The 57671-nt window shown below is 65.1% G+C and carries 41 protein-coding genes (2 of these 41 cut by a window edge); 26 read left to right on the top strand and 15 right to left on the bottom strand.

The features are described from left to right. From ACVOLO_RS02150 to bla, 7 genes are all read left to right on the top strand, one after another. On the top strand, positions 1–1000 hold the 3' portion of the coding sequence (locus tag ACVOLO_RS02150; protein ID WP_481568629.1) for an FAD-dependent oxidoreductase. The gene continues 305 nt to the left of window position 1, outside the view; 1000 of the gene's 1305 nt are visible here — the last part of the coding sequence; its start codon lies off the left edge, out of view; it ends in the stop codon at positions 998–1000. Further along, positions 1000–1902, top strand: coding sequence for a dihydrodipicolinate synthase family protein (locus ACVOLO_RS02145; protein ID WP_481568628.1), 903 nt, complete (start codon positions 1000–1002; stop codon positions 1900–1902). The genes ACVOLO_RS02150 and ACVOLO_RS02145 overlap by 1 nt, the downstream gene beginning before the upstream one ends. A 7-nt stretch (positions 1903–1909) precedes the next feature. Next, positions 1910–3496: an aldehyde dehydrogenase family protein gene (locus ACVOLO_RS02140; protein ID WP_481568627.1), complete on the top strand. Its 1587-nt coding sequence runs from the start codon at positions 1910–1912 to the stop codon at positions 3494–3496. After that, the gene (locus tag ACVOLO_RS02135) at positions 3493–4695 is read left to right on the top strand and encodes a M24 family metallopeptidase (protein ID WP_481568626.1); all 1203 of its coding nucleotides are present in this window, start codon (positions 3493–3495) and stop codon (positions 4693–4695) included. Before ACVOLO_RS02140 ends, ACVOLO_RS02135 begins: the two co-directional genes overlap by 4 nt. Before the next feature lie 26 nt (positions 4696–4721). Next, entirely contained in the window at positions 4722–7064 is a 2343-nt protein-coding gene (locus tag ACVOLO_RS02130; RefSeq protein WP_481568625.1) for a DPP IV N-terminal domain-containing protein, read from the top strand. A gap of 244 nt (positions 7065–7308) precedes the next feature. Further along, on the top strand, positions 7309–10029 hold the full coding sequence (locus tag ACVOLO_RS02125) for a TonB-dependent receptor plug domain-containing protein (protein ID WP_481568624.1): 2721 nt from the start codon (positions 7309–7311) through the stop codon (positions 10027–10029). Between the two features lie 67 nt (positions 10030–10096). Further along, the gene (bla, locus tag ACVOLO_RS02120) at positions 10097–11107 is read left to right on the top strand and encodes a class A beta-lactamase (RefSeq protein WP_481568623.1); all 1011 of its coding nucleotides are present in this window, start codon (positions 10097–10099) and stop codon (positions 11105–11107) included. A gap of 12 nt (positions 11108–11119) precedes the next feature. Here bla and ACVOLO_RS02115 read toward each other — a convergent pair whose 3' ends face one another. Together ACVOLO_RS02115 and ACVOLO_RS02110 are read right to left on the bottom strand one after the other, a co-directional pair. Beyond that, entirely contained in the window at positions 11120–12193 is a 1074-nt protein-coding gene (locus ACVOLO_RS02115; protein WP_481568622.1) for a helix-turn-helix transcriptional regulator, read from the bottom strand. A gap of 294 nt (positions 12194–12487) precedes the next feature. Next, positions 12488–15265: a TonB-dependent receptor domain-containing protein gene (locus tag ACVOLO_RS02110; RefSeq protein WP_481568621.1), complete on the bottom strand. Its 2778-nt coding sequence runs from the start codon at positions 15263–15265 to the stop codon at positions 12488–12490. A gap of 211 nt (positions 15266–15476) precedes the next feature. On the opposite strand from ACVOLO_RS02110, the gene ACVOLO_RS02105 reads away from it, so the two are divergent. Next, positions 15477–16886: a coniferyl aldehyde dehydrogenase gene (locus ACVOLO_RS02105; RefSeq protein ID WP_481568674.1), complete on the top strand. Its 1410-nt coding sequence runs from the start codon at positions 15477–15479 to the stop codon at positions 16884–16886. 319 nt (positions 16887–17205) lie between these two features. Here ACVOLO_RS02105 and ACVOLO_RS02100 read toward each other — a convergent pair whose 3' ends face one another. The 11 genes from ACVOLO_RS02100 to ACVOLO_RS02050 all read right to left on the bottom strand — a co-directional run bounded on the left by ACVOLO_RS02100 (position 17206) and on the right by ACVOLO_RS02050 (position 34114). After that, positions 17206–18045 carry an acid phosphatase gene (locus ACVOLO_RS02100; protein WP_481568620.1) on the bottom strand — a complete coding sequence of 280 codons (840 nt, stop codon included), beginning with the start codon at positions 18043–18045 and terminating at the stop codon, positions 17206–17208. 8 nt (positions 18046–18053) lie between these two features. Further along, positions 18054–19013, bottom strand: a complete 960-nt coding sequence (locus ACVOLO_RS02095; RefSeq protein ID WP_481568619.1) for a transaldolase — start codon at positions 19011–19013, stop codon at positions 18054–18056. A gap of 14 nt (positions 19014–19027) precedes the next feature. Then, positions 19028–20221, bottom strand: coding sequence for a CaiB/BaiF CoA transferase family protein (locus ACVOLO_RS02090; RefSeq protein WP_481568618.1), 1194 nt, complete (start codon positions 20219–20221; stop codon positions 19028–19030). Between the two features lie 162 nt (positions 20222–20383). Then, entirely contained in the window at positions 20384–22240 is a 1857-nt protein-coding gene (locus ACVOLO_RS02085; protein WP_481568617.1) for a glycoside hydrolase family 127 protein, read from the bottom strand. Next, positions 22237–24426 carry a formylglycine-generating enzyme family protein gene (locus ACVOLO_RS02080; protein WP_481568616.1) on the bottom strand — a complete coding sequence of 730 codons (2190 nt, stop codon included), beginning with the start codon at positions 24424–24426 and terminating at the stop codon, positions 22237–22239. Before ACVOLO_RS02080 ends, ACVOLO_RS02085 begins: the two co-directional genes overlap by 4 nt. 36 nt (positions 24427–24462) lie before the next feature. Beyond that, entirely contained in the window at positions 24463–25404 is a 942-nt protein-coding gene (locus ACVOLO_RS02075; protein ID WP_481568615.1) for a ribokinase, read from the bottom strand. After that, entirely contained in the window at positions 25401–26684 is a 1284-nt protein-coding gene (locus tag ACVOLO_RS02070; RefSeq protein WP_481568614.1) for a serine hydrolase domain-containing protein, read from the bottom strand. Before ACVOLO_RS02070 ends, ACVOLO_RS02075 begins: the two co-directional genes overlap by 4 nt. A gap of 445 nt (positions 26685–27129) precedes the next feature. Then, a complete protein-coding gene (locus tag ACVOLO_RS02065) occupies positions 27130–29310 on the bottom strand; it encodes a TonB-dependent receptor (protein WP_481568613.1) in 2181 nt (726 codons plus the stop codon). A gap of 483 nt (positions 29311–29793) precedes the next feature. Next, positions 29794–30672 carry a LysR family transcriptional regulator gene (locus tag ACVOLO_RS02060; RefSeq protein WP_481568612.1) on the bottom strand — a complete coding sequence of 293 codons (879 nt, stop codon included), beginning with the start codon at positions 30670–30672 and terminating at the stop codon, positions 29794–29796. 116 nt (positions 30673–30788) lie between these two features. Continuing rightward, complete coding sequence (locus ACVOLO_RS02055) at positions 30789–33203, bottom strand: sodium:solute symporter family transporter (protein ID WP_481568611.1); 2415 nt, start codon at positions 33201–33203, stop codon at positions 30789–30791. 56 nt (positions 33204–33259) lie between these two features. Continuing rightward, positions 33260–34114: an HpcH/HpaI aldolase/citrate lyase family protein gene (locus ACVOLO_RS02050; RefSeq protein ID WP_481568610.1), complete on the bottom strand. Its 855-nt coding sequence runs from the start codon at positions 34112–34114 to the stop codon at positions 33260–33262. Between the two features lie 764 nt (positions 34115–34878). On the opposite strand from ACVOLO_RS02050, the gene ACVOLO_RS02045 reads away from it, so the two are divergent. From ACVOLO_RS02045 to xth, 6 genes are all read left to right on the top strand, one after another. Then, positions 34879–35766, top strand: a complete 888-nt coding sequence (locus ACVOLO_RS02045) for a restriction endonuclease (RefSeq protein ID WP_481568609.1) — start codon at positions 34879–34881, stop codon at positions 35764–35766. A 56-nt stretch (positions 35767–35822) separates the two neighbouring features. Further along, positions 35823–37391: a class I SAM-dependent DNA methyltransferase gene (locus ACVOLO_RS02040; RefSeq protein WP_481568608.1), complete on the top strand. Its 1569-nt coding sequence runs from the start codon at positions 35823–35825 to the stop codon at positions 37389–37391. Continuing rightward, positions 37391–38671, top strand: coding sequence for a restriction endonuclease subunit S (locus tag ACVOLO_RS02035; RefSeq protein WP_481568607.1), 1281 nt, complete (start codon positions 37391–37393; stop codon positions 38669–38671). Before ACVOLO_RS02040 ends, ACVOLO_RS02035 begins: the two co-directional genes overlap by 1 nt. After that, positions 38668–39459: an abortive infection family protein gene (locus ACVOLO_RS02030; RefSeq protein WP_481568606.1), complete on the top strand. Its 792-nt coding sequence runs from the start codon at positions 38668–38670 to the stop codon at positions 39457–39459. Before ACVOLO_RS02035 ends, ACVOLO_RS02030 begins: the two co-directional genes overlap by 4 nt. 15 nt (positions 39460–39474) lie before the next feature. Continuing rightward, on the top strand, positions 39475–42669 hold the full coding sequence (locus ACVOLO_RS02025) for a type I restriction endonuclease subunit R (RefSeq protein ID WP_481568605.1): 3195 nt from the start codon (positions 39475–39477) through the stop codon (positions 42667–42669). A 276-nt stretch (positions 42670–42945) separates the two neighbouring features. Further along, positions 42946–43719, top strand: a complete 774-nt coding sequence (gene xth, locus ACVOLO_RS02020) for an exodeoxyribonuclease III (RefSeq protein ID WP_481568604.1) — start codon at positions 42946–42948, stop codon at positions 43717–43719. Between the two features lie 54 nt (positions 43720–43773). Here the strand turns inward: xth and ACVOLO_RS02015 are convergent, their stop codons facing one another. Further along, positions 43774–44028 carry a GlsB/YeaQ/YmgE family stress response membrane protein gene (locus tag ACVOLO_RS02015; RefSeq protein WP_481568603.1) on the bottom strand — a complete coding sequence of 85 codons (255 nt, stop codon included), beginning with the start codon at positions 44026–44028 and terminating at the stop codon, positions 43774–43776. Positions 44029–44130: 102 nt separating this feature from the next. On the opposite strand from ACVOLO_RS02015, the gene ACVOLO_RS02010 reads away from it, so the two are divergent. The 6 genes from ACVOLO_RS02010 to ACVOLO_RS01985 all read left to right on the top strand — a co-directional run bounded on the left by ACVOLO_RS02010 (position 44131) and on the right by ACVOLO_RS01985 (position 49121). Next, a complete protein-coding gene (locus ACVOLO_RS02010) occupies positions 44131–44724 on the top strand; it encodes a 4'-phosphopantetheinyl transferase family protein (protein ID WP_481568602.1) in 594 nt (197 codons plus the stop codon). Between the two features lie 268 nt (positions 44725–44992). Further along, positions 44993–45631 (top strand): 16S rRNA (guanine(527)-N(7))-methyltransferase RsmG, encoded by a 639-nt coding sequence (gene rsmG / locus ACVOLO_RS02005; protein WP_481568601.1) that lies wholly within the window; start codon positions 44993–44995, stop codon positions 45629–45631. A 223-nt stretch (positions 45632–45854) separates the two neighbouring features. Then, positions 45855–46652: a ParA family protein gene (locus ACVOLO_RS02000; protein WP_481568600.1), complete on the top strand. Its 798-nt coding sequence runs from the start codon at positions 45855–45857 to the stop codon at positions 46650–46652. Then, on the top strand, positions 46652–47566 hold the full coding sequence (locus ACVOLO_RS01995; protein ID WP_481568599.1) for a ParB/RepB/Spo0J family partition protein: 915 nt from the start codon (positions 46652–46654) through the stop codon (positions 47564–47566). The genes ACVOLO_RS02000 and ACVOLO_RS01995 overlap by 1 nt, the downstream gene beginning before the upstream one ends. Before the next feature lie 32 nt (positions 47567–47598). Further along, on the top strand, positions 47599–47907 hold the full coding sequence (locus ACVOLO_RS01990) for a helix-hairpin-helix domain-containing protein (protein WP_481568598.1): 309 nt from the start codon (positions 47599–47601) through the stop codon (positions 47905–47907). 248 nt (positions 47908–48155) lie between these two features. Then, positions 48156–49121 (top strand): SDR family NAD(P)-dependent oxidoreductase, encoded by a 966-nt coding sequence (locus ACVOLO_RS01985; RefSeq protein ID WP_481568597.1) that lies wholly within the window; start codon positions 48156–48158, stop codon positions 49119–49121. A 271-nt stretch (positions 49122–49392) separates the two neighbouring features. Here ACVOLO_RS01985 and ACVOLO_RS01980 read toward each other — a convergent pair whose 3' ends face one another. Then, positions 49393–51336 carry an LTA synthase family protein gene (locus ACVOLO_RS01980; RefSeq protein WP_481568596.1) on the bottom strand — a complete coding sequence of 648 codons (1944 nt, stop codon included), beginning with the start codon at positions 51334–51336 and terminating at the stop codon, positions 49393–49395. Between the two features lie 890 nt (positions 51337–52226). On the opposite strand from ACVOLO_RS01980, the gene ACVOLO_RS01975 reads away from it, so the two are divergent. From ACVOLO_RS01975 to ACVOLO_RS01950, 6 genes are all read left to right on the top strand, one after another. Continuing rightward, entirely contained in the window at positions 52227–52949 is a 723-nt protein-coding gene (locus tag ACVOLO_RS01975) for a glycosyltransferase family 2 protein (RefSeq protein WP_481568595.1), read from the top strand. 2 nt (positions 52950–52951) lie between these two features. Then, complete coding sequence (locus ACVOLO_RS01970; protein ID WP_481568594.1) at positions 52952–53287, top strand: lipid-A-disaccharide synthase N-terminal domain-containing protein; 336 nt, start codon at positions 52952–52954, stop codon at positions 53285–53287. Between the two features lie 104 nt (positions 53288–53391). Then, positions 53392–55176, top strand: a complete 1785-nt coding sequence (locus tag ACVOLO_RS01965) for a DUF885 domain-containing protein (RefSeq protein ID WP_481568593.1) — start codon at positions 53392–53394, stop codon at positions 55174–55176. A gap of 198 nt (positions 55177–55374) precedes the next feature. Beyond that, entirely contained in the window at positions 55375–55758 is a 384-nt protein-coding gene (locus ACVOLO_RS01960; RefSeq protein WP_481568592.1) for a hypothetical protein, read from the top strand. Between the two features lie 55 nt (positions 55759–55813). Beyond that, on the top strand, positions 55814–57094 hold the full coding sequence (locus tag ACVOLO_RS01955) for a TolC family protein (RefSeq protein ID WP_481568591.1): 1281 nt from the start codon (positions 55814–55816) through the stop codon (positions 57092–57094). Beyond that, positions 57091–57671: the 5' portion of an efflux RND transporter periplasmic adaptor subunit gene (locus ACVOLO_RS01950; RefSeq protein WP_481568590.1), read on the top strand. Its footprint extends 406 nt past the window's final position; 581 of the gene's 987 nt are visible here — the first part of the coding sequence; the start codon lies at positions 57091–57093; its stop codon lies beyond the right edge, outside the window. Before ACVOLO_RS01955 ends, ACVOLO_RS01950 begins: the two co-directional genes overlap by 4 nt.

Genomic DNA, 57671 nt, shown 5'->3' with positions numbered 1-57671 from the left:
GATCGCCACCGGCGCGCGCGAACTGCTGCTGCCGTTTCCTGGCTGGACTCTGCCCGGCGTCAGTGGTGCCGGTGGTCTGCAGGCGCTGGCCAAGCAGGGCTGGCCGGTGGCCGGCAAGCGCGTGCTGGTAGCCGGCACCGGGCCGTTGCTGCTTGCCGCCGCCACCACCCTGAAACGCCATGGTGCGCAACTTGTGGGAATCCACGAACAGCTGGGCGCAGCGGAGCTGTATGCCTTCGCGCGGCAGCTGTGGCGCTGGCCGGACAAGTTGCTGCAGGCCGCAACCCTGCGGCTCGGCTTGGCGGGCGTGCCCTGGCACAAGCGCAGCGTGGTGTTGGCAGCCCATGGTGGTGATGCGCTGAACGCGGTGGATGTGGTCCTCGGCAATGGCATTGCCGAGCGCATTGCATGCGATCTGCTGGCGGTGGGCTGGGGCTTGGTGCCGAACATTGAACTGGCCCGCATGCTCGGTTGTGAACTGGATGTTTCGTATACGCACCCGGTACTGCGCGTTGACCGGCGCCTGCGCAGCAGCCATGCCGACATCCACGCTGCCGGTGAAGTGATCGGTGTCGGTGGGCGCGACTGCGCGCGCATCGAAGGTGCGATGGCCGCCTGCTTTGCGCTGGGTGATGAGCGTGCGGGTGAAGCACTGCGGGTGCGCCGCGAACACGAGCGGGCATACGCGGCGCTGCTGCATCGTCATTTTGTCCCTTCGGCGCAGGCGCGTGCGCTGGCCGCCGGGGACACCGTGGTATGCCGTTGCGAGGATGTCCCGCTGTCGGCGGTACGCGCACACCACGATCCGCGCCAGCTGCGCCTGGTCACGCGCTGCGGCATGGGCGCCTGCCAGGGCCGTGTCTGCGGTGCTGCGCTGCGCGAACTGCGGTTGGCCTCTCCCAGTCTTTCCCCCACGGCCGTGCGGCCACCGTTGACGCCTGTCACGTTGGCTGCATTGGCGGATGTTTCCTTCGATCACTACGAACCGGGTAATTCCTGATGAACAACGCACAATTCTGGCGCGGCGTGTTGCCGGCCATCACCACGCCCTTCACCGACAGCGGCGAGGTGGATCACCGTTTCCTGGCCGAGCATGCACGCCACCTGGTGGATGCAGGTTGCAGCGGGCTGGTGCCGCTGGGCTCGCTGGGTGAAAGCGCGACGCTGAGTTTTGACGAAAAGGTCGCCATCGTCCGCACGCTTGTTGAAGCGGTTGGCGCGCGCGTGCCGATCATCGCCGGCATCGCCGCGTTGTCCACGCAGGAGGGCATCGCGCTGGTGGAGGCCGTCAAGCAGGCCGGTGCGGGTGGGCTGATGGTGTTGCCGCCCTATGTGTACTCCAGTGACCGCACCGAAATGGGCGCCCACATCCGCGCCATCATCGCTGCCTCTGATCTGCCGATCCTGCTTTACAACAACCCCATCGCCTACAAGACCGACTTCAGCCCGGAGCAGATCGCCGAGTTTGCCGCGCAGTTCCCGCAGGTGCAGGCCATCAAGGAGTCGTCCGGTGACGTGCGCCGCCTGGCCGCGATCAAGGGCCTGATCGGCGAACGCCTGGTGCTGCTGGTGGGCGTGGATGACCTGATCGTGGAAGGCATCGCAATGGGCGCCGAAGGCTGGATTGCCGGCACCGTCAATGCATTCCCCGAGGAAGCCGTGCAGCTGTTCGAGCAGGCACGCCAGGGCGGCTATGCCGCAGCGCGCGAGCTGTATGAGTGGTCGCTGCCGCTGCTGCGCATGGACACCGTTCCCAAGTTCGTGCAGCTGATCAAACTGATGCAGGAGCGGGTGGGGCTGGGTAGCGAGCGCGTGCGCGCACCGCGCCTGGTGGTGGAGGGCACCGAGCGCGCGCAGGCGCTGGCGGTGATCGACCACGCCATCGCAACCCGCCGGCGCTGAGGTGGCCATGGTCGCGCCGCTACTCATTGCTGGCCACTGGCGTGCCTCGGGCGATGGCGCCGGAAGCTTCCGTGCCATCGATCCCTCCTCCGGGCAGGCCATCGGTGCGGAGTTCCCCCGCAGTGGCGCGGCCGACGTGGAGCAGGTGCTGGCTGCGGCCAGCGCCGCCGCTCCGGCACTGGCCGCATGCGCGCCGGAACGCATCGCCACGTTTCTCGAAACCTATGCCGCTGCGCTGGAAGCCGATGCCGATGCGCTGGTGGCGCTGGCCCATGCCGAAACCGGACTGCCGGCAGCCACGCGCCTGCGGGGCAACGAGCTGCCGCGCACCTGCGGCCAGCTGCGGCAGGCGGCCACGGCGGTGCGCAGCTTGAGCTGGACGCGGCCGGTGATCGATACCGCCGCAGGCCTGCGTTCCCACCATGCGCCCCTGGGCAAGCCGGTGCTGATCTTCGGGCCGAATAATTTTCCGTTCGCCTTCAACGCGGTGTCCGGCGGCGACTTTGCCGCGGCCATTGCCGCGCGCAATCCGGTCATCGCCAAGGGACACCCTTCGCACCCGGGCACCAGCCAACGCCTGGCCGAGCATGCGCAGCATGCCGCCGAGGTTGCCGGGCTGCCGGCTGGCAGCGTGCAGCTGCTGCATGACATGGCGCCCGCGCAGGGGCTGGCCTTGGCCGGTGATGCGCGGTTGGGCGCGGTGGCGTTCACCGGCAGCCGCGCGGCGGGGCTGGCATTGAAACAGGCCGCCGATGCAGCGGGTATTCCGTTTTACGGTGAGCTGTCCAGCCTCAATCCGGTATTTCTATTGCCCGCCGCCCTGGCAGAACGCGGGTTTGCGTTGGCCGAGGAGTTCGCAAACTCCTGTCTGCTGGGCAGTGGACAGTTCTGCACCAATCCCGGCCTGGTGATCGTGCCGCGTGGTGTGCAGGGCGATGCCTTTGTCGCTGCCGTTGTCGAACGGTTTGCCTCCAGCGCGCCGCTGTTGTTGCTGTCTCCGGCGGTGCTTGCCTCGCTGCAGCACGCGGTTGCTGCCCTGCATGACGCCGGCGCCATGCTGTTGTGTGGTGGCACGCGCGGCGATGAAGGCATCCGCCATGCCTCGACCCTGTTCTCGGTAACGGCCGAGGCGTTCCTGGCAGCACCGTCGCGTTTCCAGGTGGAGGCGTTCGGGCCCTGCAGTGTGCTGCTGCGCGTGGATGACGTGGCGCAGATGCAGGCCATTGCCGCGGTGCTGGAAGGCCAGCTCACCGGCACGGTGTACCGCGGCGGCGAGGGTGCCGACGATGCGGCCTGGCAATCGCTGGCGGCGGTACTGCGGCCACGCGTGGGCCGGCTGATCTGCAACCGCATGCCGACCGGGGTGCTGGTCAGCCCGGCGCAGCAGCACGGTGGTCCTTATCCGGCCTCCACGCAGCCGGGCTTCACCGCGGTGGGTCTGCCGGCGTCCATCCTGCGCTTCAGTGCGCTGCAGGCGTACGACAATGTGCCCGATGCGTTGCTCCCGCCCGAGCTGCGCGACCACAACCCCGGTGGCCTGTTGCGCTGGATCGACCAGCGCTGGACCACCGACGACATCGGAGCCCTGCCATGAACCCACAGATTGGACACCTCACCCTGGAACAGGCCCGCGCGCGGTTGGCGCCGTGGCCGCATCGTGCGCCGGCCATTGATGGCGCGGAGTACGTACAGCGGCTGGAGCGCGCACGGGGATGGATGCGCGAGCAGGGCGTGGATGCGCTGCTGGTCAGCGCCGGCGCCTCGCTGCGCTGGTTCTGCGGGGTGCCATGGGGCGGCACCGAGCGGCTGGTGGCGATGCTGCTGACGCTGGAAGGCGAACCGCTGCTGATCTGTCCCGTGTTCGAGGAAGGCTCGCTGGATGCGGTGCTGCGTATTCCGGCGGGCAAGCGCCTGTGGGAAGAACACGAAGATCCGCATGCACTGGTGGCGCGCGCCATGGCCGAGCGCGGCGCAGCCACGCTGGCGCTGGATCCGGAAGCGCCGTTCCGTGTGCAGGTGGGCCTGGCTGCGCACCTGGGTGCAGCGGCGATCCGTTCGGCGGCAACCCTCATCGACGGTTGCCGCATGTGCAAGTCGCCCGCCGAACTGGCCTTGATGCAGCAGGCCTGTGACATGACCCTGTTCGTGCAGCAGCTCGCCGCCGGCATTGCACATGAGGGCATCGGTACCGACGAACTGGTGCGTTTCATCGACGACGCGCACCGGGCATTGGGTGCCGATGGAGGTTCGACCTTCTGCATCGTGCAGTTCGGCCATGCCACGGCGTTCCCGCATGGCATTCCCGGCGTACAACACCTGCGTCGCGGCGAACTGGTGCTGATTGATACCGGCTGCAGCGTGCAGGGTTACAACTCCGACATCACCCGCACCTGGATCTTCGGCCAGCCCGATGCCGAGCAGGTACGCATCTGGAACCTGGAGCGCGCCGCGCAACAGGCCGCCTTCGATGCGGTGCGCCCGGGCGTGCCGTGCGAAGCCGTGGACCAGGCGGCACGCGCGGTGCTGGAAGCCGCCGGCCTGGGGCCGGACTACCGGCTGCCGGGCCTGCCGCACCGCACCGGCCACGGTTGCGGGCTGGCCATCCACGAGGCGCCTTACCTGGTGCGCGGCAACACGCTGCCGCTGGCGCCAGGCATGTGCTGCAGCAATGAACCGATGATCGTGGTGCCGGGCAGTTTCGGTGTGCGTCTGGAAGACCACTTCCACGTCACCGCCGACGGCGCGCAGTGGTTCACGCCCCCTTCGCCGGCAATCGACCGGCCATTTGCCTGACCCTGATACGCAAGGAGACACGCTGCATGCTTCGACCTGGGGCAATCCAACGTTACGTTCGCATTCTGGCCCTTGGCCTGATCGGAAGTGGCATGCCGTTGCTGGTGCAGGCCAGTGCGCCGCCTGCACCGGACGAAGCGGCGTTCAGTCGCTCGTTGCAGCTGCGTGAACAGTGGATGTATCTGACCCAGGGCCTGGCCGGCCCGGCAACCTGGACGGACAACCAGCAGTACCGTTACCGCCGTACCGCACCGGGCGGCTTTGAATTTGTCGCCCGCCGCGTGGGCCGGGCGCGGGCGGTGCCTGCATTCGACCAGGCCAAATTGGCCGGGGCGCTGTCACCGTTGCTGGGGCGCGAGGTGGACGGCAGGCGCCTGCCGTTTTCCGACTACACACACGAGCCCGAAGGCCGTGCCCTGCGGGCGTGGATTGACGGTGGCTGGGTGCGTTGCGAGCTGGGCTCGCGCTATCGGTGCGCGCGCTGGAGCGAGCCAGGCCCGAGCGCACGGCCGCGCGGCTGGGGCGTGGTGCGCGATCTGTCGGTGGCGGCGGACGACACGCCCAAGCGTTCGCCCGATGGCCGCTACGAAGTGCAGGTGCGTGAAGCGAGCGTGGTGCTGCGCACACTCGCCGATGGCAGCACCCGGGTGCTGGCCCGCGATGCATCGGCCACCGATTTCCATGACCCGGAGAGCATTGTCTGGTCGCCGGATTCCTCGCGTTTCATGCTGCTGCGGGTGACACCCGGGTATGCACGCCAGGTCACCCGGGTGGAAACCTCGCCGCGCGACCAGTTGCAGCCGCGGGTGCAGACCCAGCTGTATCCCAAGCCGGGCGACCCGGTGGACATCGACCGCCCGGTGATTTTCGAGGTGGCCACCGGCCGTCGCATCGATGTGCCGACCACGCTGTTTGACAATGCTTACGAAATCACCACGCCGCAGTTCCGCGCGGACGGCCGCACCCTGGCTTTCCGCTATACCGAGCGTGGTCACCAGCGGGTGCGGCTGGTCGAAGTGGATGCGCATACGGGCAAGTCACGCACCGTGGTGGAAGAGCGCAGCGACACCTTCGTCAACAGCTGGTGGCACCGTGCCGAGTTCCACGACGTGGGCAACCGCGGCGAGCAGGTTGTATGGATGTCCGAGCGCGATGGCTGGAACCACCTGTACATGGTGGACGGCAACAGCGGGCAGCTGCAGCAGCTCACCCAGGGCCCCTGGGTGGTGCGCCAGATCATCAAGGTGGACGAAGCCGGCAGGCAGATATGGTTTGCGGCCAGTGGCCGGGAACCCGGTGACCCCTATCTGCAGCATTTCTATCGCGTCGATTTCGATGGCCGCAACCTGCGGCACATGACGCCCGGCGATGGCTGGCACGAGATCAGCCTGTCGCCGGACATGACGCATTACGTCGATACCTGGTCGCGCCTGGATCAACCCAACATCAGCGAACTGCGCGATGCACGCGACGGCCGCCTGCTGGAGACCATCGAGCGCGGCGACGCCAGCGCCCTGTTTGCCGCAGGCTACCGCGCGCCGGAGTCGTTCTCCGCGCCCGGTCGTGATGGCCACACGCCGATCTGGGGGCTGGTGGTACGGCCCACGCACTACGACCCGGCACGGCGTTACCCGGTGATCGAGAGCATCTATGCCGGCCCGCACGATTCCTCGGTGCAGAAGAAGTTCTGGCCGTTCGATTCGCAATCCAGCAATGAGCGGCTGGTGGGATTGCAGGCGCTGGCCGACCTGGGTTTCATCGTGGTTGAAATCGACGGCATGGGCACGATGAACCGCTCCAAGGCCTTCCACGATGTGGCGTGGAAGAACCTGGGCGATGCCGGTTTCCCGGACCGCATCGCCTGGCACAAGGCCATGGCCGCACGCGATGCCTCATACGACATCAGCGGCGGCGTCGGCATCTACGGGGCATCGGCCGGGGGCCAGAACGCGCTCAATGCGCTGCAGTTCCATCCGCAGTTCTACACCGTGGCCGTGGCCTACAACGGCTGCTACGACAACCGCATGGACAAGCTCAGCTGGAACGAACAATGGCTGGGCTGGCCGCTGGATGACAGCTATACCCGTGCCTCGGGCGTGGTCAATGCCCACCGGCTGCAGGGCAAGCTGCTGTTGATTGTCGGTGAGCAGGACGAGAACGTGGATCCGGCATCCACCTACCAGGTGGCCGATGCACTGATCCGTGCAGGCAAGGATTTCGATCTGCTGGCCGTGCCCGGCACAGGCCACGGCGTGGGCCGCTCGCAGGAGCCGGTGGACTACATCCAGCGCCGCAAGTTTGATTTCTTCGTGCGCAACCTGCGGGGTGCGGCGACGCCGGACTGGAACCAGAAGCCCGCCTCGCCCTGAGCGAAGCCAACCGCACCCTCGGCCGCGCGGCGGCCGTCGGGCAATGCAGGGCGCCTTCGCGGCGCAGCAGAAAGTAACCAATGAAACCAGGGCCGGCCTTTGTGCCGGCCTTTCTGTTTCGGGGATGCCTATGCGGGTTTTCCCTGATGCGGGGTCGGAACAGGCCTTCCTAAGATGCCGATGAGGGGGAGTTCGCGCATTACAGGTCCGTCGTTTCCATTTCCAGCTTTCTGCGAGGAACCGTATGTCGTGTCGTATCGCAAGAACCGCGCTTTCCACCGGCATCGCCGTGACCCTGATGGGCATGACGGCTGCCGCCTTTGCCCAGTCCAGCACCGCCCCGGCCGAAGAAGGCAAGGACAAGGTGGTGGAAATGTCCAGCGTCAATGTCACCGCGTCCGGCTCGCGCATTGACCGGCCCGGTTTCAATGCGCCCACGCCGACGGTGAAGGTCACCCCGGAGGACCTGCAGCTTTCCACGCACACCAACGTTGCCGCCGCGCTCAACGACCTGCCGCAGTTCCGCGGCACGGTGTCACCGCAGACGCATACCACCGGCGTGGATGCGGCGCGTGCGCCGGTGGACCTGCGCGGCCTGGGCACCAGCCGCACCCTGGTGCTGCTGGATGGGCGGCGCTTCTCCAGTGACAACGACCTGGCCACGATTCCCTCCATCCTGATCAGCGGCGTGGACGTGGTGACCGGCGGCGCATCGGCTGCGTGGGGCTCGGGCGCGGTCAGCGGCGTGGTCAACGTGCAGCTGGACAGCCAACTGGTCGGGACCAAGATCGATGTGCAGGGCGGGGTGTCCTCGCGCTCGGACAACCAGAAGCAATACGTTTCGGCGGCGACCGGCTTTGAGATCGCGCAGGGGCGCGGCCATGTGGTGATCGGTGGTGAAGTACTCAACAACGATGGCGTGATTCCCAAGACCTCGCGTCCGTGGCTGGGGCGCACCGCGCAGCTGTCCAACGGCGACGGCACTTACACCATGAAGGGCGATGTGGGTTACGGCAACGCGGCGATCGGTGGCCTGATCACCAGCGGCGTGCTTGCCGGGCAGGCCTTCAACCCGGACGGCAGCCTGCGGCCCTTCCCCGGCTACACCGGCGCGTCGTTGATCCAGGGCGGCGAGAGCCCCAGCAACGATGACATCAGCTCGCTGATGACGCCGCAGCGCCGCTACAACGTGCTTGGCCGCCTGTCCTGGAACCTCACCGACAACACCGGCCTGACCGTGGACGTGCGCCATTCGCGCAGCTGGAACCGCTTCCCCTGGTTTGGTGACCACAACCGTGGCACCGGCCTGAAGATCGGTGTCGACAACGCTTTCCTGCCGACCGCAGTGCGCGATGCCTTGCTGGCAGCGGGCGAAACCAGCTTCAGCCTGGGCCGCTTCAACAGCGATTTCGCCTTCCCCGATATCGACTATGACCGCCGCACCACCCAGTTCACGGTCGCGCTTGACGGCGTGGTCGGCGACAACTGGCGCTGGGGTGGCTACTACACGCACGGCGACAACCAGTCCGACCTGGCGGCCCCCGGTTTTCTGCTGACCCGCAACTACGCCGATGCGGTGGACGCGGTGATCGACCCGGCAACCGGCAAGGCGGTATGCCGGGTGACGCTGAGCAACCCCGGCTCCGGTTGTGTGCCGATCAACCTGATTGGCCACGGCGCGCCATCGGCCGAAGCGGCCGCCTATGTCACCGGCACGCCGCGGCGCATGACCAACACCCGGCTCGATGCCGCCGGCCTGGACCTGCGCGGCGAGCCGTTCTCGCTGCCGGCCGGCGACGTGTCGGTGGCGGTGGGTCTGGAAGCGCGCAAGGAGCAGATCGACCAGAAAGTGGGCGCGCAGGATCTGACCAAGTCGTTCAGTACCTGGAGCTCCTCGCCGATGTCGGGCAGCTTCATGGTGAAGGAAGCCTTTGCCGAAGTGGCCGCGCCGCTGCTGCGTGACATGCCGGTGCTGCGCGACCTGCAGGTCAACGCTGCCGCGCGTTTCAGCGACTACGACAGCTCCGGCGCGATCTGGTCATGGAAGTACGGCATGACCAATGAGTTCTTCGATGGCTTCCGTGGCCGCTTCACCCGTTCGCGCGACATCCGCTCGGCCAACCTGTCGGAGATGCACACCACCAGCACCACCGGCTGGTCGACCATCAGTGATCCGTTGACCGGCACCTCGCTCAGCGCGCTGGTGATTGGCGGCGGCAACCCGCTGCTGGATCCGGAAAAGGCCGACACGTTCACCGCCGGCTTCACCTGGGCACCGGCCAGCGTGCCGGGGCTGATCATGTCGGTGGATTACTTCGACATCGAGATCAAGGACGTGATCACCCAGGTGTCCGCGCAGGAAACCGTGCTGCGCTGTGTGGCCGGCAACCAGGCCATGTGCGGCCGCATCCAGCGTGATGCCAGTGGCGCGATCGATCGGATCAACTCCAACTACGTCAACCTGGCCCAGTACCAGACCAATGGCGTGGACCTGGACCTGCTCTACACCTTGCCGGCGGCAAAACTGTTCCCGTCGATGTCCGGCAGCTTCCACACCCGCGTGCTGGCCACCTGGGTGGACAGCCTGACCACCTTCGACGGCAAGAACAGTTTTGAGTACGTCACCTCGCAGGGCCTGACCAACGGGGCGGGCGTGCCGCGCTGGCGCGCCAACGCCACCGTCGGCTGGCGTGGCGACCGCTACTCGGCCCAGGCACGGGCGCGCTATCTGTCCGCAGGTGTCTACAACAACCAACTGGTGCTGACCAACGGCAACATCGGCTCGTATGTGTACTGGGACATCGGCGGCAAGGCACGCTTCGCGTTGTCCGGCGACAACGAGTTCGAGGTCTACGCCGACATCAGCAACCTGTTCGACAAGAAGTCACCACTCGGCGCGGTGGGCTCGCCCTACTACGATGTCGTGGGCCGCTACTTCACGCTGGGCGCGCGCATGCGCTTTTGATGTCGACGGCGCCATCGGCCCGGGTTGACCATGGCGCCTGCATTTCTGCTTCAACGAGGATTCGATCATGACCAAGCACCGTTTCGGCCACCGCACCTTGCTCGCCGCAGGCTTGTTCGCCTGCCTGTTGTCGCCGGCCATCGCCACCGCGCGCAGCAACGCCCCGGCGCCGCTGCAGGGGGAGGCACAGCGCCTGGCCGCGCTGCTGCCGGGCCAGCTGGGCGCGGCCATCGTGCACCTGGAAAGCGGGCGCAGCGTCTACGTCAACGGCGATCATCCCTTCCCGATGGCCAGCACCATGAAAGTGCCGGTAGCGGTGCACATCCTCACGCTGGTGGACGAGGGCACGCTGTCGCTGCAGCAGCAGGTGACGCTGGGGCCGCAGGACGTGTACCCGGAAATGGGCGGGCCGATGGACCTGCACCTGAGTGCCGGCTCGGCCATCACCGTGCGCGACCTGCTGCACATGATGATCACCGTCAGCGACAACAACGCCACCGACATCCTGATCCGCCTGGGCGGTGGCACCACGGCGGTCAACGCACGCATGCAGGCGCTGGGCATCAGCGGCATGCGCGTGGACCGCTACATCTGGGAACTGCTGGCCAACTACCGTGGCAATGCGGCCTCGCAGGCCAACCCAATGGGCCCTGCGGCCTATGCCGAGCTTTCGCGCAGCGAGCGCGGCGAGGAACTGCGGCGCGGCCATACCAATGCCTGGAACGCCGACCCGCGTGACACCAGCAGCGCCCGCGCCATGGCACAGCTGCTGGAAAAAGTGTGGAAAGGGCAGGTGCTGACGCCGGCCAGCACGCGCGTACTGCAGGACATCATGCGCGACACCCGCACCGGCAGCGCACGCCTGCGGGGCATGCTGCCCAGGGACACGCCGGTCGCACACAAGACCGGCACCGTGGGCGATGTGATCAACGATGTCGGCGTGATCACCCTGCCGGCCGGGCGCGGCCATGCGGTGGTCACGGTGTTCGTGCAGTCACGCGCAAGCAGCGAGGAACGCGACGCCGCCATCGCACAGCTGGCGCGTGCGGCGCACGACTATTTCCTGTTCGTGCCGTGAGCCCGGCGCTGCTCAGCAGACGGTGCTGAGCAGCCGCACCAGTTGTGCGCGATGGCCGACATCGAGCTTGCGGTAGATCGCGCTGATCTGGCTTTCGATGGTCTTGCGCGAGCGGCTCAGGTGCGTGGCGATTTCATCGTTGCGCATGCCGTCCACCACCAGTTCGGCCACACGCTGCTCGGTGGGCGAAAGCTTAGACCACATCGGCCGTGGCGCCAGCGCGGCCGGTGCCAGCCGCAGCAGATACAGCGACTGCCGTGGATGGGCGAGCAGGCGGCCTTCCAGGGTGATGTGCAGTTGCAGCTGGGGCCGGTGCGGGTGGCAGACCTGCAGCCCGCTGCCGACATCATTGCCGGGGCGGCCCAGCCAGCGGCGCAGCGCCACGGCGATCGTATCGGGCAGGCCGGCGCAGTGCGTGTGTGTGTCGAGCCAGTCGGCACACAGCAGCTGTGCCGCCGGTGACAGGCTGATCGGGTGCAGGTCGTGGTCGAGGATGATGTCCGGCAGGCCTTGGCGGTCCAGCAGCGCCTGGTAGATGGTGCGGCGCTCATCCTGCAGCGACCGCACCCGCTGCAGGCCCGCATCCATGAGCTGGTGCAGCTCGCCCAGGAACTGCTGGTGTGCGTCGCTGATGTGCTCATGGCCTTCGCGCATGCGGATGCTCAGCACCGCTTCAAGCCCATCCTCGCCCCAGAACGCCATATGGATGAACTCGCGCCAGCCCGGTGCCGGGTTCTGCGCATGCAGCCGTTGCCGTGCCTGCGCATCGCCCGAGGCGATCTGCGAAAGCGTGTACCAGTGGATGCGCGGGTTCTGCTGCAGATAGGGCGCGGCCACGTCCAGGCTGCGCAGCGGGCGGGCATTGCCGCTGGCTGTCTCGCCGAGAAAGTGCAGGCTGCGCTGCGGCTGGTAGCCGCCGGTGATGTCGTACATCAGCGTGCACGAATGGCAGGGCAGGCGCTGGTTGATCAAGTCCACGCAGGCGCGCCACAACGCATGCATGTCCAGTGCCCGGATCATGTCCACCTTGGCCTGGACCGGGCAGGCGTCCGGGTTCGCCGCGATGTCATGTTCACGTCCCAACATGGTGTTGCCAGCCCCCCAGGAAGAAACGCAGCGGCGGCGTACGGGTGCGGAACCATGCAGTGTCGCCGTGACCGGCTCGCCATTGCAGTGCAACGAGCCCGGCTTGTTCTAGCATTCCGTTCACCGGGCAGGCAAGCCCGGTACAGCGGAAGTGACTGCCCCGGCGCATTCTGCCTGCGGGATTGCCGTCGCCATCACCTGCTTTGCGCCGCCCTGGCGCGTTCTGGATGAAGAAGGCCACCGCAACGTGGTCGCTGCGGTGGCCTTCAGGGCATTGCATGTTGCCTGCTGGAATCAGAGGCGGTATTCGACCGTCATGAAGTACTCGGTGCCGACCGGGTTGTACTTGGTGATGTCGGCATACGGCCACCACTTCTCCGACATGTGGCGATGGGGCTTCTTGTCGAACAGGTTGACCACCGACAGGTTGAACGAAAGGGCGTCGGTTGCCTTGTAACCCAGCGACAGATTGACCGTGGTCCAGGCACCAAAGCGTTCGTAGTCATCGGCCCAGCGTACCGGCGAGGAGCCCAGCCGGTTGATGTGCGCATAGCTGGAGAACCGCTTGTAGTCCCAGCCCACGGTCATGTTGGAGCGGGTGCGGAATTCGCTGTTCCACTGCCGGTCGCGGATGTTCTCCTGTTCATCCTCGGGCAGGTAGCGGCTGAGCGTCTTGAAGATGTGCGTGTAGCCAATACGCGCGGAGAAGCGGCCCCAGTTGTCGGTGGGGAAGGACGAACTCCAGCTCGCGTCCACGCCGTCCTGCTGGTACATGCCGGTATTGAACGGACTGGTGATGACCGACAGCACGTCGTTGTTGCGGCCGCCGCGCTCAACCCGCGCAAGCATGGTCTGGCACTTCGGCGAGTTCACGTCCACGTCCAGGCCCTGTGAGTCGTAGCCCAGTGCGCACTCGGAGGCATAGCGCAGCACATCGCCGGCACCGATCAGGCCAACCTGCTCCTCCAGCTTGATGCGGTACCAGTCCAGGGTGAAGGAATGGTTCTGGCCAAGCTGCGCGACCATGCCGATGGTGTTGCTGTAGCCCTTTTCCTCGTGCAGGCGGGGATCGCCTTCGGAGTACTGGCGGATGGAGCCGGTGCCGTAGTCGTCAACACAGGTGGCCCAGCTCTGGCCGCGCGCCAGCCCTTCTTCCTGCACGCAGGCCAGGTAGTCGGTGCCGCTGGTATACGAAGAACTGCGCTCGGCGAACATCACGTGCATGTCCGGCGCACGGAACGAGGTGGCACGCGAGGCGCGCAGCAGCAGCCAGTCGGTCGGCCGCCAGCTCAGGCCGGCCTGCCAGGTGAAGGCACCGCCCACGTCCGAGGCATCGTCGTAATGGTCGTAGCGTGCCGCCAGCTTGGCGTCCCATTGGCCAAAACCGGAACCGGCCGCCAGCAGTGGCACCGAGAGTTCGGTCCCCAGCGCATAGTGGTTGCGCTTGCCGCTGCCACGGATGCCACTCCAGCCGTAGATGTCGCCATCCACGGTGGGCTGGTCGGTGATGAAGCGGTAGCTGTCACGCGTGGCTTCCAGCACCGTGGCGAAGGCCAGTGGGCCGGCCGGCATTTCAAACAATGCGCCGGACAGATCGGCAGTGAACGACTGCGAGGTGGAGCGGCCATCGCCCACGGAGGTGTGCATGACATCGCGGAACATCTCCGGCGACAACTGCCCGAAGAAATCGATGTTGCCGTTCGGCATCAGGTTGGCATCCAGGCTGCCGGCGCCCACGCGTACCCAGCGGCTGCCCGCCCAGGGCAGCGACCAGTCGCGCCCTTCCTGGCCAAACATCAGGCCCATCATCGCCTTGTCGTTGAAGCGCTCGACGGTGTCGCGGTAGCGGTAGCGGCCGTAATTGTAGTTCAGGCTGTAATCGAACTTGCCCAGTGCGCCGCGCAGGCCGGCGATGATGACGTCGTTGTTCTCCTTGAACTTCTGGTTGCTGCCGGGGAACTCGTTGTTGCGGAAGGTGCGGTATGCATGGCGCCAGGCAACGGCGTTGGGTTGCGCGGCCTGCATGTCATCGACCACTTCGTAGTCCACTGCGTAGCCATAGCGGTACATGCCGGCGTCGGCGCGTGAGCGCGTGCTCAGCGCGGTGGCGTACAGCTCGTGCTCGCCCAGCGTGTGGCTGACGTTGAGGAAGCCGAACAGCCGCTTGCGGCCATTGCGCACGGTGTAGCTGTCGAAATCGTTGTCACCGCAGTAGCGTTCCGGCAACGCGGCGGAGCTGCCCGAGCGGGCCGGCACATAGCCCAGCGGCGCGCAGCGCTCGCTGATGTCCAGCAGATCCCAGCCGGTATCGCGGTCCCAGAACGACATCACCTGGGTCGGGTCGCGGTAGGCGGGGTCCGGTGAGCGGTCGGGTGAGGCAAACCAGCTTCGCTGGTTGCCGTGGATCGGCAGGCGCCGGTCCCATTCCAGGCCACCGCTGATGCGGGTGTCGCCCAGCTCGATGCCGCTGGTCACCGAGATGCGCTCGGAGCGGCCGCCGCCATGCACGGTATCGCCGTGCCGGTAGGACACGGTGGTGCCGTCGATCTGGTCCTTGAGGATGACGTTGACCACGCCGGCCACCGCATCGGAGCCGTAGATGGCCGATGCGCCGCTGGTCAGGATTTCCACGCGGTCCACTGCCGAGGTCGGGATCATCGCCAGGTTGGTGACGTTGCCGCTGACCGTGCCGGCCGGCTTGGGCAGTGCCGGAATGCGCCGGCCGTTGAGCAGCACCAGCGTGTAGCCGGGGCCGAAGCCGCGCAGGTTCAATGCCTGCGCATTGGCGTTGAAGTTGTTGGTGTTCTCTTCACCGACAAATACGCCGGTGTTGGCGGTGATGTTGGACAGTGCGTCGTAGACGTTGGCAAAGCCCTGGTGCTCAAGATCCTGTGCGGTGATCACCTGTACCGGATCAATGCCTTCGATTTCGGTACGTTTGATCCGCGAGCCGGTGACTTCGACCTTGTCCAGTGACGTGGTCCCGCCTGCATCCTGGGCCGCAGCCAGTGTTGGAACCAGCGCCATGCCAATCGCTGTGGCGATGATGCAGCGCTTATGTAAACCCCTCATACTCCCTCCCCGGGTGTGGTTGGTGCCTTTCTTCGGCGATCGTTGTGCCGCCGTCTGGGACGCAGTTGCGCCCTCTGTCATGGTGTTGAACACGGGGTAGGGGTCGATAGCACGAAACGCCGGGGATCAATGCGGAACTCCGCACAAGCTTCCGCGCGGCTGGCGGCATGTCGATGGCCCACTCCTCCTTACCGGAGCGATGCCGATGCACCTGTCCTGCCCACCGCAGATCGAGCTCTCACAGACCCTGGCGCAGCTGCGCCAGGCGTGGATGCAGCAACGGCCGGATCACGCGCAGCGGCGCGATGACCTGCGGCGCCTGCGTGCGACATTCAAAGCACGTATCGGCCAGATGACCGAGGCCATCGCCGCCGATTTCGGCCACCGTTCGCACCACGAATCCATCATTGCCGACGGCATGACCGTTACCGGCGAGATCGACCACCTGCTCTCGCACCTGCGTGGCTGGATGAAGCCCGAGCGCATCGGCGTGGGTTGGCGCTTCTGGCCGGCGCGGGCACAGGTGCGTGCGGTGCCGGTGGGCGTGGTGGGCGTGATCTCGCCATGGAACTACCCGGTCAACCTGGCCCTGGTGCCGCTGGCCACTGCGATTGCCGCAGGCAACCATGTGCTGCTCAAACCGTCCGAACACACGCCGGCAACCTCGGCCTTCCTGCAGGCCTTGCTGGCCGATGTGTTTCCAGCGGACCGCGTGCGCGTGGTGCAGGGCGATGCCAGTGTGGCCTCGGCATTTTCGGCCTTGCCGTTCGACCACCTGGTGTTCACCGGCTCCACCGCCGTGGGCCGCAAGGTGATGGCTGCCGCCGCGCAGCACCTCACGCCATTGACGCTGGAACTGGGCGGCAAGTCGCCGGCGGTGATTGCGGCCGATTATCCCGTTGCCAGCGCCGCGGCACGCCTGGCCACCGGCAAGTGGTTCAACGCCGGGCAGACCTGCATTGCCCCGGATTACGTGTTGATCGACGAAGGCCGCGTGGAGGCGCTGGTGCAGGCGCTGCGGGAGCAGGTGGGCCTGCGCTACGGCAACTTCGACGATGCCGGCGACTACAGCCGCATCATCAACGCCGCGCAGTTCGAGCGCTTGAAGGGTTACGTGAGCGACGCGCGCGCGCGCGGCCTGCAGGTGATCGAGCTGGCGCAGATCGACGCCGAGCGGCAGCGCCGCGAACGCCTGTTCCCGCCGACCCTGGTGCTGCAGCCGGGCGACGATGCCACGGTGATGCAGGACGAAATCTTCGGGCCGATCCTGCCGATCCGCAGTTACCGCAACCTGGAAGAGGCCATCGCCACCATCAATGGCCGCGACCGGCCGCTGGCCTTGTATCCCTTCAGCCATGACACCGCGACAGTGGAGAAGATTGTCGGGCAGACCGTCGCCGGTGGTGTCACCGTCAACGACACGCTGCTGCATTTCGCGATCAACGGCCTGCCGTTTGGTGGCATTGGCGCCAGCGGCATGGGCGCGTACCACGGCAAGGCGGGCTTCGATGCAATGAGCAAACGCCTGCCCGTGCTATGGCAGACCAAGCGCGCCGGCAGTGACCTGCTGCGGCCGCCGTACACGCGGGTGGCGCGTTTCATCGACCTGATTTCGCGCTGACGAATGGAAAAGCCGCAGCCAGGCACAGGGTGCCGGCGGCGGGGACACCGGCACGGGGGGAGAGGGAGCCGGGTGTCAAAAAGCATGGTGAGATCTGCAAGACGCTATGCGATCCATAAGCCCTCTCCCGCAGGCGGGAGAGGGGAGGTGTCGGGCATTTCGTAGGTCTGCTGGGATTTCGCTGCGCTGCATCCCAGCCTACGCGCTACGCCCTGACTGCGAGAAACCGCGATAAAGCCGGCAACGCGACAGGCGCTGCATTGCCGTTGAGCGCTTCAGGCACACAGGCGTCCGTTGCCTGCATGCCGGGCGTGCACGCTCAGTACGCGGTAACCGGCAGCGGCTGTTCCAGCGCGCTGGCGATGTCCGCACAGTTGGCCGGCGGCTTTGGTGAGGTGGCAAGTGCCTTGGCCAGCTCGGCGCGTGCGGCGTCCATGTCGCTGCGGAAAGCGGCATCTGCATGCAGGCGTGCCACCACTGCCGAGCCCATGAAACGGCCGGCCAGGACATCGCTATGCCAATGCACGTTGCAGACCAGGCGGCTTTCGCCGTAGCTGCGGCCACGCGCGAGGATGGCGTCGCTGCGCTCCGGCGCCAGCTCGGCCAGGATCAATGCCCAGGCCCAGCCGATGGACGTATGGCCAGAGGGATAGGAGCCATTCTCGGCCAAGCCTGCTTCCTTGTCCGGTGTGCAGGTGGATTGGCCATTGGCAACGAAAGGCCTGCCGCGGTTGTAGCGCTCCTTGGCGGCATCGCTGACCACCGCCGCATCGGTACGGGTGCGACGCAGCAGGCCGTACAGACGCGGTGTGCTGGCTTCATCAATCTGCGTGCCGATGGCACAGGCGAAGATGGAGGCAGCTTCGGGGAACTGCAGGTTGGCATCGGCCGTGGCCTGCTGCCAGCGCGGGGTGCCGCGCAGGTTGCGCGCCAGGTTGACCTGCTCGTCCAGTGCGAACGCCGCAGAGCCGGGCGCCGGCGGCGGTGGCAACAGCGCCACGCTGTCCGGAAGCTGTGCGGTCTCCAGATAGCCGCGTGCCACGCCGGGCCGGATCTCCGGCACCTCATGGGGGGCGATGGCGGTGGTGGCACATGCGCTGAGCAGCAGGCTCAGGCCGGTGGCGAGCAATACGGGAAGCGGGGAGCGCAATGGATTCATGAGGGTCCTCAGGCGAGTTGCGCGGCAATGGCCTGCCGCAAGGTCTGCAGATCCTTGGCGAACGCATCAATGCCGGTGGCCAGCTTCTCGGTGGCCATCGGATCAGCGGCCATATCCGCATCGAACTTGGCTTCATCAATCGCAGCGACATTCACTGCTTCCGCAGCGCCCGCCAGCAGCTTGCGCGGCAGCTCGCCGAAATCGGCGTCCAGCTTTTCCAGCAGGTCCGGCGAGATGGTCAAACGATCACACCCAGCCAGCGCTTCGATCTGCGCGGTGGAGCGGAACGAGGCGCCCATCACCACGGTGTTGGAGCCGCGGCGCTTGAACTCGGTGAACACGCCGCGCACGAACTGCACGCCCGGGTCTTCGTCGATGTTGGCCGGGGTCTGGCCGTTGGCCACGTACCAGTCAAGAATGCGGCCGACAAACGGCGAGATCAGGAACGCACCGGCTTCCGAACAGGCCAGGGCCTGGGTCGGGTTGAAGATCAGCGTCAGGTTGCAGTCGATGCCTTCGGCCTGCAGCACGCGCGCGGCTTCCACGCCGGCCCAGGTGGCGGCGATCTTGATCAGCACCTTGCTGCGCGGCACGCCGGCCGCTTCGTACATGGCGATGAACTCACGCGCCTTGGCGATGGTTGCCTCGGTGTTGTGCGCCTGGTCGGCATCCACTTCGGTGGAAACGCGGCCCGGCACCAGCTCGGCGAGCATGGTGCCCACGCCCACGGTCAGGCGGTCGACCACGGCGTTGGCGATGGCCAGCCGGTCACCGGACTGGGCACGGCCCCACTGCAGCTCGCGCTCGATCAGGCCGGCGTAGACCGGCAGGTCGAGGGCTCTCTTCACCAACGTCGGGTTGGTGGTGCAGTCCACCGGGCGCAGGCGCTTGATGGCGTCGTAATCGCCGGTGTCGGCGACAACAACGGACAGTTCGCGCAGCTGGGCGAGCTTGGAGGCGTTGCGCATTGGGGGACTTCGGATCAGGCGGGGGTGTCGCCATCATCGACGGCGGCGATGATGGCGGCGGTGTCCTGGCCGAACACCGGCGCGGCATAGGGCTGCGGACCGGGGGTGCGACCAAACACGATGGGACGGGTGATGCCGCGGTAGCTGCCCAGCAGGGGATGCGGCAGCGTGGTGATCATGTCCTCGGCCTGCACCTGCGGGTGCTCGAACATGTCTTCGACCTTGCGCGCCGCCGCACAGGGCACTTCTTCGCCGAACAGCGCTTCCCACTCCAGCGCACTGCGTGTGGCCAGGGCGGCATGCAGCCTGGCCAGCAGTTCGTCGGAGTGCTCGGCGCGCTTGCGCACGGTGTCGTAGCGCGGGTCGCTGCCCAGCTCCGGCAAGCCGATGCGGGTGCACAGCGCCTGCCAGAAGTGCGGCGTGTTGGCCGAGATGTACAGGTGGCCCTGTGCGGTGGGATGGATGCCGGTGACGCCGCCCGAGCGCATGTCGCGGCCCACGCCTTCCGGCTCGCCTTCGGCCCAGATCATCCGCGCCGACTGCATGGTCAGCGCACTGCGCAACAGCGACACGCCGACATACTGGCCTTCACCGCTGCGCTCGCGCTCGTACAGCGCCGAGGACACACCGGCGGCCACCAGCGCGGCGGCGTAGTAGTCCACCACCGAGCCGTACAGGATTTCCGGTGCGCCGCCGGGCTTGCCCTGCATCGCGCACATGCCGGTCATGGTCTGCAGCACCTGGTCGTAGCCGGCCTTGTCCTTGAGCGGACCGCCTTCGCCATAGCCGGTGACTGCGCAGTACACCAGGCGCGGGTTGATCTTGTTCAGGCTGTCGAAATCGATGCCCAGGCGCGCCGGCACGCTGGGACGGAAGTTGTGCACCAGCACGTCGGCTTCGCGCACCAGCCGCATCAGCACCGCGCGCTGGTCGGTTTCCTTCAGGTCCAGCACCACCCCGCGCTTGGAGCGGTTCACACCGAGAAACGCGCGGCTCTCGGCTTCCAGCGTGGAGGGGTACTTGCGCAGGTTGTCGCCCACCGGCGGTTCAACCTTGATCACCTCAGCGCCCTGATCAGCCAGCAGGGTGCAGCCGTACGGCCCGGCGATATAGGCGCTGAGGTCCAGCACGCGCACGCCACTGAGCGGGCCACGCGCGCCCTCGCGCTGGGCAATGTCGAACGGAGAGGGGTTGTTGCTTGCTGACATGGGCTGCACTCGAATCCTTGATTGCAGTTTCCTCCCGATGCCTGGGAAGAAACACATCGTGCGGGTATTTTCAGCGAGGACAAAAAGCACGGATCGTCCTGTCCTCGCCTTGCCGTGGACCGCTGCCTGCCCCGTGCGAGGTGGCAGGCAGCGGCGAGAGGCTTACTGCGGTGCCAGCGACAACCAGCTCAGGCGCCAGGCGCCATGCTCGCGGCCACCACAACGGTAGTACGGCTCGAACAGCAGCGGTGCTCGGCAGTCCAGCTGCATCGTTACCGGCGCACCTTCGCCTTCGTTCTTGCCCACCTGCAGCCAGTGCGCAGGATCGCCTTCGGGCAGCTTCACGGTTTCGTCGGTCTTGAAGCCGTCGATCAGCGTGGTCGCATACACCAGCGGCCCGTAACTCAGGCCAACGTATTCCCAGCGCAGCACTTCCTGCGCCACCGGCGAACCGTCCGGTGCACGCGATTCCTGCACGTTGATGTTGGCCGCGCGGTGCAGCTGCGGCTGCATCGGCAATTGCACGTTGATCAGATCACCGGCCTGCCATTGGCGCTGCAGCTGCACGTAGCCATCGGCACCGATCGTTACCGGCACCGCCACACCATTGATGTCGATGCGTGCGTCTTCGGCCCAGGCCGGAATGCGCACGCCGATACCAAACAGGGCGCTGCGCTCGGGCATGACGCGCAGCGTGATCTGGCCGTCGAACGGATAACGCGTCTGCTGTTGCAGCTGCACCTTGCCGGCGTCTGCGTGCACCAGCGTGGCGTCACCGGCGCCGTAGAGATTGACCCGCAGGCCACCGTCAGCAGCGATGCCGTAGGCGATCTGCGGCAGTTCTTCCACCGCCATCGCGCCGGAGGATTTGCAGCAACGCCAGTAGGTGGTGTGCACGCGCTTGCCGTTGGGGAAGGTGTAGTAGCACCAGTCCTCACCGTTGGGCGCCATCGCCGCCAGCAGGTCGTTGTACGCGGTGCGCTCCAGCTCGTCGGCGTAGCGTGCGTGGCCGCTGATGGCCAGCAGCTCGCGGTTGAGCTGCATCCACGCCAGCACCGAGCAGGTTTCCACATAGGCCTGCGGGAAGAACGTGCGCGGTGCGTTGAACACTTCGCGCGAGCGATGCGCCACGCCGCCCCACGGGCCGCCGCCCAGGGTGAGGTGTTGTTCGCGGATGTTGTTCCACAGGTTGTCGATGGCCAGCTTGTAGTCGGCCTTGCCGGTGGCCTTGTACAGCTTGGCCAGACCAACAAGATTCCACGACAGCTGGTAGGCCTTGCCGGTGGCGATGAAGGCGGCGTCCTCGCCGGCGATGCCCTTGTCCAGCAGCGCAAGGCGCGGGTTGGCGTTGGCCTGCTGCAGGATCTTCTCGGCCAAGGCCAGGTAACGCGGCTCGCCGGTGACCAGATACAGATCGGCCGCTGGGTCCAGCAGCACCGTGGCCGACATGCCGTGGTGGTTGCCCAGCGTGGTGATGTCGATGCCCGATTCCAGCGCCTGCCAGCACAGGTCGGCGATGCGCCGCGCGGCCTGCAGATAGGCGTCATCGCCGAGCGCACGCCAGCTTTCCAGGAAGCCCAGCACCAGATAGCTGTGCGTCCACATGTCCCAGGTGCGCAGCGCCGGTTCGCCGTTCCAGCTCTCGGGCTTGGGCGGCTGCGGCACGGTGAAACGGCGGTCGGCGGCGTAGTTGCCCAGGTAGCCGTCTTCATCCTGCTGGCTGATCAACCAATCGGCGACACGGCGCAGGTTGGCTTCCAGCTGCGGCTGGCCGCCCTGTGCCACCGCACGCGCGGTTGCCGAGAGCCACTTGCCGGCATGCTCGCCGTACCAGTCGCCTTCCTGGTTCTGCTGTTTGTGGGCCTGGCCGAAAATGCTGATCGACGGGCTGTCTTCATCGACGATGAAGGTGCTCAGGCGGCCGCCACGGTTGGCGCTGAGCATCTGCCCGAACAGGCCATCGAGCTGCACCGCTGCCGGTGCGATCAACTGCTGGCCATGGGTGATGGCCGCACTCATGCCGCGTCCACCACGCAACGGAAGCCGAGCATGCCGCTGCGGTCCTTGGCCGGGGCCATCAGCAGGTACTTGCCGTGCTGGTCGAGGCGATAGGCCTGCGGGAAGTACCAGTGCGAGGTCTGCGGCTGATAGCTGGAACCGCCACGCAGGATTGCCGCGCGGGTGTGTTCGTCGATGAATTCATCGGTCCACTGCCACACGTTGCCGACCAGATCTTCCACGCCGAACGGGCTTGCCCCCTGCGGGTGCGCATCGACGTCGGCCGGTGCCAGCACGCGGCGGCCACGGTTCACGCGCGGCACGCGGCTGTCGTCCCAGTCATTGCCCCACGGATAGCTGCGGCCGTCGCTGCCCTGTGCGGCGTACTGCCATTCCCATTCGTGCGGCAGGCGCTTGCCGGCCCACGCGGCATAGGCGCGGCAATCTTCCAGCGACACCCACACCACCGGCTTGTTGTCCCAGCCGGCGCGCGGTGCGCCATCCTGCCAATGGGCGAGGAAGTTGATGTCGTCGGCCGGGTGATAGCCGGTGGCATCGATGAAGGCCTTGAACTGTGCGTTGGTGACCGGGTAGCGGTCGATATGGAACGCGTCCATCTGCATCAGCTTGCGGTGATGGCGACGCGGGCAGTCTTCCCACGGGAACTGCACGTCCTGGCCGGCCCAGTTGAAGCCTTCAATTTCGATGCCGCCCACGGCAAACACAAACTCACCGGCCGGCACGGTGACCATGCCTTCCGGTGCAGCGGCTTGTGCCGGTGTGGCCGGGATTTCACGCAACTGCTGCGGAATGGCCTTCCACGCGGCGGAGAAACTGTTGAGCGGCTGCACGGCGCGCTTGGCGGCTTCGATCAGGAATGCCTGCAGACCATCGACCACCGTGCCCGGCTGCACGCTCAACACCGCGCCAAAGCCACGCGCTTCCATCGGCAGTTCGATCACCGCCACGCCATCACGCACCGCAGGCGACAGCTCAACGCCGTGCCACACGTCGTAGTAACGCGTGCCGTCCACATGCGGCAGGCCAATCTGCTCGCCGTTGACCGCGTATTCGTTGCGGTTGATGAAGGTGTGCAGGCTCAGGCCATCGACCGGGAACTTGCTGGCGAAGATGCCGCCCTGGTAGCAGACCTGATACGGCTCCCAATCCATCGACACGATCAGCTGCGGGAACTGCCGGTAGATCGCCGCCATGCGGCGCAGGGTTTCACCATCGCGCGCGGTGAACTGGTTCCAGATGCCCCAGATGTTTTCCCAGGCGTTGTAGCCGATGCCATTGAAGAAGCAGTACTGCAGGTCGTGGTTGCGGTTGCGCCCCCAGCGGTTTTCGTAATTGACCATGTGGCGCGGCTCCAGCCACTTCCACTTGGAGACCGGCGGCACCGGGCCGTCCGGGGCTTTCTTGCCCCAGCTCTGCACGTTCCAGATCAGCTGCTCTTCGGAGCTGATGGTGGATTCGGGCTGCACCACCACCGGGTTGCCACGGGCATCGCAGGCGTCGAAGAACGCGCGCGGCACACCGTTGAAGGTGTCACCGTTGATACCGTCCGCGCCGGTGGCCTTGATGATCTCGGCCATGCCTTCCCAATGGCTGACGCCCGGGTCGCGGGTGCCGTGGTCCCACGGCTTGGCCGGCAGGAACACGCGCACGCCCCGCTTCTGGAATGCCTTTACTGCAGCGGTCAAACCTTCCAGCCCGCCCGGCAGCGTGTGTGCCAGGTCAAACTGGTTGCGGTCATCAATGCCGATGTTGGGGTAGATGTACCAGATCAGCACCGAATCAAGACCACCGAAGCGCTCGGTGAGATCGTCCAGGTACTTGTCCACCGTGTACTGCGCGGTGTCCACGTCGAAGAAGTAACGGTCCTCGACCATCATCTGCGCGTGCACGAAGTTGCGCTGCGCCCACTGCAGTTCCGGGCGGCGGTAATTCACGTCGGTGTAGCCGATGCGCACCAGGTGTTCCTGGCGCCAGTCCTTCAGCTCGGTCAACCAATCGCCGGCGCTGGCATTGGCATCAATCATCCAGCTGCCGATGTCGGCAAACGGCCACGCCGGCGCCTTGCCCGGCGTGGGTAGGTAGCGGCCGGTGGTGACGTGCGAGAACTTGTACTCGGTGGCAATCGCCTCGCGCCCGTAGTCGGCGGCGTCGTTGTCGTAATCGGGCGTGGTGTAAGGCGAGGTCATGGCATTCATCCAGCAGATACAGGGGAGAGCAACGGGTTACAGCGCGCACCAAGCCGCAAGCGCGGCGTGGGCATCGGCATCGGGCAGGCGCGTGGCATCGGCCAGCAGCGCGGTGACATCGGTGTGGTCGGGAATACTGGATTGTGCACCCAGCTGCGTACAGGCCAGTGCAGATGCGGCGCTGGCAGCAAGCAGGGCGTGTTGCAGCGACTCGCCGCGTGCCAGCGTGGCCACCAGCGTGCCGCAGAAGGTGTCACCGGCGGCAGTGGTATCCACCGGGGAAATCGAGAACGCCGGCTGCACCAGGGTCTGGCCGTCAACGCGGGCAAGGCAACCGCGCGCGCCGAGGGTGACGATCACGCAGGGCACGTCCAGACGTGACAGGCCGCTGGCCAGGTCCGGCGGATTGCCGGCCACCACGTCCAGTTCGCCTTCGTTGACGATCAGCATGTCCAGCAGCGCCAGCAGCTCGGCCGGCAGCACCTGCGCAGGCGCGGCGTTCAAGGCGACTTTCACGCCGGCAGCGCGTGCGGCAGCGGCATAGGCCTGCACGGTTTCCAGCGGCGATTCCAGCTGCAGCAACAGCCACTGCACGCCATCGAGCGCGGGCAGGTGTTCGGGCCGCAGCGCCATGTTGGCGCCGGGCGCGACGGTGATGGCGTTCTCGGCATCGTCGGACAGGCAGATGAACGCGGTGCCGGTCGGCAGCTGTGCATCGCGCACGGTATGCAGCTGCACCTTGGCATCGGTCAGCGAGGCTTCGATGGGCTTGGCGAAATCGTCATTGCCCAGCGCCAGCAGCATCTGCGTGGCGGCGCCGCCGGCGCGCGCGCAGGCCACCGCCTGGTTGGCACCCTTGCCACCGGGGAAGGTACGGAATTCGCGGCCCAGCACGGTTTCACCCGGGGCCGGCACATGCGCCGCACGCACTACGAAATCGAGATTGGCCGAGCCGGCTACAAGTACGGAGGAGGTCATGGAATGGCCTGATAAACGAGGTTGTAGAACGGGGTTGCCACGGATGGCAGGCGCTTGTCGCCTTCGGGCAGGTATTGCAGCAACACGATGGCCACCAGGTGCTCGCTGCGGTCCACGGTGAAGTAGGTGGAGGCGGCGCCGGACCAGCCGAACTGGCCCACGCTGCCCAGCCGCCCACGCGTCGCAGGATCGGTGACGACATAACCGCCCAGGCCGAAGCCTTCGCCCTTGCTGAAGCCCTGGATGGCCGGGCTGAAGCCGCCCAGCTGGTCGGCCATCATCAGATCCACGGTCTTGCGTGAGAGCAGGCGCACGCCATTGGCTTGACCATCGCCCAGCAGCACGCGCGCGAATTTCAGGTAATCGGCCGCGGTGGAATACAGGCCGCCGGCACCGCTGTCATAGCCCTTCAAGCGTGCGCCGGGCGTGCGTGCGCTGACGGTGTCGGCAATGTGCAGCGTGCCGTCGGCGGCGCTGGTCGGCAGGTCCACCACGCGCGCGCGCTGCGCCAGCGGCACTTCAAAGACGGTGTCGTGCATGCCCAGTGGCTGGAAGATGTGCTGCGCAAGGAACTGTCCGAACGGTTGCCCGCTCACCACTTCCACCACGCGCGCCAGCAGCTCGGTATTGCTGCCTTCGTAGTGGAGGTGGGTGCCGGGTGCGTCGGCCAGCGGCAACGTGGCCAGGCGTGCGGCGACATCTTCCAGCGAGGTGGCGCTGTCGATGCCGGCGCGGTTCAACAGCGCGGTGGCGACGGCATGGCTGTCCGAGGCTGCGGCAAAGCCGCTGGTGTGGGTGAGCAGGTGACGCAGCGTGATCGCGCGTGGCGACGGCGCCAGCTGCGGATGCTCGGCATCGCCACCGACAACAACCTGGCGATCGGCGAAGGCGGGAATGAAACGCGCCAGCGGGTCATCCAGCGACAGCTGGCCTTCTTCCATCAGCATCAGCACGGCGGTGGAGGCGACCGGCTTGGTCATCGAATAGATGCGGAAGATGCTGTCTTCGCGCATCGGCCGGGTGCGTGCCAGATCGGTATGGCCCCATTGGCCGTGGAAAGCGACTTTGCCTTGATGCTCGACCAGCGCGACGGCGCCCGGGTAACTGCCCTTGGCCGTGGCGTGTGCGAGGAACGTGTCCACGCGTTGCCAGCGTTCACCTGTATCGGCGCTGGCACTGCCCATGCCGGCCCATGCCACGACGCCCAGCAGCAGGCCGCGTGCGATGTGGCTGCTGCGGCGAGAGGGCGCCTGGGTTGTGTGGGTGGTGCGGCGGAACATGGCAAGCCTCCATTTCAGGATCGTGCGGAGCGTAGCCCTGTGGCCCCTCTCCCGCCCCTTCGGGGCACCCTCTCCCGCAGGGGGAGAGGGGTGAAGCGCTGCTTCGGTCAACTCTCCGAAGTGTTGGCCCCTGTCCCCTCGTGGGAGAGGGGAGGCCTACTTCAGCCAACTCTCCGAAGTGTTAGCCCCTCTCCCCTCGCGGGAGAGGGGTTGGGGAGAGGGGGGAATATCTCTGCCCACATTGCGCGCGTCCGATCTTCCACCCCTTCGGGGCTCCTGCATTCGGCACATCCATGTGCCTCACCCTTCGGGCGGCTTCGCCGTGCAACTCGGCAATCCTGCCGAGTTGTCGTCCCGCAAGGGGAGAAGGAAGCAGCCAGCACGCTGGCCGTAAATCAAAACGGCGCCACAGTTGCCTGCGGCGCCGCCTGTTATTGCCTTGCTATCAGAACTTGAAGGTATGCGACAGCGACACCATCCGGCCGCGGCCGGAGAAGTAGTTCTGCCAGCCCGGCAGCTGCGACCAGGTCAACACGTACTGCTTGTCGAACAGGTTCTCGATGCCCAGCGAAAGCTGGCCGTAGCGGCCGGTGTCGTAGTTCACGCTCAGATCCCACAGCGCATAGCCGTAGGTGTTCTCTTCGTTGAGATGGACATCGCCGGTGGCGGAGTTGGTGAAGCTCTCACGCAGGTCGCGGTCGAAGGTCTTGCTCACGCCGAGGGTGGCGTTGAGCGTGTCCGTCGGGGTCCAGGTGACCGAGGCATTCACCTTGTCCGGCGAGATGTCCAGGATGCCCATTTCCTTCTTCAGGCCCGAACCCGGGAAGTACTGGGTCTGGCCGCGGATGCGCGAGTACAGGAAGGTCGCCTTCCAGTGCTCGTTGAAGGTCCAGGCACTGTTCAACTCAAAGCCTTCGATCTCAACCGGCGCGCGGGTCAGGATGAAGTCTTCGGTGACCTTGTCGATGGTCATGGTGGAGCCGTAGTCCGAGGTCGAGCGGTACACCGACGCACCCACCTGGCCCTTGGCGCCGCGCCAGTTGAAGCCGATTTCCTTGTTCTCGGTGATCAAGGGCTGCAGGTCGGCGATGCAGGACACGGCCTTGCACGGGCTGTTGGCCTGGATGTTGCGCAGCGGGATGCCGACGTTGGCAATGCCAAAACCTTCGGAGTACGAAGCAAACACCGACCACTCATCGTTGATGCGCCAGATCGCGCCGAAGTTGGGCATGGTGGCCTTGTAGTCCATCTTGCCGCCCTGCACCGGCGTGTTGTCGCGGAACGCCACGGTGGTGTAGCTGTCGATTTCCAGCTCGCCGTCCTCGCGGCGAACGCCGGCGTCCAGCGTCACCGGGCCGATGTCCCAGCTCAGCTGCGCATACGGCGCAACGCTGGTGTACTTCATCGGTGGCACCCACAGGCGGTTGGTCAGCGCCAGGCGCTGCTCGGCGGTGTCTTCCACGATATCCAGGCCGGTGCGCAGGCGCAGGCCTTCAACCCTGAACAGGTCGCTGTAGGCATAGCCAAAGCGCAGGCCCTTCTTCTCGCTGTTGATCTCCGACTGGTCCCAGATGCGCTCGGCTTCCGGCGGCGCCGGCTTGGTCAGCTGGCGGTCAACGCCGTTTTCGGCGATGTAACGCATGGCCTGGTCGGCCCAGTACGCATCAACGCTCAGGTCGCCGCCGAAGAAATCGGCATTGGTGTACTTCACCGCGAACTGTTCAAAGTCATTGAACTCGGCCAGCGAGCCGGCGATGGAGCCCTTCTCGGCAGTGTTGGTGGTGGGCTTCGGGCACTCGACCGGGTCGAAGCGGCAGCCTTCCACCGGCTTGTAGTTGTGCTTGCCGCCAATGTGGAAGTTGCTGTAGCTGGCCTGGATGCGCTGCATCTGGCCTTCGCCGAAGTTGTAACCGCCCTTCACGAACAGGTTCTTGCTGTACGAATCGGACAGCGAGCCGGAGGTGTTCAGGCCAACGCGGCGGCCATTGCCGTCGTAGGCGATACCACGGTCGATGTAGGCGCCGCTGATCAGGAAGTCGGCCGCATCGTCCTTGTAGGTGTGCATCACGCCGATCTTGGACTGTGCGCTGTCGTCCTTGAACTGGCTGCTGTAGCGGGTGGAGATGGTGGTCTGGTGGCCATCCACTTCCGGGTTCTTGGACAGGTAATTGATCACGCCGCCGGCGCCACCAATGCCTTCGGCAGCCGACGGCCCGTTGATGACTTCAATGCGGCCAATCACGCCCATGTCGGTGAAGGTGCCGTTGCGGCTGCCTTCGCGCAGCGGCGAGCCCTGCGGCACACCGTCGAACAGGCGCAGCGCGACGCGGCCACGCAGGGTTTCGCCGGAGTTGCTCATTGCCTGCGAGGATTCGGAGTAGCCCGGAACCATACGTGCGAGCACGGCAGTGGCGTCTTCGGTCAGGTTCAAGGTGCGCTGCACCTGCTCCGGGGTCACCAGGGTGACGGCGCCGGGCACCTTCTCGATGGCCACCGGGGTACGGGTGCCGGTGACGATGACCTGGTCCAGGCTCACCGCATCATCGTTGTTGTCCTGCGCAAAGGCCGGGCTCATGGCGCTGGCGAGCAGTGCGGCACTGATTGCAGCCGAAAGTGGCTTGATCATTTGTTCTCTCTCCCCCCAGTTACGAAGATGCGACGGAGCGGGTCAGGGGAGCCGACTGCGTCAAGAAGCGACGGGGACTTGTGCCCCTTTGATTCACCGTTTGCCCGCTGATGGCCCCACAGGGGCGCCATGCGGCAGGTACCGGCATTGGGCGTGAGACTAGGCGGGGCTCCGCAGCGATAGAAGCGCGGTTCTGTATGTTCATTGCCTAGGGTTTGTTGCGATTGAATGCGGCCTGCGCACAAGCCATGGCCGCGCCCGCGTTTGCGCGGGAGAGGGCGGAGGAAAGGCAGTGGCCGCAAATCGCTTTGATGCCTGAAACAAGCCACTTTTTGCGAAAAATGTTGTTCTGATCCGCTCCGCGGGGCTGGTTGCTTCCGCAAGCGGGAGACGGGAAAAATACGTTGGTCGATGGCTTCAGATCACCGGATCAGTGGCAACGCAGTCGCTGAAATTCCCTCCCAAGCCGCAGCGCAGCCCTGATTACTGCGCCTGCAGCAAGGCGGTGCGCGCTTCTTCAAGCAACACGTTGACCTGGCGCAGGCGTACCGACGCGCGTGACCAGACCATGCCAATGCGGCGCGGTTCGCTGGGTTCGGGCAGCGGAATGCTGGCCACGGAAATCCCTTCGGGCCAGGGCTTGGCCCAATCCGGCACCAGCGACACGCCCAGCCCACGATCCACCATCACCGCGATGGCGTTCAGTGCATTCAACTCGAAGCGCTCACGCGGCACGATGCCGACGCGGCGCAGGTATTCGTCGGCCTGGCGGCCGCCCCATTCGTGGCGGTCGTAGCGGATCAGCGGTTGTTCGCGCAGCAGCTGGTGCGGATCGCAACCGGCCAGGCGCGCCGGTGCCAGCACCACCAGCGGTTCCTCGCGCAGCAGCTGCCAGTCGCAGGTCTTGGGCAGCGAGAACGGCGCCTGCAGCACCATTGCCGCATCCAGGTCACCGGATTCCACCGCGCCGTACAGGTCGGCCGAATAACCGGGTTTGATGAAGACGTTGATCTCCGGGAACTTGGCCACCATGCGCGCCAGGATGTCCGGCACCAGGCCGCCGAGTGCGGTGGGGCAGGCGCCCAGCCGCAGTTCGCCGGCCATGCCGGTTTCGTTGGCGACGCTGCGCAAATCGGCCACGCCACGCAGCAGGTCGCGCGCGCGCTGCAGGATGCGTGCGCCTTCCTCGGTGACGCTGACCGTGCGGCCGGCGCGCGCGATCAGCGGTGCGCCCAGTTCACGTTCCAGTGTGCGGATCTGCTGTGCCACCGCGGCCGGGGTGATGTGCAGCGAGCGCGCGGCCGCTGCCATGGAGCCGCGGTCCACGACGGTGACAAAGGTGTTGAGGAACTGGGTTTCCACGGTCTGATCTCTTCAAGCTCGCGTAAAGTCACTCGAAACCAGGCCCCCGCTGCAGCTGCAGGCGAGGGGACCAAGAACAAAGCGGCCAATTTTACGCCACCGCGCCCCAGCGGCTTTCACACCGCATCCTGTTTGTAGATCGTCAGCCCCTTCAGCGAGCGGCTGGGGGCCGGGAAGAACAGGCTGGCGAGGTAGCCGATCACGATGCACAGCAGGATCGAGATGGCCAGGTAGAAGTACGGGTGCACCAGGTTCACCGTCCAGAACACCAGGGTGATGAGGATGCTGCCGGCCACGCCGATGGCCACGCCCTGCCAGTTGGCGCGGCGGGTGAACATGCCCAGCGTGTAGGCGCCGGCAAAACCACCGCCGAGCAGGCCGGCCAGTTCGATGGAGACGTCGAACAGCGAATGGATGTCGTAACGGCTCATCACCAGTGCGATGCCGATGGCGATCAGGCCCACGGCCACGCCGATCCATTCGGCAAAGCGCACGCTCTGCTTGGGCGTGGCGTCCTTCTTCAGTTTTTCGTAGAAATCCACCGAAGCCAGCGTGGAGACGCTGTTGATGATGCTCGACAGGGTGGACATGGCGGCGGCGAAAATGCCGGCAATGATCAGCCCGGTGACGCCGGCCGGCAGTTCGGCGGCGATGAACAGCGGGAAGGTCGCATCAATGGGCAGCAGCGGATTGAGCCGTTCCGGATTGTTCTTGTAGTACACCCACAGCGCGGTGCCGATGCCATAGAACACGAAACCGCCGGGGATCATCATCGCCGCGAACGTCCAGATCGAACGCCCGGCTTCCTTGTCGGATTTGGTGGACAGCACGCGCTGCATCAACACCTGGTCCTTGGGGAAGGTGAGCACCACGTCGAACACCACCAGGAAGATGAAGCCCCACACTGTGGCCTTGGTCAGGTCGAAGCTGAAATCGAACAGCTGCGTCTTGTTCTCGGCCATCGCGGTGGACAGGAACTCCGGCACGCCGCCGTTGATCTGGTGGATGATGAAGCCGATGGCGAAGATGGCGCCGCCGAACATCACGAACACCTGCACGAAGTCGGTCCAGATCACCGCCTTCATACCACCCATGGTGGTGTAGATGATGGTGAACACACCCATCAGCATGATGCTCCACAGCACATCCACGCCGGTGATGGTGGAGATGGCCAGCGCAGGCAGGAACAGGATCACGCTCATGCGGCTGCCGATCTGCATCACGATGCACAGCCCGCTGGCGAGCATGCGGATGGCCGGGTGGAAGCGTGTTTCCAGGTAGGAGAACACGCTCATCAAATCCAGCCGGCGCAGCAGCGGCACAATCCATATGGCCACGAACATCAGGCCCAACACCGCGATCAGGTTGTTGGTCATGTACTGCCAGTTGGTCTCGAACGCCTTGGCCGGGATGGCGATGAAGCTGATCGAGCTGGTGTTGGTGGCATACAGGCTGATGCCGGCCGCCCAGAACGGAATGCTGCGGCCACCGACGAAGAAGTCCGCGGTGTTGCCGTGCTTTTCCTGGAAGTAGAACCACGCGCCGATGCCCAGCATCGCCGCCAGGTAGACCACGATCACCGCCCAGTCCAGCCAGCCCAGCAGGTGCTTGCCGCCCTGGATATCGAAGGTGTGCAGGCTGCCGTCGGCCGTGGCCCAGGCCAGGCCGTTGCCCCAGCTGGCGGTGCCCAGCGGCGCCTGCGCCACGGAATCGTCCACGTCGGCCCAGGCGCCGGTGATGGTGTGGAAGGTGCGTGCGTTGACCGTGCCGGCGGCATCGCGCACCTGCATCAGCAAATGCGCCTGGCCCAATGCTCGCAGTGAACCCGGCACTACCTCACCATCAATGGCCGGCGTGGCCTGCCAGCCCTTTTCGTTGTTCCAGCGCCACAGCTGCGATGCGCCGGAGGCGGGTGCGTCCACGACATAGAGCGCGCCCTTCTGTGCCTGCATGGCCACCGGCGCGGCATTGCCCGGCCAGGGGGAAGTGTCCTGCCATTGCGTGGCCGTTGCCGGCCGGCGGTACAGGCGGGTTTTGCCGGTGCTGTCCACGCCAGCCACATACATGGCGCCATCCAGTGCGGCGAGCACGGCCCCGGCCAACGGCGCGGGCAACGGCAGGCTGCGCGTGCCGAGCAGCGCATCGCCCTTCACGCTGACCTGCTCCAGGTGATCGCTATGGGTTGCGTCGGCACCCACCAGCAGCCAATGGGCGCCGCTGAGGGTGGCGCTGCCATGGATGGTGCCGGCCTGCAGGGCGCCCAGTTGTAGCGGGCGCCAGGTTTTCGCGCCCTTGTCCAAGGCCCAGGCCTGGTCATCGGCCAGGGCCAGCAGGCGGTCGTCCATCGACAGCAGACGTTGCGGGACAAGCTTGTCCGGCAAGGCCGGCAGGCTGCCGGTGGTAACGGCGTTCAGGCTTTCGGCCGAGGCGATACCGCTCAGAGCCAGCAGGGTGACGGCCACCAACAGGCGGACGCCAAGCGTGAAGTGCTGCCTCAGGGTGGCCGGTGTGATGGCCGCAAGCTTGGACATGGATAAGCCCCGCAAAGAAATCAGAAGTGACGGCAGGCCGCCACAGGACTGGTGGATCAGTGGGTGTGTGTGGCCCCGGCAACGATGGCTTCGGCCCGCCGCAGATACGGCAGGTCAACCATGCGGCCTTCAAACAGGAAAGCGCCGCGGCCCTGTGCATCGGCCTGGCGCGCGGCGGCAACGATACGCTGTGCTTCGTCCACCAGGGCCTGCGGCACGCTGAACACCGCATTGGCCGCTGCCACCTGGCGTGGATGGATGCAGCTTTTGCCGATGAAACCCAGCTTGAAGGCCATCTCGGCTTCAACGCGGAAGCCCTCGCTGTCGGCTACATCCGGCCAGGCACCGTCGCAGGCGAACACGCCGGCTTCGGCGGCGGCCAGCTTCAGCGCCAGCAAAATGCCGTGCACGTTGGCCGGCTCACGGGCAATGCCATTGGGCGCAAACATATCGCCCAGGCCCAGTTGCAGGCCGGCCACGCGCGGATGCGCCGCCGCCAGTTCGGCCGCCCGGCGCAGCCCGCGCGGGGTTTCGACAGTGAGCAGCAGCCCGATGGGGCGGCTGACGCTGTTGTCGGCTTCGGCCTGTTCCAGCGCGGCCGCGGCATCAAGCACCTGCGCGGCCGATTCGATCTTGGGAATGTTGAGCAGCCACACGCCGGGCAGCGCCACGGCCTTGAGGTCAGCGGCAAAGTGCGGGCTGTCGGTGCCATTGGTGCGCACAATCAGCAGCTTGCCGGCCTCGGCAACGCCGGCACGGCGCAGGAACGCAGCCACCTGCGCACGCGCGGCCTGCTTGCCGGCCTCGGGCACCGAATCTTCCAGATCGAAGGACAGGGCATCGGCCGCACTGGCCATGGCCTTGTCGAACAGCTCCGGACGTGCGCCGGGCACAAACAGCTTGCTACGCATGGGGTTCCCTCTCAACCTTGCGGGCAGTCTGCGCGGGAACCGGAACACTGTAGAAGTGTGTTCCCCGACATTCACGAGATAGTTTTTGTTGTTATCCGCCAGCTTCGCTTTAAACCCGGTTTAATGAATGGGGAAGGTCGCCACTGCTGCGCGTGAACCCCTTTCGCTCCCTTCCTGACGCCAACGGCGAAGGGGGGCGGGGAGGAAGGTAAAAAGCCTCGCAGCCCACAGCCGGCTGCTCCGTCTACGACACCGCGTGGCAGCCATCCCCTCTCCCGTTTGCGGGGGACTGCCCCGAAGGGGCAGGTGGGGGGGGCGCTTTTGATCTTGTGTATGCCGCGCCATCAAGCCAGAAGCCAAACCTCCCCGGCCCCGCTCCTGGCCTCAGCCAATAGAGAAGAAGGCTGATTGCTACTTGCTACGGTGCTCAATAGAAGTGGCCTCGCAGTCTGCCGGAGCCTGGAGCGTCATCTCCCCGCCTGCAGGGGCGGGTGGGGGCTTTTGATGTCGCTCGTGCAGCCGCCATCAAATCCTGAACCACAATCTCCCGCCGAAATGCAGGAGCAGGCACGCCGATTTTCCGCCCTGTGACGATCCAGGCTCCGGTGACGGCTACTGAAGAGGTTTCCCCCGCCGCAAAGCCGGCTCGGCCTGATTTACACAGGCGCCCCCGGCTATGATGCGCCTTCACATAAATCATCCGGTTTTCGGCAGCCTTTGAGCTGTGCTGACAGGCTGGAGCGGACTACCGAAGCAGGGGACGCATGGCGGAAGTAACCAAGGCCCGAACCGGCCATCTGATACGCACCTTGTTTGGCATCCTGCAGGCCCGGCCCGACGGCATGAAGGCCGCCGAAGCCTTGGCAGCGCTGGCCGCAAAGGTCGAAATGACCCCCTACGAGGCCGGCGACTACCCCACCGGCGGGCGCCGCTTCGAGAAGATCGTCCGCTTTGCCACCGTCGATACCGTCAAGGCCGGTTGGCTGGTCAAGGACAAGGGCATCTGGAGCATCACCGCCGAAGGCGCCCAGGCCCTGCAGCACTACCCGGACGGCGAGCAGTTCTACCGCGAGGCGGTACGCCTGTACCACAAGTGGAAAAAGGCGCAGCCGGTGGTGGAAATCGACGAAGGCGATGACGAAGCGGTGGAAAAGTCCGCCAGCATCACCCTGGAGCAGGCCGAGGAAATGGCCTGGGCCGAGATCGAGGCGCACCTGGCCGACATGCCGCCCTACGAGTTCCAGGAACTGGTGGGCGCGCTGCTCACCGCCATGGGCTACCACGTGGCGTGGATCGCCCCGCCGGGCAAGGACGGCGGCGTGGATGTGATCGCCTACAACGACCCGCTGGGCACCCGCCCGCCGCGTATCAAGGTGCAGGTCAAACGCAACGCCAACTCACCAAAGATTGATGTGATGGGCCTGCGCAGCTTCATGGCCGTGCTGGGCGAAGGCGACGTCGGTCTGTTCGTGGCCCTGTCCGGCTTCACCAAGGACGCCGACCTGGAAGCCCGCCAAAGCCACCGCCGCATCACCTTGATCGACGCCAACCAGCTGGTCGAACTGTGGACCCGCCATTACGGCCAGCTCGATGACAGCGCCCGCCGGCGGTTGCCGCTCAAGCCGGTGTGGTTTTTGGCGGGACAGGATTGAAATTCACCGGCGACAGGCAGCCTTTGCCTGCGCCACATGGAGCAAGAAGAAGCACTATGACCAAGCCCAAGAAGACAGCAGAAAACAAGAACGACGGCCTCGGTTTCGAGGCCGAGCTGTTCAAAGCCGCCGACAAGCTGCGCGGCAACATGGAACCTTCCGACTACAAGCACGTCGCGCTCGGGCTGATCTTTCTCAAATACATCTCCGACGCCTTCGAGGCCAAGCGCATTGCATTGCTGGGCGAGGATGCGCAAGCGGCCGAAGACAAGGATGAATATCTCGCCGACAACGTGTTCTGGGTGCCGAAGGAGGCGCGCTGGTCGCACCTGCAGGCCAACGCCAAGCAGCCCAGCATCGGCACCCTGATCGATGATGCGATGCGCGCCATCGAAAAGGACAACGAATCGCTGAAAGGCGTGCTGCCCAAGGACTACGCCCGTCCCGCGCTCAACAAGGTGATGCTGGGCGAGCTGATCGACCTGGTCTCCGGCATTGCGCTTAACGAAAAAGGCGGCCGCTCCAAGGACATCCTTGGCCGCGTGTACGAATATTTTCTGGGCCAGTTCGCAGGTGCCGAAGGCAAGCGCGGCGGGGAGTTCTACACGCCGAGTTCGGTGGTGCGCGTGTTGGTGGAAATGCTGGAGCCGTACTCGGGTCGCGTCTATGACCCATGCTGCGGCTCGGGCGGCATGTTCGTGCAGTCGGAAAAGTTTGTTACCGAACACGGCGGCCGCATTGGTGATATCGCCATCTACGGGCAGGAGAGCAATTACACCACCTGGCGGCTGGCCAAGATGAACCTGGCCGTGCGTGGTATCGATTCGGACATTCGTTGGAACAACGAGGGCAGCTTCCACAAGGACGAACTACGCGACCTCAAGGCCGACTACATCCTGGCCAACCCGCCGTTCAATATCTCCGACTGGGGCGGTGATCGCCTACGCGAAGATGTGCGCTGGCAGTTCGGCGTGCCCCCGGTGGGCAATGCCAACTATGCTTGGCTGCAACATATCTATCACCACCTCGCGCCCAACGGCACGGCAGGCGTGGTGCTGGCCAATGGCTCGATGAGCTCCAGCCAGTCCGGAGAAGGCGACATCCGCAAGGCCATGCTTGAAGCCGATGCAGTGGATTGCATGGTGGCGCTGCCCGGGCAGCTCTTCTACTCCACGCAGATTCCGGCCTGCCTGTGGTTCCTGGCACGCAACAAGAACCCCGGCAAGGGCCTGCGTGACCGGCGCGGAGAAGTGCTGTTTATCGATGCCCGCAAGATGGGCGTGCTGGTGGACCGCACCCGGCGCGAACTCACCGACGAAGAAGTCCAGAAAGTCGCCGATACCTACCACGCCTGGCGCGGTGGGAAAGACGCTGGGGAATACACTGACGTGACTGGTTTCTGCAAGTCGGCATCGATGGAGGACATCCATCAACACGGCCATGTGCTGACACCTGGGCGCTACGTTGGTACTGGAGATCTTGTCAAGGACGATGAGTCCTTCGAAGAGCGAATGACTCGACTCACGGCGGAGCTAGGGGAGCAGCTAGCGGAGTCAGCGAGTCTTCAAACGACGATGCGAGAACAACTGAAGCTCATTGGTTTCCCCATCGTGGAGCTTCAGTAATGAAGTTGTCCGATCTGATCGACTTCAATCCGAAGCGCCCCCTTGAAAAAGGTGCTATTACGCCGTTCATTGAGATGGCGGATTTGCTCGAGGGAGAGCGAGACGTCTCGGGAATCGGCAACCGCGTCTTCAACGGTGGCGGCAGCAAATTCAGAAACGGCGACACACTGTTCGCTCGTATTACCCCTTGCCTTGAAAACGGGAAAACCGCGAAGGTGAACGGTCTGCCTGACGGCGCTGTTGGTCATGGCTCGACCGAATTCATCGTCATGGCGGCGAAAGACCCAGGTGTCGATGAAGATTTCGTCTACTACGTTGCGAGGCACCCCGAGTTTCGGGCCTACGCGAAGGGCCGGATGGAGGGAACGTCTGGGCGACAGAGGGTCTCCTGGCAAGCAATAGCGGATTACGAGATTCCAGACTTTTCCAGCCTTGAGCGAAGCGGAATCGGAAGTGTTTTGTCGTCGGCGGATAACCTCATCGCCAATAACAGCCGGGCGAATCAAGCGTTGGAGGCAATTGCACGCACCTTGTTCAAGGCTTGGTTCGTGGACTTCGAGCCGGTGCGCGCCAAGCAAGAAGGTCGTTGGAAACGCGGTCAGTCGCTGCCCGGCCTACCCGCACACCTCTACGACCTCTTCCCCGACAGCATTAAAGAGTCGGAGTTGGGGGAGATTCCGGAGGGGTGGGAAATGCGATCTCTGGACTCGATTGCGAACTATCTAAACGGTCTTGCGCTACAGAAGTTTCCACCGGAAAGTGCCGACGAGTTCTTGCCGGTCATCAAGATTGCGCAGCTACGCGCCGGGAACGCCAATGGGGCAGACCGGGCAAGCGCCCGAATAAAGCCTGAGTATGTCGTTGTCGATGGCGACGTACTGTTCTCGTGGTCAGGCTCGCTTGAGGTCGAGGTGTGGAACGGCGGGCGGGGAGCATTGAATCAGCACTTGTTCAAAGTGACGTCCGACGCGGTTCCGAAGTGGTTCTACTTCTTCGCTACTCGCCATCATTTGCAAAATTTCCGTGCGATTGCCGCCGACAAAGCGACAACCATGGGTCACATTCAGCGCAAGCATCTGACAGATGCCCGAATCGCTGTTGCGTCTCCGGAAGGCATGAAGGCGTTTGACAGCGCGATTGCTCCGCTATTCGATCAACTGGTAACCAACGCGCAGCAATCCCGCTCCATTGCCCAACTACGCGACACGCTGCTACCTAAACTTATTTCCGGCGAGCTTCGCGTGCCCGATGCCGGATGCATCGTCGGAGCGGCGCTATGACCCTAGATTGGTGCCCCGGTATCCGTGAAGCTTGCAGCCATTGGCGCGACGCGCCGATGTTGCAGCAGACCTTCGAGGCGATGGAGCGCAATCTTGAGCAGAATAACGATGCATGCATCGACTGCGCCAAAACGGTCGTTGAGGTTGTATGCCGCGTTGTGGTTGAGAGCTTTGACTCTCCACTCGCTCCGCTGAAACCTGTGCAGGAAACACCCTCCCTTTCAGACTGGCTAACAGCAGCCATTCGTGCCCTGAAGTTGGGCGATGTTCGCGACGAGCAATTCAAAAAACTGGTGTCCAGTCATCACAAGCTGGCGGGCGCACTTAATGAACTGCGTAACAAGGCTGGCCCTGCCAGTCATGGCAGGGATCCTTTTCTGGAGCGGTTGGCGGAACATCATCGGCGTAGTGCTGTGTTGGCAGCCGACGCCATCGTGGCGTTCTTGCATCAGGCCTATCTCGATGCGCAACTTGACCCGGTCAACTCCCGTGAGCCATGGGAGAAATTTGCGGAAAGCAATGCGTTGATCGATGCGCATGTTGGGGTCACGCTGGAGCTGAAAGATGATGAAACACCTACTTTCAGCATCCTTCTGCCGGACGGGGAACGGTTGGGGCTAAGTATCGAAGTCAGCCGGTTCCTATATCAATTGGATCGTGATGCGTATATCGAAGCGCTGAATGCGGCGCGAGGTGTAGCGGTTGCAGATGGCATAGACGAAGATCAGGACGAGCGGGGATATCCCGACGAAGTGATTGATCCGGCAGAGCAAGTCGAGCAAGTTTAAATCAGGGGGGCAGGGATGGCTTTTTTGTCAGAGGCTGAGATTGAATCGGCACTTTTGGAGCAATTGGGGCTGCTGGGTTACGGCCTTGGAAATGAAGAGCAGATAGGGCCTGATGGTCTCCATCCCGAGCGTGAGAGTCATGACGAGGTCGTGCTCAGAAAGCGCTTAGAGGACGCCGTTGCCCGCCTGAACCCGAACATCCCCGCAGAGGCGCGCCACGACGCCGTTCGCAAAGTCACGCAGTCTGAGTTGCCATCACTACTGGAAGAGAACCGCCGTATCCACAAGCTGATCACCGAGGGCGTGGACGTCGAGTACTACGCAAACGATGGGACGTTGACTGCGGGCAAGGTGGCACTGATCGACTTCGAACAGCCGCAGCGGAATGACTGGCTGGCGGTGAGCCAGTTCGTGGTGATCAACGGCCAGAACAACCGGCGGCCTGACGTGGTGGTGTTCGTCAACGGCCTGCCGCTCGCCGTGATCGAGCTCAAAGCCCCGGGCAGCGCCGGAGCACATCTGCTGGGCGCGTTCAACCAACTGCAGACCTACAAGCAGCAGATCCCGCAGCTGTTCAACACCAACGCGCTGTTGGTCACCTCGGACGGTATTGCGGCACGGGTAGGCTCACTATCGGCCGATCTGGAGCGCTTCATGCCGTGGCGTACCATCGATGGCGCGGATGTGGCGCCGAAGGGCGCGCCGGAGCTTTCGACCTTGATCGAAGGCGTGTTCGAGCAGGGCCGCCTGCTGGCGCTGTTGCGGGACTTCACGGTGTTCGGTGAAACCGGGTCTGGGCTGGCCAAGATCATCGCCGGCTATCACCAGTTCCACGCAGTGCGGCATGCGGTGGCGTCGACGATCCGGGCATCGGCCACGGCGCCGGGGATAGCAGAGGATCCAGCAGAGTATGGTTTGCCTACTGTGGCGGGACAGGCTCGCGGAGATCGGCGTGCGGGCGTGATCTGGCACACCCAGGGCTCGGGCAAGAGCCTGTTGATGGCGTTCTACGCTGGGCAACTGGTCAAGCATCCGGCCATGGCCAACCCGACGCTGGTGGTACTGACCGATCGCAACGATCTGGACGACCAGCTGTTTGCCACCTTCTCGATGTGCCGCGACCTGATCCGGCAGACGCCGGTGCAGGCCGAGAGCCGCGAGGATCTGCAGAAGGTCTTGAGCCGGGCGGCGGGCGGGGTAATTTTCACTACCTTGCAGAAATTCGGTGAGATTGCCGAGCCGCTCACCACGCGCCGCAATGTGGTGGTCATTGCCGACGAAGCGCACCGCAGCCAATACGGTTTCAAAGCCAAGGTGGACGCCAAGACTGGCGAAATCTCCTATGGCTTTGCCAAGTACATGCGTGATGCCCTGCCCAACGCCTCCTTCATCGGCTTTACCGGCACGCCGATCGAGGCGGATGACGTCAACACCCCTGCGGTGTTCGGTAACTACATCGATGTCTACGACATCAGCAGGGCGGTCGAGGACGGAGCGACCGTGCCGATCTACTACGAGTCGCGGCTGGCACGTATCGAACTTGATGATGCGGAAAAGCCCAACATCGACGCCGAGGTGGATGCGCTGACCGAGGAGGATTCCGAGGCCGACCAGGAGCGCTTCAAGAAGAAGTGGTCAACGGTGGAAACACTGGTGGGCAGCAACAAGCGTCTGGCGCTGGTGGCCCAGGATTTGGTCGCCCACTTCGAAGACCGCGTGGCAGCCCTCGACGGCAAGGCAATGGTGGTGTGCATGAGCCGGCGCATCTGCGTGAAGCTCTACGACGAGATCATCAAACTGCGCCCGGACTGGCATGACGCCGATGACAATGCGGGCGCGGTCAAGATCGTAATGACGGGCGCGGCTAGCGACCCGCAGGAGTGGCAGCAGCACATCGGCAACAAGGCCCGGCGCGACCTGCTGGCCAAGCGGGCGCGCGATCCGAAAGACCCGCTCAAACTGGTGATCGTGCGCGATATGTGGTTGACCGGCTTTGATGCCCCGTGCATGCACACCATGTACGTGGACAAGCCGATGCAGGGTCACGGCCTGATGCAGGCCATTGCGCGGGTGAACCGGGTATTCCGTGACAAGCCGGCCGGGCTGATCGTGGATTACATCGGGATTGCGCAGAACCTTAAGTCGGCCTTGCAGCAGTATTCCAAGAACGATCAGGAAAACACCGGCGTCGATGAGGCACAGGCCATCGCGGTGATGGTGGAGAAGTACGAAGTGGTACGTGACATGTACCACGGCTTCGACTACGCGACCGCACTGGACGGAACGCCGCAGCAGCGACTGGTGATGATGGCGGCGGCCATCGAGTGGATTCTCGACCTGCAGCAGCGCTTGGCGGCACAGGAAAAAACCAAGGAAGGCAAGAAAAGCGCCCACCGGCACTATCAGGATGCTGTGCTGGCGTTATCCAAGGCGTTCGCCTTGGCATCGGCCTCGGATGAGGCCCGCGAGATCCGCGAGGAAGTCGGCTTCTTCCAGGCTATTCGTGCTGCGCTGGTCAAGAGCAGTACTGGCTCCGGTATTACCCAGCAAGAGCGCGAGCTGGCCATCCAGCAGATCGTCAGTCGGGCGGTGGTCTCGACCGAGATCGTGGATATCCTGGCCGCTGCGGGCATCAAGAGCCCGGACATCTCCATCCTCTCCGACGAGTTTCTGGCTGAGGTCCAGCAGTTGGACAAGAAGAACCTCGCACTGGAGGCCCTGCGCAAGCTGCTCAATGACGGCATCCGGTCGCGCAGCAAGGCCAATGTGGTGCAGACCAAGGCGTTCTCGGAACGACTGGAGGATGCGGTGGCGCGCTACCATGCCAACGCCATCACCACTGCCGAGGTACTGGCCGAGTTGATCCAACTGGCCAAGGACATCCGCGCGGCCCGTCAGCGGGGTGAAGAGCAGGGTCTGTCCGAGGATGAAATCGCCTTCTATGACGCGCTGGCGGAGAACGAGAGTGCGATTCAACTGTTGGGTGACGACAAGCTGAAGCTCATCGCCCATGAGCTGCTGGTGAGCTTGCGCGAGAACGTGTCGGTCGATTGGGCGCATCGGGACTCGGCCCGGGCGCGGATGCGGGTTCTGGTGAAGCGGATTCTGCGGAAGTACGGCTACCCGCCCGATTTGCAGGATGCGGCGGTGCAGACGGTATTGCAGCAGGCTGAGGCGCTGTCTTCGACATGGACGGTTGCACGGCGGTGATCGAGCTCAACGACCTGCTGGCCAAAGCCGGGTTGGACCCGGCGACGGTGATGGTGACGCGTCACCGCTCGACCGAGAAGGAGCTGCGGGCGGTGCTGCCCGTGGCTGGCGGCCGAGCGGCATGCTGTATTCAACGCCTAGCAGTCCAATCATTACGAAGTGGTGGAGAAGGCGCTGGCCAACCCTCTCCTGTGCTGGCGCGCGAGGAGGGGGCTGGTTGCTGCCGTCTTTAGCTGAGGGGGGCCATTCGCCCCAGCCCCGGCTAGAATCCCCCACATGAAAATCGCCTCATGGAACGTCAATTCGCTCAATGTCCGCCTGCCGCACCTGGAACAGTGGCTGGCCGACTTTGCCCCCGACGTGGTCGGCATCCAGGAAACCAAGCTGGAGGACCACAAGTTCCCGGATACGCGCCTGCTTGAACTGGGCTACCGCAATGTGTTCGCCGGGCAGAAGACCTACAACGGTGTGGCGCTGTTGGCGCGTGATCCCATCGAGGACGTGCAGATCGGCATCCCCGGTTTCGAGGACGAGCAGAAGCGGGTGATTGCCGGCACCGTCAACGGCGTGCGCATCATCAACTTGTACGTGGTCAACGGCCAGGACGTGGGTACCGATAAATATGAGTACAAGCTGCGCTGGCTGGCGGCGGTGCATGACTGGATCGCCGCCGAGCTGCAGAAACACCCGCAGCTGGTGGTGATGGGCGATTTCAATATCGCCCCGGATGACCGCGATGTGCCCGATACCAGCGTCTGGAACGAAAACCACATCCTCACCTCCACCGCCGAGCGCGCTGGGCTGCAGAAGCTGCTGGACCTGGGCCTCCACGATGCCTTCCGCCTGCACAACGATGACGCCGGCATCTTCAGCTGGTGGGATTACCGTGCAGCGGGCTTCCGCCGCAATCTCGGCCTGCGTATCGACCTGACCCTGGTGTCCGATGCGCTCAAGCCGCGCGCACAGGCCTCCGGCATCGACCGTGAACCGCGCACCTGGGAACGCCCCAGCGACCACGCGCCGGCGTGGGTGCAGTTGTCGGGTGACTGAAACAACCAGGCCCGGCCGTTGTCGGCCGGGCCTGATGTACTGCGCTTGCGTGGGTCAGCGCACGCTTTTGCGGGTGAACAGGTTGACGATGGCCAACAGGATCACCGCGCCCAGCAGCGACAGCAGGAACGAGCGCGGGGTAATTGCTGCATTGATGCTGCCGCCGCCAAACAGGAAGCCGGCGATCATGGCCCCGATGATGCCAACCACGACATTCAGGATGATGCCTTGCTGCGCATCGCGGCGCATGATGAGGCTGGCCAGCCAACCCACGACGCCGCCAACGATCAACCAGATGATGATGCCCATGCGTGAACCTCCCTGCCTGAAGACACCGGAAGTGGTGTGGTGGTCACAGTCAACGCGCCAGGCTGTGAACGCGGCGTTGATCCTGGCCGGTGGCCGTTCAGCATGACGGACGCTGCGTTGCCGGATTGGCAGTTTGAGCCGGTCAGGGTTTGGCTGCTGCCGCATGTCCAGGGTACCCGCGGCGAGCCGCAGGCCCGCGCGCTGCTGGCCGCCGAACTGGGCTATGCGCCACAGGCATTGCCGCTGACCCGCGATGAACGCAGCCGGCCGTGGTTGATCGGCGAGTTGGCCCATTACGGTACCGGCTGGAGCCACAGTGGCGGGCATCTGCTGGTGGCGCTGGGGGAGGGCGCGCGGCTGGGCGTGGACCTGGAGCGGCAGCGCCCACGCCGGCAGATGCGCGAGGTGATCCGGCGCTTCTTCCATACCGAAGAAATCGCATGGCTCGACAGCCTGGACGATGTGCAATGCCAGCGGTGGTTCTTCCGCGTGTGGTGTGCCAAGGAAGCGTTGCTGAAAGCGCATGGCCACGGCATTTCATTCGGCCTGGAAAAGCTGCGCTTCGCCCCGGACGAGACAGGCGCGCTGCAACTGGTGTGGTGCGATCCGGGCCTGGGCGACGCCCGCCGTTGGCACCTGCACGAATGGCAGGCTACCGACGATTTCCGCGCGGCACTGGCGTGGTACCCGCTGTGATCGCCGGGTAGCCAGAGAAAAAGGCGCTATCGCTTTATCCCCTCTCCTGCTTGCGGGAGAGGGGTAGGGGTGAGGGTGCTTTTGCTGTGATCGGGACCTGAAAGATCAGAAATCAAAAGCAATAGCACCCCTCCCCAACCCTCCCCTGCGCTGCGCGCAAGGGAGGGGGCTAAAACCCACCGCACTTCTGCCCAGCCTTCCTGCGGCGTCTTCACTGCAAGGGAGCGGGCCTGAAGCCAAATCCGTGATGCCTGCGATAATCCCCGCCATGAACGACACCACTCTCCCGCCCGAAGTCGCCGGCGACCTGCGCAACGGCCTGCAGGCCATGGGCCTGGACGCCGCACTGGCCACGCCGCTGCTGGCCTACCTGGCATTGCTGGCGCGCTGGAACCGCACCTACAACCTCACCGCCATCCGCGACCCGCGCGAAATGGTCACCCGCCACCTGCTCGATTCGCTGGCGATGGTGCCGCACGTCGAGTCGGGCACCCTGGCCGACCTCGGCACCGGCCCCGGGCTGCCCGGCATCCCGCTGGCCATCGCCCACCCGCAGCTGCAGGTCACGCTGGTGGAGAGCAACGGCAAGAAAGCCCGCTTCCTGCGCGAAGCCGTGCGTCAGCTCGGCCTGGGCAATGCCCGCGTGGCCGAATCCCGCGCCGAGGCGCTGGACGAGCCTGGCGCTTTCGACAATCTCACCGCGCGTGCGATGGACACCCTGGCCGGCATCATCGAGGTCGGCGGCCACCTGCTGCGCCCCGGCGGCCAGCTTCTGGCGATGAAGGGCGTGTATCCGCACGAAGAAATCGCCCAGCTGCCGGCGGGCTGGCAGGCGCTGGAAGTGCGCCCGCTGCAGGTGCCGGGCCTGGTCGGTGACCGGCATCTGGTGGTGGTGGAGCGGCGCTGAGCGGCTGCCGCAAAGCCCCCGGCCCGGGTGCGGTTGCCGGCCTGCGAGCGAAAGGCGGCAGCCAGGCAACGGCGCCGGGTGGCCGGTCCGTCTGCCCTGGGGCAGCAGCCACCGGCTGGCGCCGGCGGGTGGCTCCGGGCCGCCCCCGGCCCACGCCGATTTCCGCCTTCGGGCCGCTGCACGCATAATGCCCAGTCCAACCCCGCCTACGAGGCTCTCCTGCATGGCTCGCATCATCGCCATCGCCAACCAGAAAGGCGGCGTCGGCAAGACCACCACGGCCGTCAATCTGGCTGCTTCCCTTGCCGCCGCACCCAAGCGTGTGCTGCTGGTCGACCTGGATTCGCAGGGCAACGCGACCATGGGCAGTGGCGTGGACAAGCGTGAAGTCGCCGCCTCCACCTGCGACCTGCTGCTGGGCGAGAACACCGCTGCCGAAGTACGGGTGCAGGCAGCCGAGGGCTATGACCTGCTGCCCGGCAACATCGACCTGACCGCGGCCGAAATCCAGCTGATGGACCAGGGCGAGCGCGAACAGCGGCTCAAGCGTGCCCTGGCGCCGATCCGCGACGAATACGACTACATCCTCATCGACTGCCCGCCGGCACTGTCGCTGCTGACGCTCAATGCGCTGGCCGCGGCCGATTCGGTGATCGTGCCGATGCAGTGCGAGTACTACGCGCTGGAAGGGCTGAGCGCGCTGGTGCAGACCATTGATGCGCTGAAGATCAACCTCAACCCGGCGCTGGAAATCGAAGGCGTGCTGCGCACCATGTTCGACGTGCGCAACAACCTGGCCAATGCCGTGTCGGCGCAGCTCACCGAATATTTCGGCGACCGCGTGTTCCGCACCATCGTGCCGCGCAACGTGCGCCTGGCCGAAGCGCCCAGCCATGGCCAGAGCATCGTCGGTTACGACCGCAGCTCACGTGGCGGCGTGGCCTACCTGGGCCTGGCCGGTGAGATCATCCGCCGCAACAACGAACGCAAGCAGGCCTCCCGGGCCATGGAGGCTGTCTGATGGCAACAGCGAAGAAGCGCGGCCTGGGCCGTGGCCTGGATGCCCTGCTGGGCCCCAAGGGTGCGGTGACGCCGGTCACCGTGGCCGCCGTGGCCGAACCGCAGCCGGGTGAAGTGCTGCGCAAGCTGCCCGTCGATCAGCTGCAGCCGGGCAAGTACCAGCCGCGCCGGGACATGGACGAAGGCAAGCTGGCCGAGCTGGCCGAGTCGATCAGGGCGCAGGGCATCATCCAGCCGATCCTGGTGCGCCAGATCGAAGGCGGCAAACACGAAATCATTGCCGGTGAACGCCGTTGGCGCGCCTCGCGCCTGGCCGGGCTGGACGAAGTGCCGGTGGTCGTGCGCGAGCTGGAAGACCGCACCGTCATCGCAATGGCGCTGATCGAGAACATCCAGCGCGAAGACCTCAACCCGCTGGAAGAAGCCGAAGCACTGGCGCGGCTGGTCAGCGAGTTCACCCTGACCCACGCCGAAGCCGCACAGGCCGTGGGCCGTTCGCGCGCCTCGGTGTCCAACCTGCTGCGTTTGATCGACCTGCCGGTTGGCGTGCGCGTGCTGCTGGAAACCCGCCGCCTGGAAATGGGCCATGCCCGCGCGCTGCTGACGCTGGCGCCGGAACTGGCCACCAAGCTGGCCGAAGAAGCCGCCGACCAGGGCTGGTCGGTGCGTGAAGTCGAACACCGCGCCCAGCAGTTTGCCGCTGGCAAGGTGCCCGGCGCGCGCAAGGCCAAGCCGTCGCCGAGCGCGCCGCAGGCCGATATTGCCTCGCTGGAAACCGAACTGTCCGAATCGCTTGGCACCAAGGTGGCGATCAACCACGGCCGTGGCGGCAAGGGCAAACTGGTCATCCACTACACCGATCTGGACACGCTGGACGGCGTGCTGGAGCGGCTTCGCACGCGTCAGCAAGGCTGACGTTCCACTTCCCCTGAGGTGCTTGCAAGTCAATGAACCCCACCAAGGTCGACCGCAACCATCTGTTGCGTCTGACCGACCTGCCGAATGTCGGGCCGGCCTGTGAGAAAGATCTGCGTCTGATTGGAATCCGTGTCCCGGCGCATCTGCGCGGGCGCGATCCCTATGACATGTATGCCCAGCTGTGTCTGAAGACCGGCGTGGTGCATGACCCCTGTGTGATCGATGTGTTCCTGTCCATCGTGCGCTTCATGGGGGGCGAGGCGCCGCAGCCGTGGTGGGCGTTCAGCAAGGAACGCAAGGAAGCCTTGGCCAGGGAAAAACCTCTCACCCTGTGGTGAGGCAGGCAGTGGTTCCGGAGACATGGCCTGCGGACTGTTCACTTCGGGCATGAATCATTGAACTGATCGGCATACGGCAACCCCGTGTTGCCGATGCTGTCGTTTGCCCGGCGGGCTGGCCGGCAGCGACGTGGATGTTGGCGTTGTATCCGTAGCGGATGAAGCGGAAGCTTGGCAGCGGAACGAAACGCGATCTGCAATTGGGCAAGCTCCGCGCGTCCGAGCGCAGCGCACACCAGGAAATTTTGATGACCATTCTCGTCACCGGCGCCGCCGGTTTCATCGGTGCCTACACCTGCCAGGCTTTGGCCGCGCGCGGTGAGCATGTGGTTGGGCTGGACAACTACAACGATTACTACGACCCGCAGCTCAAGCGCGACCGCGTTGCCGCGCTGTGCCCGCAGCTGGATGTCCGCGCGCTGGACATCACTGACCGCGACGACCTTGCGGCTTTGTTCGACGAGCTGCAGCCGACGCAGGTGATTCATCTGGCTGCGCAGGCCGGCGTGCGTTATTCGCTGGAAAATCCACACGCCTACGTCGAAAGCAACCTGGTCGGCTTCGTCAATATCCTGGAGTTGTGCCGCCATCGCGGCGTGCAGCATCTGGTGTATGCGTCCAGTAGTTCGGTGTATGGCGATTCGGCCACGCCGCCGTTCTCCGAAGACCAGCGCGTGGATCAACCGCGCTCGTTGTACGCGGCGACCAAGGCCGCCAATGAACTGATGGCGCACACCTACGCACAGTTATACGGCCTGCGCGCGACCGGCCTGCGTTTTTTCACCGTTTATGGCCCGTGGGGCCGGCCGGACATGGCACCGCTGCTGTTCTCGCGCGCGGTGCTGGCCGGGCGCAGCATCGAAGTGTTCAACGACGGCAAGATGCGCCGTGATTTCACCCATGTCTCGGACATCGTGGCCGGCATTCTCGGTGCGTTGGCACACCCCAGTGAGGCGGCCACGCCGCATCAGCTGTTCAACCTCGGCAACCACACGCCGGTGGAGCTGGAGCACTTCATCGACGTGATCGCCGCCGCTGCCGGCCGCCCTGCGCAGAAGGTCTACAAGCCGATGCAGCCGGGTGACATGGTGCAGACCATGGCCGACACATCACGCGCCAATGCCGCATTCGGCTATGCGCCCACCACGCCGATTGAAGTGGGCCTGCCGCCGGTGGTGGCATGGTGCCGTGAATACTTTGGTGCGGATGCCTGATCGTTCTTGGTTTTTTGCTTTGGCTTCAGTTTTTGTTTTGGCGTTTATTTTTTGCTCGTCATTCCCGCGCAGGCGGGAATCGCTCCCGCCTTGGCTTTTGTCTCTGCTTGAGTTCGTCCGCAAGGACGCGGCAAGGGCAAGAGCGATTCCCGCCTGCGCGGGAATGACGAGCGAATACAAAGGCAACAGCAAAGCGCAACGGCAGAAGGAAAAAGCAGAAGTACAGCAAAAGCCACAGCAGCCAAAGCCACTGCCGTGGTACCTACACGAATCAGTTCTCAGCCACTGCTGTATCGGCAGAACCAGAGACAGCTCGTGGCTGCAGCGTCTTGTCCGGCAGCGCATAACGCTGTTCGGTATACGCCCAGCTGGGCCACAACGCATGCGCCAATGCCAGCTTGGCCAAGGCCGGGTCCACAGAAGTAGGCGTCAGTGTCTCGCCGTCGCGCTGGTAGCGGAACTGTTCGGCAGGCTGTTGCGGCTGCAGGACCAGCAATTGATCCCCCTGCAGATAGCCGTGGTTGTCGCCGTATTGCATGATCGCGCGGTTGGGGTGACGCCGGGTTAGGTCCACGCCGAGCATCGGATGCGTGCTGCTGATGCCGATCAGTGACAACACGGTGGGCGGCAGATCGATCTGGCTGACGATATGTTCGTCGCGCCGCACCGGCACGCCCGGGCCAAGAATCAAGGCGGGAATATGGAAGTGCCGCACCGGCACCAGGCTGGCGCCGAACACGCGCGAATCGTGGTCGGCCACGACCAGGAACACGGTGTTTTCCCAGTAAGGCGATTGCTTGGCGCGGGCGAAGAACTGGCCCAGCGACCAGTCGGCATAGCGGGCGGTGTTTTCCACGCTGGCAGCCGGCGTGCTGGGCTGGATGCGCCCGGCCGGGTACTCCCACGGCGAATGATTGGAGACGCTGAAGGCCATGGTGAAACGCGGCTGGCCGTCGTCCTGCATCAGGCGATGGTGCAGCTCGTTGAACATGTCCTCATCGGAGGCGCCCCAGGAACCGACGAAGCCCGGCTTCACTTCAAAACGCGGCCGGTCGATCACTTCATCAAAGCCGTTGCCGAGGAAGAACGACTTCATGTTGTCGAAGTGCGCCTCGCCGCCATAGAGGAAGCGTGAGTGGTAACCGAACTCGCCGAGCAGGTCGGCCAGGGTGAAAAAGCCACTCTGGCTGCGCGGCAGTTTCAGCACGGCTTCGGCCGGGGTGGGCAGGAAGCCAGTGCTCAGTGCTTCCAGCCCGCGCACCGAACGGGTGCCGGTGGCATAGGCGCGGGCCAGCAGCCAGCCATCCCTGGCCAGGGCATCGAACTGCGGCGACAGCGGCTGCCCGCCCAGCGTGCCGATGTACTGCGCGCCCAGGCTTTCTTCAACAATCACCACCAGGTTCAGCGGTTTGGCGGGTACTGCCGTGGCCTGCTGCAGATGCAGGCTGGGGTGTTCGGGGTCGAGCATCGGGCCGTCGATGCCGGCGGCACTGCGGACCAGCTGGTGCATGTCCTGCTCGGGCATCGCGCCGTAGATCTGTGCCGCCGAGCGTTCGTTGGTCATGCCGCGAATGGCGTGGATGACGTTGTAGAGGGAGTTCAGTGGCAGCGTGTTGACCATTGCATCGTCGCTGAAGGCCACCTTCGACGCGTTCAACGGGCGGTGCTCCAGCGTGCCGCGCGCGGCCAGGAACAGCACCACAAACGCGACGGCCGTGACCACCACCCGCAGCCACGGTTTCGGTGACACCGCATCACGTTGCGCCCGCAGCCAGCGGAACCCGGCCCAGCCCAGCAGCGCCATCGCCAGCGTCGCCAGCAGCAGCACGCCCTTGTAGCCGTGCCACAGCATCGCCGACACCTCCTGCGGGCTGTTGAGGTATTCCACGTACAGCCGGTTCGGGCGGGTGTCGTATTCCAGGAGGAACTGCGGCGTGGACACTTCCAGCAGCACGAACAACAGCCACCACAGCCGGTACCACCAGCCGGTGATGCGGGTGGGCCAGTGCCGGTGGCCAAGCCAGGGCGACAACAGCGCCGGCACCGCGCAGACCATGGCCAGCAGGCTCAGGTCGATACGCCAGCCGCCGAGCAGGACCGGCCACAGGCCGCCGGCCGCTTCCACGCGCGGCCACAGCCATAACGACAGCGCCACGCGGCACAGGGTCAGAAAAACGAGGGTGAGCAGCAGGAAACGCCAAGTGAGCTTGCGCAAGGTTTGATTCCAGTCGGGGTGGCAGAACACGCCGTGTGGCCTGCCATCGCCGCCTGCGCAGGTGGGGGCGCGGTGGTGACTGTCATGGGCGTCGCATGACGCGAAAATCTTAACCTGAATAGGGGGCGGGATGGCAATGCGCAATGGGCAGTGAGAAGCCCCTCCGCAGCCAGCGGAAGATGGCCGTGCTTCAAGCCCCTCTCCCCATGCGGGAGAGGGGTTGGGGAGAGGGCGCTCTTAAAACACATGGAACAAAAGCACCCCTCATCCGCCCTCCGGGCACCTTCTCCCGCAGGCGGGAGAAGGGAGTGTTTCAAGCATCTCTGCAGCCTGCGGAAGAAGTCAGTGCTTCCTTCAAGCCCCTCTCCCGTTCACGGGAGAGGGGTTGGGGTGAGGGGGCTCTTAAGGCATATGGAGCAAAAGCACCCCTCATCCGCCCTCCGGGCACCTTCTCCCGCAGGCGGGAGAAGGGAGTACTTCATCACCATGTGCCCGACGCGCCCGACGCGCCCAATCCACAAGCATCAAAACGCCCGTCGGCCCGTCACCCCCGCCTTGCACATGTTTCTGACATCACGCCCGGTAGCCTTGCTGCGCTGTCGTACCCAGCGTCGGGGCCGGTGCATCGCCTGCACTGCCTCGGCATCCATACCCCCCGTGGAGCTGGACACTTCATCGACGTGATCACCGCAGCAGCCGGGTGACATGGCGCAAGCTGTGCCAGTCTCCAGCAGGGCGCGGGTCGTTTCGATCCGAGTGGACCTTTGCCATCCAAGGTTGTGGATTGGCGCCTCAGCAGCGTTCAATCACGCGCCTGAAATCACGTTCCGCTAGGTTGTGCTCAGGAATTGCGCGGTTCTTTTCCCCCTGCACTGCAAACGGATCCAGCGATGAACCAACCCATCCTTTCGGTGGTTGTTCCTGTCTTCAACGAGCGCGACAACGTCACGCCGCTGGTCAATGAAATCACCGCCGCATTGCGCGGGCGGTTGCCGTTCGAGATCGTCTATGTGGACGACAATTCCCGCGATGACACCCTGCAGGTGCTGCAGTCGCTGAAGGCTTCCAACCCGGAGCTGCGGGTACTGCATCACGTGCAGCAGAGCGGCCAGAGCACGGCCGTACGCACCGGCGTGAAAGCGGCCCTTGCACCGTGGATCGCCACGCTCGATGGCGATGGCCAGAATGACCCGGCCGACATCCCCAAGCTGCTGGCCGCGCGCGATACCGCCGAGGCGGCGGTCAAGCTGTTTGCCGGCTGGCGCGTCAACCGCCAGGACAGCGGCTCCAAGCGCTGGGCCAGCAAATGGGCCAATGCCATCCGTGCCCGCATGCTGCGCGATGACACGCCCGATACCGGCTGCGGCATCAAGCTGTTCGAGCGCGCGGCGTTCATGGACCTGCCGTACTTCGACCACATGCATCGCTACCTGCCGGCATTGATGCAGCGTGCCGGCTGGAAGACGGTGAGCGTGCCGGTCAATCATCGCCATCGCACCGCCGGCGTGTCCAAGTACAACAACCTGGGCCGCGCGCTGGTCGGCATCCGCGACCTGCGTGGCGTGGCCTGGTTGATCGTCCGCAGCAAGCGCACGGCGGTGGAGGAGGTCTGAGCATGGATTTCATGAACCAACCGCTGGCGTGGCTGGAGTGGACCGGCGTGCACATGTCGCCGTGGAAGCTGATTGGCCTGACCGGCGCGTTGATGTTCGGCGGCCGCTGGCTGGTGCAGTTCGTGGCCTCGCGCCGTGCCGGCAAGCCGGTGATCCCGCGGCTGTTCTGGTACATGAGCGTGCTGGGCAGTCTGATGACGCTGAGCTACTTCCTCTTTTCCGCCAAGCAGGACGCGGTGGGCGTGATCCAGAACCTGTTCCCGGCGTTCACCGCGTTGTACAGCCTGCGCCTGGACATCCGGCACCGTGGCTGGAAGCGCGACAAGGCCACCTACTGAGCTGGCACGAATCCGGCGGATTTGCCGCCCGATTCGGTCTAGGTTGGCCAACGGGTTCAATGCGATGATCGGGATGAATGTCATTCATCCGGGGAACCCTGATCGTGAAATCGTCGTTGAACGCTGCGCTGCTGCTCGCTCTTGGCTTGGCTTCCACTCCCGCGTTTGCTGCCAAACCGGCAGCACCGGCCACCCTGGCGGTACAGAACGCCGATGCGCAGTTCAAGGCGATCTACGAAAAGGAATGGGCCTGGCGCCAGGCCGGCGGCGGTGAAGCCAGCGAGGACAGTGATGCCCCGGCCAATGCCACCCAGCTGCCGGACGTCAGCGCGCAGGCGCACCAGACGCGGCTGAAGGTATGGGACGAGGTGCTGGTGCAGCTTGAAGCCATCGACCCGAAGGCGTTGTCGGCCGAAAGTCAGATCAACTACGCCATCTACAAATACCAGGTCGAGAACCTGGCCGACGAAGTGCGCCAGCGCACGTACGAGATGCCATTCAACTCGGATTCCTCGTTCTGGTCGAACCTGAGTTTCATGGCCCGGCGCGAGATGAAGACCGCGCAGGACTACCGCAACTACATCGCGCGTTTGAACGATGTGCCGCGCTACTTTGACCAGCAGATGGTCAACATGCGTGCCGGCCTGGAGCGTGGTTTCAGCGTGCCGCGTGCGGTGCTGGAAGGCCGCGATGTTTCCATTTCGACCGTGGCCGAACTGAAAGACCCGACCGAGTCACCGCTGTACGAGCCGCTGAAGAAGCTGCCGTCCAGCATTCCTGCCGCCGAGCAGCAGCAGCTGCAGGCCGATGCGCGGCAGGCCATCAGCGGCAGCGTGGTGCCGGCCTTCGGCAAGCTGCTGACCTTCTACCGCGAAGAATACGTGCCGAAGTCGCGCACGACGCTGGCGGCGGAGAAGATGCCCGGCGGCAAGGCGTTCTACCAGCAGCAGATCCGCGAATACACCACGCTGGACATGAGCCCGCAGGAGATCCACGCCGTGGGCCTGAGCGAGGTCAACCGCATCCAGCAGGAAATGAACGCCATCATCGACAAGGTGGGGTTCAAGGGTAAGAGCGAGCAGACCCGTTTTGCCGACTTCCTCCATTTCCTGCGTACCGACCCGCAGTTCTACGCCAAGACCCCGGATGAACTGCTGTGGCGCGCGGCATGGATCTCCAAGCGCGTGGATGGCGTGATCGGCAAGTACATGACCCTGCCGCGCGCGCGCTTCACCATCGTGCCGGTGCCGCCGGACATCGCCCCGTTCTGGACCGCCGGCCGTGGCGGCATGGGCACTTACTGGCTCAACACCTACAACCTGCCGGCGCGCCCGCTGTACAACTTGCCGGCACTGACCCTGCACGAGTCCGACCCGGGCCACGCACTGCAGGGCGCACTTGCCGCCGAGCAGGGCGAGCAGCCGGATTTCCGTCGCTACAACTACATCTCCGCCTACGGCGAGGGCTGGGGCCTGTACACCGAAAAGCTCGGTGTGGAGATGGGCATCTACCAGACGCCGTATGAAGATTTCGGCCGCCTGACCTACGAAATGTGGCGCGCCGCGCGCCTGGTGATCGACACCGGCGTGCACCACTACGGCTGGACCCGCGAGCAGGGCATCGCCTACCTGCGCGACCACACCGCCTTGAGCGAGCACGAAGTCACCACCGAAGTGGACCGCTACATTTCCTGGCCGGCGCAGGCACTGAGCTACAAGCTGGGCGAGATCACCATCGTCAAACTACGCGCGCAGGCCGAAAAGGAACTGGGCGACAAGTTCGACATCAAGGGCTTCCACGACACCGTGCTCAAGCTCGGCTCGGTACCGCTGCCGGTGCTGGAGCAGCAGGTCAAGGCGTATATCGAGCAGCGCAAGAGCGCGAAGTAAGCGGGATAGGTAAACGCGCCCCCTCTCCCCAACCCCTCTCCCGCGAAGGGGAGAGGGGCTTAAATCCGCCGCGAGTGCACGCATTGTTTGCGACCGCAGCTTTGGAGCCCCTCTCCCCTTCGCGGGAGAGGGGTTGGGGAGAGGGGGGAAAGCCCCTGCGATTGTGTAACCCCAACCACACCCGCTAGGCTGCGCACCATGCTGCGTTCCCTGCGCCCCCGCCGCGTCCAACTGCTGCGCCTGCTGATGCTGGCGTTGGTGGGCATTGGCGTGTTCGGTACGTCGCTGGCCTCGGCATTGACCGATATCCACATGCTGGCGCATACGGATATCGGTGTTGGCGTGCATGAACACGATGACGCCGCCCTGGCGGTCGCGCCCGACGCCGAGGACGCTGCCAACGCCTTGCTGCATGCACTGGTGCATTGCGTGGACTGCAACGGTCACGGCGGTGTGTTGCCGTTGTTCGTGCCGGTCTGGCAGCTGTCGCCAGCGCCTGTCCAGCACGCCCGCGTCGCGCTGACGCCGCAGCTGGCCTCGCAGCCTCCTGAGAGCCTGTTCCGCCCCCCGATAGCCGTCTGACGTCCCGGCCACTGGCCGCTTGCCCACGTCTGTACCTGCTATCTGGAGATTCCCCATGTGGATGCGCCTGGCGGCGATTGCCGCCGTTGCGCTGGTTCCGCGCGTGCATGCGCTCGAACCGGCGCCCGCTGTACCGTTGACCCTGGATGCGGCCGTTGCCCGCGTCGCCCTTGATCACCCCGACCTGCGTCTGCTCGATGCACAGCGCCCGGTGCTGGAAGCCCGCCGTGACGCGGCCGTACTGCGGCCGCCGATGGAAGTGGGGGTCGAAGTGGAAAACCTGCTCGGCAGCGGCGATGCGCGCGGTGTGCAGGGCGCCGAAGCCACGGTGAGCCTGTCCGGCGTGCTGGAGCGCGGCGGCAAGCTGGATGCGCGCCGCCTGCTGGCCCAGGCTGGCATCGACGCGCTGGCACCGCAGCGCGCCACCGCGCGTCTGGATGTGTTGGCCGAAACCGCGCGTCGCTACCTGGAGGTGGCCCGCGCGCAGTCCGCGCTGGATATCGCCATGACCGACATCGAGCAGCGGCGCCGCGCGGTGAACGCTGCACGCCAGCGTCTGCAGGCCGGCGCGTCGCCGGAATCGGTGTTTTTCACCGCGCAGGCAATGCTGGCCCAGGCCGAACTGGACCGCGACCGCGCCACCCAGGAAGCGGATTCGGCGCGCTTGTCGCTGGCGGCCCTGTGGGGTGCACGCCAGGCCAACTTCACCGCCGTCACCGGCAATGCACTGCAGATGCCGGCGATGCGCCCGTTCGAGCTGCTGGCCGACGAACTGCAGCGTGCGCCGGAGCTGGCCGAACTACTTGGCGAACAGCGCATCCGCGAGGCACAGCTGCAACTGGCGCGCACCGCATCAAAGCCCGATTGGAACTGGCAGGTCGGCGTGCGCAACAGCCGCGCTGACAACGCCACCTCGATGGTCGCAGGCTTCAGCATTCCGCTGGGCAGTGCCCGCCGCGCCGCGCCGGAAATCCGTGAGGCCGAAGCCAACCTGGCCCTGGTGCCGTATGAGCGGCAGGCCCGCCAGCAGCAGCTTTACGCCATGCTGGCCGAAGCGCATGGCCGCTATGCCGGCGCACGGCTGGAAGTGGAGCGCATGAACCGCGATGTGCTGCCGCAGCTGCGCAAGGCCGAACGCGCCGCCGAGCAGGCCTGGCGCGCCGGTGCCGCCAGCTACATGGAATGGGCGCAGCTGCAGGCCATGCGCATCGAAGCGCGCCAGCGGCAGCTGGATTCGGCCATTGCCGCACACACCGCCCTGATTGAAATCCAGCGTCTTACCGGCCAGTCGATGGTCGCTGCAGACGCCACCGTTGCCGTGGAGAACGCACGATGAGCCGCACCCATTTCACCGCCCTTTTTGCCCTGCTGCTGACCCTGACGCTGAGCGCATGCGGGGGCGACAAGCCGGAGGCTGCGGCCCCGCAGAAGGGAGAAGCCGGGCACGGCGAAGCCGGCCACGAGGAAGACGGTCACGCACACGAAGAAGGCGAGGGCGAGACCGACAGCACCATCATCAAGGCTGCGATGGCCGCGCAGGCCGGTATCGTCAGCGCCCCGGTGCAGGCCGGCACCATCGCCGACGAGCACGAAGTGCAGGGCCTGCTGACGCCGGTGGATGGCCGCGTCGCACAGGTGATGGCGCGCTTCCCCGGGCCGATCCGCGCCCTGCGTGCGAACGTCGGCGACCGCGTGAGTGCCGGCCAGTCGCTGGCCAGCATCGACAGCAACCTGAGCCTGACCACCTACAGCATCAGCGCGCCGATCAGCGGCGTGGTGCTGTCGCGGCAGGCGCAGGTGGGCGCGGTGGCCGGCGAAGGCACCGCGTTGTTCGAGATTGGTGACCTGTCCGAGTTGTGGGTGGACCTGCATATCTTTGGCGCCGACACCCAGCACATCACTGCCGGCGTGCC

Source organism: Stenotrophomonas sp. STEN056 (genome assembly GCF_056759635.1).
Note: the sequence above shows the minus strand (reverse complement) of the source record. Positions and strands in the feature narration are given on the sequence as shown.

Bases quoted from the DNA above. Each gene is read 5' to 3' on its own strand.
- ACVOLO_RS02025 (WP_481568605.1), top strand. From the start codon at position 39,475: ATGGCTTTTTTGTCAGAGGCTGAGATTGAATCGGCACTTTTGGAGCAA.
- ACVOLO_RS02075 (WP_481568615.1), bottom strand. From the start codon at position 25,404: ATGACCTCCTCCGTACTTGTAGCCGGCTCGGCCAATCTCGATTTCGTA.
- ACVOLO_RS02055 (WP_481568611.1), bottom strand. From the start codon at position 33,203: ATGTCCAAGCTTGCGGCCATCACACCGGCCACCCTGAGGCAGCACTTC.
- ACVOLO_RS02100 (WP_481568620.1), bottom strand. From the start codon at position 18,045: ATGAATCCATTGCGCTCCCCGCTTCCCGTATTGCTCGCCACCGGCCTG.
- ACVOLO_RS02135 (WP_481568626.1), top strand. From the start codon at position 3,493: ATGAACCCACAGATTGGACACCTCACCCTGGAACAGGCCCGCGCGCGG.
- ACVOLO_RS02030 (WP_481568606.1), top strand. From the start codon at position 38,668: ATGACCCTAGATTGGTGCCCCGGTATCCGTGAAGCTTGCAGCCATTGG.
- ACVOLO_RS02145 (WP_481568628.1), top strand. From the start codon at position 1,000: ATGAACAACGCACAATTCTGGCGCGGCGTGTTGCCGGCCATCACCACG.
- ACVOLO_RS02050 (WP_481568610.1), bottom strand. From the start codon at position 34,114: ATGCGTAGCAAGCTGTTTGTGCCCGGCGCACGTCCGGAGCTGTTCGAC.
- ACVOLO_RS02015 (WP_481568603.1), bottom strand. From the start codon at position 44,028: ATGGGCATCATCATCTGGTTGATCGTTGGCGGCGTCGTGGGTTGGCTG.
- ACVOLO_RS01975 (WP_481568595.1), top strand. From the start codon at position 52,227: ATGAACCAACCCATCCTTTCGGTGGTTGTTCCTGTCTTCAACGAGCGC.
- ACVOLO_RS01960 (WP_481568592.1), top strand. From the start codon at position 55,375: ATGCTGCGTTCCCTGCGCCCCCGCCGCGTCCAACTGCTGCGCCTGCTG.
- ACVOLO_RS01955 (WP_481568591.1), top strand. From the start codon at position 55,814: ATGTGGATGCGCCTGGCGGCGATTGCCGCCGTTGCGCTGGTTCCGCGC.
- ACVOLO_RS02010 (WP_481568602.1), top strand. From the start codon at position 44,131: ATGACGGACGCTGCGTTGCCGGATTGGCAGTTTGAGCCGGTCAGGGTT.
- ACVOLO_RS02035 (WP_481568607.1), top strand. From the start codon at position 37,391: ATGAAGTTGTCCGATCTGATCGACTTCAATCCGAAGCGCCCCCTTGAA.
- ACVOLO_RS01985 (WP_481568597.1), top strand. From the start codon at position 48,156: ATGACCATTCTCGTCACCGGCGCCGCCGGTTTCATCGGTGCCTACACC.
- ACVOLO_RS02095 (WP_481568619.1), bottom strand. From the start codon at position 19,013: ATGCGCAACGCCTCCAAGCTCGCCCAGCTGCGCGAACTGTCCGTTGTT.
- ACVOLO_RS02115 (WP_481568622.1), bottom strand. From the start codon at position 12,193: ATGTTGGGACGTGAACATGACATCGCGGCGAACCCGGACGCCTGCCCG.
- ACVOLO_RS02125 (WP_481568624.1), top strand. From the start codon at position 7,309: ATGTCGTGTCGTATCGCAAGAACCGCGCTTTCCACCGGCATCGCCGTG.
- ACVOLO_RS02065 (WP_481568613.1), bottom strand. From the start codon at position 29,310: ATGATCAAGCCACTTTCGGCTGCAATCAGTGCCGCACTGCTCGCCAGC.
- ACVOLO_RS01990 (WP_481568598.1), top strand. From the start codon at position 47,599: ATGAACCCCACCAAGGTCGACCGCAACCATCTGTTGCGTCTGACCGAC.
- ACVOLO_RS01995 (WP_481568599.1), top strand. From the start codon at position 46,652: ATGGCAACAGCGAAGAAGCGCGGCCTGGGCCGTGGCCTGGATGCCCTG.
- ACVOLO_RS02130 (WP_481568625.1), top strand. From the start codon at position 4,722: ATGCTTCGACCTGGGGCAATCCAACGTTACGTTCGCATTCTGGCCCTT.
- ACVOLO_RS02000 (WP_481568600.1), top strand. From the start codon at position 45,855: ATGGCTCGCATCATCGCCATCGCCAACCAGAAAGGCGGCGTCGGCAAG.
- ACVOLO_RS02070 (WP_481568614.1), bottom strand. From the start codon at position 26,684: ATGTTCCGCCGCACCACCCACACAACCCAGGCGCCCTCTCGCCGCAGC.
- ACVOLO_RS01970 (WP_481568594.1), top strand. From the start codon at position 52,952: ATGGATTTCATGAACCAACCGCTGGCGTGGCTGGAGTGGACCGGCGTG.
- ACVOLO_RS02040 (WP_481568608.1), top strand. From the start codon at position 35,823: ATGACCAAGCCCAAGAAGACAGCAGAAAACAAGAACGACGGCCTCGGT.
- ACVOLO_RS02140 (WP_481568627.1), top strand. From the start codon at position 1,910: ATGGTCGCGCCGCTACTCATTGCTGGCCACTGGCGTGCCTCGGGCGAT.
- ACVOLO_RS02090 (WP_481568618.1), bottom strand. From the start codon at position 20,221: ATGTCAGCAAGCAACAACCCCTCTCCGTTCGACATTGCCCAGCGCGAG.
- ACVOLO_RS02110 (WP_481568621.1), bottom strand. From the start codon at position 15,265: ATGAGGGGTTTACATAAGCGCTGCATCATCGCCACAGCGATTGGCATG.
- ACVOLO_RS02080 (WP_481568616.1), bottom strand. From the start codon at position 24,426: ATGACCTCGCCTTACACCACGCCCGATTACGACAACGACGCCGCCGAC.
- xth (WP_481568604.1), top strand. From the start codon at position 42,946: ATGAAAATCGCCTCATGGAACGTCAATTCGCTCAATGTCCGCCTGCCG.
- rsmG (WP_481568601.1), top strand. From the start codon at position 44,993: ATGAACGACACCACTCTCCCGCCCGAAGTCGCCGGCGACCTGCGCAAC.
- bla (WP_481568623.1), top strand. From the start codon at position 10,097: ATGACCAAGCACCGTTTCGGCCACCGCACCTTGCTCGCCGCAGGCTTG.
- ACVOLO_RS02045 (WP_481568609.1), top strand. From the start codon at position 34,879: ATGGCGGAAGTAACCAAGGCCCGAACCGGCCATCTGATACGCACCTTG.
- ACVOLO_RS02085 (WP_481568617.1), bottom strand. From the start codon at position 22,240: ATGAGTGCGGCCATCACCCATGGCCAGCAGTTGATCGCACCGGCAGCG.